Raw genomic sequence first — 56,733 nt, forward strand, 5'->3', positions numbered from 1 at the left:
CAATAATTCCTGACTCACCATCGAGTACAACTAACACTACATCTGAGCGTTCAATAGCTTTAAGCGCTCTCATGACACTATATTTCTCCGTTGTTTCATACACTTTACCCCGCTTACGCATTCCAGCGGTATCAATAATAATGTAATCTCGATCATCTTTAGTGAAAGATGTATCAATGGCGTCCCTTGTAGTGCCTTCGATATCACTGACAATGACACGCTCTTCTCCTAACATCGTATTCACAAGAGAAGATTTCCCTACATTAGGTCGTCCAATTAAACTAAAGCGAATTGTATCATCATCTACATCAACTTCTTCACGCTCTGGGAAGTGATTAACAACTTCGTCAAGCATATCACCTAGTCCAAGACCGTGAGTTCCTGAAATCGGAAATGGCTCTCCGAATCCTAGGGAATAGAATTCATAAATCTTTTCTCGCATCTCTGGATTATCAATCTTATTAACAGCAAGAACAACAGGCTTATTTGACTTATAAAGAAGCTTTGCAACTTCTTCATCAGCTCCTGTAATTCCATCACGGCCATTTACCATGAAGACAATGACATCTGCTTCATCAATAGCAACCTCTGCTTGTCCTCTCATTTTCACAAGTAAAGGCTCGTCTCCTTGCTCTATTCCACCTGTATCAATTATATTAAACGTGGTATTCAACCATTCTGCTTCTGCATAAATACGGTCTCTTGTTACACCTGGCGTATCCTCTACTATGGAAATACGCTCTCCTACTAATCGGTTAAAAATTGTGGATTTCCCCACATTCGGTCTACCGACTACGGCTACTACAGATTTTCGCATGAAAGGTTCACCCTTTCTATATCATATTCTTATTTTTACAACTTCACATTAGATCATTTTCATACATCAAGTGTTACTGTTATGTGAAATTGTAAATGAATAAGCAAACCCTTCTTGTCAAGTAAGAAGGGTTTACTCTTAACTTTTTCATTTTAGCAGAAGGACTTAAAACTAACAATCCTTTTCTCTTACAAATAGGACTTCACAGCCTTAAGGAGTTAATGTTTAACTATTATATATAACTCATCACTTAAGGCATGAGAAATACCATCCAAAATCGCTTCTAGATTCGCAGCTACTTTATCCATTTCTTCTTTCGTATCACATATAAAGATCGGGGATCCCCCATCAACATTATCTCGCTTCATAGTAATAGATGCCAATATCATCTTTTCTACTTTCATTTGAGGTCCTCCTCACCTTTATTAGCTTTAGATTCAGATGGCATACGAATCGCGTTCTCAAGGACCGGAACTGCACCAATAATTTTAATAGCTTTTTCTTTATCCCTCTCTTGAGGCAAAACAAATACACCAATCCGTCCATCATCAAGATCCCTTTTTATTAATGGCACTAATGCAGGTGTACCACTATCACGGAACACCCCCATAGAAATCGATATATCGTGCAGGATCGCTTGTCGTTGACCCAAATTCGCAATGGTTGATCGTACATTGAAATTTTTTGGAGTTAACACAAACCCCATTCCATACTCGCCAATCTCTTCTTGCCTTTGAGGCAAACCAATATTCATGATATATATATTATCAACATATAATCCCGCCCCTTCAAAATGAGGTTGAACATATTCAATTTTCACGATGTCCTTAAGTGTCTTTCCACTCATGAACTTACGAACAATAAAGAAGCAAACGAAGGAAACAGCCAGCCCCACCCAAATGTTCCATACCAGAAAGCTAAGGGTAGCTAATAAGGAAGTAAAGATAACAAGGTAATTCCGCGCTTCAAATGCTATAGCAATTCCTTCTATATATGTATTCCCTCTTGGTACCAGTTCATAGGCATCTAATTCCGTTAATGTATTTCTTTCCATATTCCTCACTTCTCTAAACTGCGAGGCTGCAATCGTAAGAAAGGTAACAGCAGTAAATTCGAGTTCCATAATAGCTGGTACAGCAATTGTTCCAAGGGAAGCCGCTATGAAACCAAGGGAGATATGGATCACCTTACCATGCAGATAAGTAGGGTATTGGCGATAATCAGCTCTCAACATTACTAAACGTATCGCAACACCTATAATCACTCCAAATAAAATAGGATAAGTATATTCATTCATGACCGAAATCCCACCTTTCTTTTGATTCGATTCGTCACTGTTTGTTCAAAGATTTCACTTACTTTAACCAAGCCACCATTTAAAATAACTAAACTACAGACTAAACTATACACATCAAGGTAAGCCCAGTCCCCAACATCTTCAGTATAACCATATCCACTTAAGATCAATGCGTACACACATTCGCCTACAACTGAAGCAAATCCCCACACCGCTATTCTTAAGAAAGTGGATTCTATCAATATGCTCACAACTACAAATGAAAGAACTCCTAAAATAACGATCCTTGGCATCATCACCCAAACTGGTACAACTTTCTCAAAGAAAAGCATTCCAGTGTACCCAATACTAACGAACAGAGCTACTAATGTTGGATACATAACCTTTTGATAATTCAAAATAAGCAGCATTGAAAAAACTAAAATGACTACTACAGCGTAGCTTCCAGAATGTTGGAGGAAATCCCAAGAAAAGCCTGAACTAATTAAAAGTATCAATAAATACATACCTGTAACGAAACGCATACGAGTTTTAGACATTAGGAAAGTCACTACCACCCATAATCCCCAGCAAAAAAAGAAAAAAATTAATCCCTGATCCATTCTATCCACCTTCCCTTTTTTAATTATGAACAATTGTAAGATTTCTAATCATGAATAACGTTTTGAATCAGGAAAATACTATTTTAAAGAGGAGGTGGTTTTATGGGAAAAGACCGTCAGCAAAAGAAGCTAAAAAAAGAAAATCGTGTAGAAAGTGATCGCGACACACAAAATCATCCAAAAGGAAGTACGTACTTAGACACTCCTGAACAAGCAAGAAAAGATCAAAAATTATAAAAAAAGCCCATTGCTTATTTTTAAGCAATGGGCTTTCATTCTCTATAACGTTGTAATTCTTTGCTCTAACCAAGACTTTGTAGAACCAGTATAAATATGAGGTTTCCCATCAAGTTGGTATGTTTCTTTAGCTCCTAAGAGCATCATAGCAATCTTAAATTCCTCATGAACATGATCTATCTTTTTAATTAGCGTTTCAAGATCGTCTTTCATTAACGTTCTAAGAAGCTGACCAGCCATACCAAATGCGTTAGCACCTAACACGAATGACTTCGCTCCATCTAAGCCATTACGCATTCCACCAGAGGCAATTACATTACATTCTGGGAAGACGCTTTTGACTTCCTTGATAGATGTTACAGTTGGAATTCCCCATCCATTGTAAGATTCAAGAGGTTGTCTTCTGCGTTTATTCTCAACATTAGAGAAGTTTGTTCCTCCCTTACCTCCAACATCAATATAGGAAACTCCTATTTCTTTCAACTGACGTGTAGTTTCCTGAGATATACCAAACCCAACTTCCTTTAATATAACCGGAACCTCTACAGATTTTACAATTTCTTCAATTTGCTCTAGTCGAGTTGTAAAATCCCTATCTCCTTCCGGCATGATCAATTCCTGCAACACATTTAAATGGATCTGCAACGCATTGGCTTCTAACATGTCAATAGCACGTTTAGCCTGATCAAGTGTTGCTTCACTTCCTACGTTCGCAAAAACAATGCCTTCAGGGTTTTCTTGTCTTACTACTTGATAACTCTTCATTTCTCTTTCATCTTTAAGAGCAGACATTTGCGATCCAACAGCAAGGGCAATTCCCGTTTCCTTTGCAGCTATAGCAAGGTCACGGTTAATGGCTTCTGTCTTCTCACCGCCTCCTCCAGTCATTGCATTTACAAAAAGAGGCGAACTTAAAGTAAGTTCGCCTAATTGAGTCTGCAATGAAATATCGTCCCAATGAATGTCCGTCAAACTCTGATGAATAATTTCCATCTCATCAAAGCTATTAATACCAAGATCCTCACGGGATAATGCATGTCTAATATGCTCTAGTTTTCTTTTAGATCGACTCAATAATATCACCGAATTTTGTAGTTTATTTTAGTTTGTTTAGTTTGTCACCGATAAAGTCACCTAATTGAAAGCCACCATCGTCATCTCTCGTATATTGTTCTACTTGTTGACGATCTTGATCAGCCTCAATTTCTTTAATACTGAGTGAAATCCGCTTTTCATCTTCATTCACATCAAGTACTTTCACTTTAATGTCTTGACCTTCCTCAAGAACCTCTTGAGGTGTACCAATGTGCTGCTTAGAAATCTGCGAAATGTGTACAAGGCCTTCAACTCCAGGCAGAAGTTCTACAAAGGCACCAAAGTTAACCAAGCGGCGTACTTTACCTTCTAGAATATCTCCTGGGCGAATCTTTTCTCCCACCTGATCCCAAGGGCCAGGAAGTGTATCTTTAAGAGAAAGTGAAATCCGCTCATTATCACGGTCTACAGAAAGAACACGTACTTGAATTTTCTGTCCTTCCTCTACCACATCAGAAGCTTTATCGACATGCTCATGAGCTAGTTGGGAGATGTGTACAAGACCATCTACTCCACCAATATCGACGAAAGCACCAAAATCAGTTAAGCGTTGAACAGTACCATCTAATACTTGATCTGCTTCAAGTTCCTGAAGTAAAGCAGCTTTGCGCGCGTCTTTTTCATCTTCAACAACGGCACTATGAGAAAGGATTACTCGATTTTGTTCTCGGTCTAGCTCAATTACTTTGAGCGTAAGAGTTCTACCTTTGTAATCATTAAAGTCTTCAACATAATATGTTTCGACAAGAGAAGCTGGAATAAATCCACGAAGACCTACATCAACTACAAGACCACCTTTTACAATGTCTTTAACTTCAGCTTCGAATACTTCTCCACTTTCTAATTTTGCTTCAAGGTCTTCCCAAGCTGATTCAGCATCTACCGCACGCTTAGATAAGACAATTTCTTCATCATCCATTTTCTTTACTTTTAGCGTTAACTCGTCACCTTCTGATACCACATCAGCTGCTTTTTCTACATGTAAACTAGAAAGCTCACTGATCGGAACGATGCCTTCAACTTTGTAACCGATATCGACAAGTACCTGCTTGTCTTCAACTTTTACAACCTTACCCGTAAGTACATCGCCGACTGAAACGTTCGGCATTTCTGACATTTCTTGGTTCATTTCATCCATTAAAAAGACCTCCTTCAGTTCCGCCACAACCAACCATAAATATATCCTTGGTTCTAACTTCTAATATTTGAAGCTTTTTGTCAAGCAAAAGACGCCTACTAGCGTTTTTTGTCTAAAAGCTTTTGAATATCTCCCATTATAACATCTGTAACCTCTTGAGATGAAGCCTTACGCTCTCTTAATTCTGCCATGGGTACAGGTTTTCCATAGATTACCCGTAATGGCTCCTTGCCTTTATAGGAGCCTACGATTGCACAAGGGATAACAGTTGCTTCAGATCGAAGTGCAAAAAAACCAGCTCCAGCTAGACCTTTCTTTAATTCTCCGGTTTTACTTCTAGTCCCCTCTGGGAATAATCCTAAAACCTGATTCTCTTCTAAAACGCCCATTGCTTTACGAAGAGCCTGACGATCTTTCATCCCCCGCTTCACAGGAAAAGCATGAATACGTTTTAATAGCCCACCGATTATTTTATTTTCAAACAATTCCTCTTTAGCCATAAAATAAATGTCCCTTGGGGCTGTGATTCCAACTACAATTGGATCGAAATTTGAAATATGATTTGAACATATTACAACAGGACCTTTTTCAGGTATGTTTTCCTTTCCTTCCACCTTAATTCGGTAGCGAGGGTAAAAGATGGTAGCACAAATTGACCTGGCTATCTTATATAACGCCATGATTATTCACCTCTATCTAATTTATCGTGAACAACACGTAATATTTTTTCAGCCACTTCTGTAATAGATAAAGCTGTCGTATCAATTTCAATTGCATCTTCTGCTTTCAAGAGAGGAGAAACCTCACGCTCTGAATCTAATTGGTCACGTCTTCTGATCTCATCTTTTAATTTCTCCAAATCCGAAGAAAAACCTTTTTCGAGATTTTCTTTATGACGACGTTCTGCTCGTTCTTGGACCGAAGCAATCAAAAAGATTTTTACTTCAGCATCTGGTATAACGTGTGTGCCTATGTCACGACCATCCATAACCACACCTCGCTTTAAAGCTAATTCTCGCTGTCGTTTAACCATCTCGTGTCTAACTTCCCCATGCTTAGCTACAATGGATACTTGGTTGGTTACTTCTTCAGTACGAATATCAAGTGTTACTTCTTTACCATCTAAAATAACTTTTTGGCCGTCTGTTGATTGCTGAAGGTCAATAGTCGTATCCGTTAGCAAATTCATTAACGATGTTTCTTCCTCTAAAGAAACACCTTCTTTAATAGCTTTATACGTAAGTGCACGGTACATAGCACCAGTATCTATATAAACGTAGGTTAACTTCTCTGCTATAATTTTGGCTACTGTACTCTTACCAGCAGCTGCTGGTCCATCAATAGCTACTGCAATATTTTGTTTCATCCTAATCCCTCTTTCACTTGCAAAAATACAATATGACTAACCAAAGGCTAGTTCAAACAGTTTGGTTCAACTCAAGGTCAATAACGTTTCCTTGCGTTATGTATTGGTATCATTATACTTCAAAAGGATAACACATCACCAAAGATGCGGTCTATTGTTTCTACTATATTGGTTTCGAGCCTTTTACCCACACCAAAATATTCGTAGACCGGTTGTACATATAAAGAAAAATCGGTATAAAGCATTAATGCCTGAAACACGACTAACAATATCGCATGTACTAATACTAGTGTACAAAGCCATTGTTCAAAACGTTTCATAGTATACAGCCTCTTTTTAGCTAATAGCGTATCCTCTCTAATCATCTTTATACGTTATCTTACTCTACTTCTTCTCCAAAGCAACTGACGTTCAAAGCAAAAACGAATCAAAAGCTCTCTATCACGGTGATCAATATGTGTGAATTCAAGAGATAACTGGTCTCGCTTTGTAGATTTCTCCTGAAAGATTCGAACAATCCTTGAAGTAGTTTGAATATAATGGGTTTCTCCTGAGGATAGAGGAATCACAAACCATACCTCAACTTGGTCCTCCTCATGTAATTGATGATGGTCCGGCGGTATTACAGCTGCCCCTCCCCCACTAATATCAAGAGTTATGGTCGTGAAAGGCTCCTGACGTCCTTCTAGCCCTTGTACACTTACATCAACTGCTGTTTCTACTCTGACATATTGACGCCGTTGTATCCGTATCATTTTTTTCTTGCCTGGATTATGTATAGCTAAAACAGGAATTTGTAGCTTCTTACGTTCCTTCACTTCTGTGGTAAACATATATATAGATTGATCTTCTCCGACAAATGTTACTTTAAACTGTGTACCCTCAAAGAAAAAGCCGGTTCTACCAGTCTTTTCATTTACAGGATAATCAATGTAAAACATTTGATTATCTTGTTCTACGAGCTTGCAATAAAACGTTTCTGGCTCTTCATCAGTGTCCTGATTTGGTTCAAGTGTTAATGACATCCCAATTTTTATCACTTTACGTTCCTCTCTCCCCCACAACATGGTCCTAAGGTCTCATATTTATTATGTCAAAAAAAAGCAAAAAGGGAAAGATAGATCTCTATCTTCCCCAAAAATCTCCTATTCAAATTTCATTTCTGCTTGCTTTAGTTTTTCAACTTTTTCTTCTATACCATCGTTAGCATTAATAAAAATACGATAGGTACTTTCCCCTAAAGTACCTAGGAATTCATAACACAAAACCTCTTCGTTGAGATCATTTTCAATAATTGCCATATGTTGTTCTTGTATTTTAACGTTTGGATTTACATTGCTCCTAGCTTCTTCTTCAGATATTTTTGGATCTTTAATGGACCGCTTATGATGATTCATAAGAAAATCTCGAGCTGACAGACCGAGGATATCGCCATTATCAAGAGCTACCTTTACTTGTAAGGAATCTGGATAAATACGGACATCATCTTGAACGTGTAAGAAATTGTACACTCCAACTTCATCGTATTGTGTGCTCTGGAAGTTCTCCATCTGCTTATATTTATATTTCTCCAGAAAGTCTTTAGCCTTTCCAGAACCTTCATATAAACCTAATTTAGCTTCTTTAAGGTCCCTTTCAACTAATATACTTATTGGATGTCCACCTTTCACAGACATGTCCATATACCCATTCTTCTTATCACTTCTATAGGATAGGCTGTAAGTTGGGACTTCAGCGCCCTTCCCACTTTTAGTCATTGTTACTTTAGCACCTTGCGGGATCTCGAAAATCTTTTTTGTTTTTTCTCTAGCTTTTTCTTCTGAGAGGTTTTCACCATTTAGGAATTGATATTCATGGTTCTGCTGAGAGGCACCAGTAAAAGTAGGACCTAAATCACCTTCAGCATACCCTTCCATATTCTTTTCCACCGTTTTAAAACCATCAATAATAGTATTATCGGTTTTGTCATCACTTGCTAGAGCTAGTTGTACGTCCATCCAACGTAAGTTATCATTTAGAACCATATATTGAACTTTTCGTAATTCTTTCTCAATCTTTCCTGACTCTTTGTACAAGTTTTCTAACAACTTAACCTCATCATCTGTTAAAGGGTTTTTGTTTAAATCTCGAATTGCTGTGCGATAAGTAAACTCCCCTATATCTGAGAGAAACTCTTCAGTCTTATTAAAAGGGAGGAGGGCAAGTGGTAACTGGCCCACATCATTATGCGCTTCTGATGTAATCCTCCAAATATCGGCTAATTGAGGTGATAATTGTTTTTGTGAATTCATTGCTAAAACCGTTCCAATTTTATCATGTAACAAATTCGTATGGTAAGACAAATCATGGAAAGCTCGTTGGTAGGAGTTTTCTGCCTGAACAAGTATGGCATTCTTCTCCTGGTGTTCCTGGTACCCCCATACAGCAGTACCTGTAACGCCAACAGCTAACACACCAATAAGGAGCCAACGTATCATAACAGTTCCACCCTTTCTCTATTTAGCAAATATATGCTTGCCTATTTTTTTAATCTGTGGTCGACTCCAAATCCAACCTGATGTAGCGGTATTTGGATTAAAATAATAGAGAGCATTTTGGGAAGGATCCCAACCGTTCATCGCATCCATAACCGCTTTCTTAGATGTTTCGTCTGGCTCAAGCCATATTTGACCATCACTTACTGCCGTAAAAGCTCTCGGCTCAAAGATGACCCCAGAAACACTATTTGGAAATGTTGAACTTTCTACCCTGTTTAAAATAACAGCAGCAACCGCTACTTGGCCCACATAAGGTTCTCCACGCGCTTCTCCATGAACCGCATTCGCCATGAGTTGAATATCATTTTGAGAATAACCGGTTGGAACGTTTACGGATGTAGGTTCTGATGGTCCATCATCTTTCTTTTTATCTCCACCTTTTGGAGAAGGCTCAGTTTGCTGTTCTTTAGGTGTCCCCCCATAGTAGGTAAAATCTTTTCCGGAATTAATCTGTTTTTTTACGTATTGCTTATCATAATTAGTAGCATCTATTAATTTTTGTTTCGCTTCCTGTCCAGCCAATCCATCAACTTCTAACCCGAATTCTTTCTGAAAGTTTCGAAGCGCCCAATAAGTCCCCCAACCAAAGACTCCATCAATGTTCCCTTCATAGAATCCGATATACTGAAGCCTTGCTTGTAATTCAATTACATCATCACCAGTAGAACCTTTCTGTAAAACCCTTGGACTAAACGCATGAGATGTTTGATCAACACTAGATGATATGGAGATCGTTAACATACAAACGATCAATAAAATTGACAACACTCGCAACCATTTCATATCCCGTATATCCTCCTGAACTATAGTCTTATGAACTGTAGTTTCTGAATCTAATGGGATTTTATACATGAAAGAAAAGCGCAGGCGGGGTGGTTAGGGGCGTATGGATAAGCAAATTAACAGAAGTGGCGTTAAGCCACTGGAGTTAATTTACTTATCTCACTAGCCCCTCCCCGCTGGAGCTAGACAATAAGAAAAGCGCATCAGGCTTGTTCAGAGGCGTACGGATAAGACCACCCATGGAAGTGAGCTTGCTCACTGTAATGGATGGTCTTATCTCGCTAGCCTCTAAGCCCCAGGAGCTAGACAGTAGAAAAGCGCAGGCGGGGTGGTTAGGGGTGTAAGGATAAGCAAGTTAACGGAAGTGGCGTTAAGCCACTGGAGTTAATTTGCTTATCTCACTAGCCCCTCCCCGCTGGAGCTAGACAATAAGAAAAGCGCATCAGGCTTGTTCAGAGGCGTACGGATAAGACCACCCATGGAAGTGAGCTTGCTCACTGTAATGGGTGGCCTTATCTCGCTAGCCTCTAAGCCCCAGGAGCTAGACAAGGCAAGGCATCAATCTACTGCGATAACCTCTCTCAAACTAAGAAATGTCTAACAAGTACTTTTTAAAAGAGGATAAAAATAAAAAAACCGCTCCTAAAAAGAAGCGGGTCTCAAGCTTTCCATTTATTTTGTTCAATTGGAATTACATCAGCAGGTACCATATTGGCTTGTTTCACTTTTCTTAAAGCAATAAGCCATAATATGATCATAAATGGTGTCAATGTATACTGCCATGTCGATTGCCATATTTCTAAGATATAATCATATAGTCCGTGAAGTAAAATAGGCGTTGCTAGTGCAAGCCAAACTACATAGATCGAACCTCTTTTCCGATCCGTTTTCCCCTTACCTAGATAATACCCCATGATCACTCCAAATAAGGCATGAGAAGAAACTGGGAAAAGAGCTCTTAAAAAGGCGACTTCTACACCATTGGCTAATAAATACAATATGTTTTCAACAGTAGCAAAGCCTAGGCTAATAGAAACACCATAAACAATCCCATCATAACGTCCTTCGAAATGGTCTTGTTTATAAACCGCATACATAAAAATAAACCATTTGAAGAATTCCTCTAAACCACCGGCTAGAAGGAACGATTTTGTAGCTGGATATTGTAACACGCCTTCTGTTTCAAAAGCGTACTGGATAAACATAATCGGAAACACTAATAACGAGCCCATCACAAAGGTCCTAAAAACAATTGAGAAAGGCTTAGAGTCAAAACGGTCTTTCAAATAAAAAAACGACATGAGCGCAAAGCCCGGTGCCACTGCTGCTGAGAGTATTGTAAACACGACCGTTCCTCCTCTTTCAATTCAATCTATTTCATCGTATCATGAACATAATGGAAAGAAAATACTTGAAATAAGAAGGTGTTTATAGTGAAAAAGATTATTGTATTACATACAGGCGGAACAATTTCCATGAAAGAAGATAAAAATACAGGGACAGTTGCACCAGATTTAGATCATCCTCTCTACGAAATGCTACCATCCTTGGCTACTTCCGCAAATATTGAAGATGAAGTAGTCTTCCATTTACCCTCTCCTCATATGACGCCTTCACATATGTTAACTTTGGGGCAAAGAATACATGAAAGACTGGCCACTGAGCAAATAGATGGTATTGTTATTACCCATGGAACAGACACTCTAGAAGAAACAGCTTACTTTCTAGATTTGTACTTACAAACAAGGAAACCAATCATCGTTACTGGGGCTATGCGTTCTTCTAATGAAATTGGTTCAGATGGTCTTTACAACTTATTAACATCTGTTCGAGTTGCCTGCTCTGATGAAGCACAGGATAAAGGTGTTTTAGTCGTGATGAATGATGAAATTCATAGTGCAAAGAACGTTACAAAAACATCAACTAGTAATGTAGCGACTTTTCAAAGTCCTCAATACGGCCCTATAGGTATAGTCACTAAAACGGGTATAATGTTTCACCATACATTAACATCACATGAGTCCTACCCAATCCAACATATTCAAAAGCGTGTTACCCTTATAAAAACATATGCGGGAATGGACTCGGAAACAGTAGAAGCTATACGACATACTAAACCGGACGGACTAGTCATAGAAGCACTTGGACAGGGGAATGTCCCACCGCAAATCGTTGAACCACTAAAGAAATTAATCGAAGACCGAATTCCTGTAGTCCTTGTATCCCGATGCTACCAGGGTATAGCTCAAGATGTATACAGTTATGAAGGAGGGGGGCGTAAGCTGAAAGAAATGGGAGTTGTATTCTCTAACGGTCTCACCGGCCCTAAAGCTCGTATTAAACTTATGATCGCTTTAGAAATGACACAGAACCCTTCCGAACTCGTTCATATCTTTGCATAATTCATTTTAGTTTCTAAAAGAAAATTACCTTATTACATAAAAAGGTTCTACGCACTCCTATGCGTAGAACCTTTTCTAACTTTTATTTCTCACTACAGATCGCTTCAGCAATATACTCACCATGATGACGACCATTTTCAATAAAAATTTCATTATTGTTATACCCTGCAGCAATAACTCCAGCTATATATATACCCTCAATATTGGTTTCCATTGTATCTTTGTTAAATGTAGGACGTCCCGTATCCTCTTCAATCTCAATACCCATCTTACGTAAGAAACTATGGTCTGGGTGGTATCCAGTCATAGCAAATACAAAGTCATTCTCAACTTCCTTTTTCTCTCCATGAACCTCATAATAAACTTTATCATAGGTAATTTCAGTAACAGTAGCATTAAATTCCATTTTAATTACTTCTTTGTTAACTAGAGCTTCAAATTCAGGAAGAATCCAAGGTTTTACACTCTTAGAATAGTCAGACTGACGATACAGAACCGTAACATTCGCACCCGCTTTTACCAGCTCTAAAGTAGCATCGACAGCGGAGTTCTTCCCTCCTATCACCACGACATCTTTATCGAAATAAGGGTGAGACTCCTTAAAGTAGTGACTCACTTTATCTAACGTTTCACCAGGGATCCCCATGTGATTCGGATGATCATAGTATCCTGTGGCAATAATGATCTGATTAGCTTGATAAGTTACTTCCTCACCATTGTTTCGCTCCGAGCACAAGGTAAAGATCTCATTATCCTTTGTAACGCTTGTTACTTTTTCATAAGCATTTACACGAAGATTCTTTCGCTTAGCAACCGCACGATAATACGCAAGAGCTTGGTTACGTACTGGCTTTTTCATTTCTGTAATAAAAGGCATTCGACCAATTTCTAATTTCTCGCTTGAGCTGAAAAAAGTCTGGTGAGTCGGATAATTATAGATCGCATTTACTACATTTCCTTTTTCAATGATAAGAGGGTTCAGACCTCTTTCTTGAAGTTCAATCGCAGCCGATAAACCACATGGCCCTGCTCCTACAACAATTACATCTTCCTTCTGCAAATTTCCTTCACTCCTCTATCAACAACACATATCACTATTCATAAGTATCATTTGTCTAAATTTTGATGTATATCATGTTCTTTAAAAATAGGCACTTGACTTAGAGAGCTGTTAGCTTTAGCTGAGTCTAAGGTAGGCCTGGAAACCACTCATCAAACGCAGGAGGCCCCTTGCCTGCTTAAGTATCTCAGTAGTGAGTACTCCACATCAGGGAGTTATATAAAACAACTAAACATCAACAGAGCCCAAAACAAAAAACATCTCCTACCCACATAATGATAGGAGATGCTTGCAAAAGATTCAACCTATATCCATCCACGGAAGCGTGAAGCCTCCGCCATTTTACGTACACCAACCATATAAGAGGCCAAACGCATATCAATACGACGAGTTTCCGCGGTATTATATACGGCATTAAAGCCCTTAACAATTACTTTATGAAGCTTTTCTTCAACTTCTTCTTCAGTCCAGTAGTAACCTTGGTTGTTCTGCACCCATTCGAAGTATGATACCGTTACTCCTCCGGATGATGCTAATACATCAGGAACTAATAAAATCCCACGCTCTGATAAAATACGCGTTCCATCTAGTGTAGTTGGTCCGTTTGCAGCTTCAACAACGATGCTTGCTTTAATATTTGCTGCATTTTCTTCCGTAATTTGATTCTCAATTGCTGCAGGAACTAAAATATCACAATCTAGCTCTAATAGTTGCTGATTGGTAATTGTATTCTTAAATAAGTTCGTAACGGTTCCAAAACTATCTCGACGATCGAGAAGGTAATCAATATCTAATCCTTCTGGATCATGAAGAGCACCTTGTGCATCAGAAATTCCAATCACTTTTGCCCCTTTATCGTGCATAAACTTAGCTAAGAAGCTACCTGCGTTACCAAATCCTTGAATGACCACACGAGCTCCCTTAATGTCGATATCTTTCTTTTTAGCAGCTTCTTCAATACAAATTGTAACACCTTTAGCCGTTGCAGACTCACGACCATGAGATCCGCCCAATACAAGAGGCTTTCCAGTAATAAAACCTGGGTTATTGAATTCATCAATACGGCTATATTCATCCATCATCCAGGCCATAATCTGTGAATTCGTAAACACGTCAGGAGCTGGAATATCCTTTGTAGGACCTACAATTTGACTTATAGCTCGTACATAACCGCGACTAAGCCCTTCTAACTCACGGAAAGACATTTCACGTGGATCGCATACAATTCCGCCTTTTCCCCCACCATACGGAAGATCAACAATCCCAGCCTTTAAACTCATCCATATGGATAAAGCCTTTACTTCCTTTTCAGTAACGCTTGGGTGGAATCTTACGCCACCTTTTGTAGGTCCCACTGCATCATTGTGTTGAGCCCGATAACCTGTAAAGATCTTAATTGATCCATCATCCATTCGAACCGGGATTCGAACTGTCATCATTCTTACAGGTTCTTTAAGCAATTCAAACACTTCGGATGGGTACCCTAATTTATCAAGTGCCTTATTAACCACAGTTTGAGTTGATTTTAATACGTCTAATTTGTCATGATTTTCATTCGCAGAATCTGCTGCTTTGTCGGCTACCATGAACTTACCTCCCATGAAAATTCGGTTCAGTCAATGTACATTCCATTTCTTCAGAAATTAGTATACAACTTCTTAAGCTTTATGGAAACACGAAAATACATATTTTGATGAAAACTAAACCTTTTGTAATGTAAGCGATTTCATTATAATGGGGTATTCGAATTTCTGCAATTCTTTTCCCCCTATATTTATTATTCTGTTTTATCGTAACATGTTCATAGAAATCCTTCTAATATTTACATAAATATTTTTCTTGTTCTATATAAAAAATGTTTTCAGAGCTATGATATGTATATGACTAATTCACAAAAAAAAGATCGTCCGCTTTTATGGACCGATCTCTTCTTTACTGAAAATAGGTTGTGATTTCCTGGACTGCATTTCCATTTAAAATCGTTTTCCCATACTCATTTAAACGGTAACTAGTAACTGTACTTGGTGAGCCAAACTCAGAAAGAATAGCAATTAAGTCTTCACGGTTCAACTCTGCCATATCCTCATCAGAAAGTTGCATATAGTAGTGGTCCATATAATAAACGGATCCACCTTTAATGCCTAACTGAAGTAAGTGGTGAGCCACTTGAATTATGTCTTCAAATGCATGGAAGTTGAACATCATTTCTTTACTCTCATCAAGTGTAACTTTCATTTCAATATAGTCTTCATCATAATCTTCATTCGTTTGATCACTTTGTGTAACCACAATGAGCATGCCCTGAGCCTGCATCAGGTATACCTGAACTTGGAGCATCCCCTCTAGTTCCATTCCTAATTCGTCTGTAGCCTCGTACATCATGTCATGAAATAATGCGTGAACAGCAGGTAGGTCTTGCCACAGATCCTCTCGTGATATCCCACGATCAAGCAAGTCATCAAACGTTAGAAATATTTTAAATTTATTACTAGATAGCCTTTCAAGACGCATTCACTCGTCCCCCTTTGAATGCATGTGCGATGCCTTACCTTAGTATATGTTTTTTTTGTAAGTTTGGTACTATTTTTAAAGTATAAATTGGAATAGGCATAGCTACAAGAAATTTATTTAAATCATGCTATTTAGGAAGCAAAAGACTCGCGCCTAAACGCGAGTCTTAAGAATGATTGGACAGCCACTCTGACCAATCCGAACTATTGCTACCTATGATGTAAGGTTGTATGGGTTCCTTATCCTTTGGTGGTAAGGTATCTAATGCGTAGCCCCCTAGCCCAATCGCCAAATCTGGATAGCGTTCTTTTAAAGCATCAGCTATGTGTACTGTTGCAGGAATATTCTTCTTCATTGTGCAAGACATAAACAGATACGATGGCTTTAGTTCATTCACGATCACTTCAACATCGCCTGGAGCGATACTTTGACCTAAATAAACAACATCGTATCCTTGTCTTTTTAGATAAAGACTGAAAATCAATATACCTAATTCATGCTTCTCATTAGGACCACATACACACACAGCTTTCGGTTGCATATGATTAACAGGCATTGAGATCAACATCATCCCTAATCTAGAGCGTAGAAAGTTACTTGCAAAATGTTCATGCACACTAGAAATTTCATTCGCTTCCCACAAGTTCCCAATCTTAACTAATATGGGACCCACTACATCAATTGCTACTTTTTCTGGTGAGAATAAGCTAAATGCATGATCTAGTTTCATCTGAGCATCTCGTTCATTAAACTGTAACAACGCATCTAATAATTCGTCGGACATCGCTTCAATATGACTTTCTTTTGAAGAAACATTTTCTTCCTCAACGTTTGATTGATTGTTCTGATTGTTCTCAAGCAAAGAAACCGCTTGAGATATAGTAAAACCTCTATTCACTTTATCTATTAACCATTTCAATACTTTAATATGCTCATCTGTATACAAACGATGACCAGCCTCATTACGTGTCGGGCGTATCATTTTATACCTACGTTCCCATGCTCGAAGAGTTCCTGATTGAATTCCGAGCATTGTAGAAACGGCTTTGATGTTGTATTTACCTTGAGTGCTGGACATACCTTATCCCCCATAAATCTATTTGATCTTATTATAAAAAAGAAAGCGCTTTGTGTAAACTATGTATGGGTTTTGGATATGCTTTGCACAAATTATTATCGATAACTTAGAACGATTTACTCTTAATACTCCCTTTTTGTTGCTCTTTCCCCTTCATGGAAAGAATACCATAGATGACAGACATACAGAAAACAAGGGCCACAACTTTTATAGAAAAAACGACCAGCACAGCAGGACTTAACCATCCTAACAAGGATAATACTTTCACTTCTGTACGAACGTTCGTTTGTACTACGGCCCGAAACAACAAGCCATGGTTTATACAAGCCACAAGCAAACACAAGCTTCCAAATAAGAAATCAACCGGGGCTAATATGGCCAGTAAGAAAAAATCTGACGAGAGCGGTACTCTAGCAAACGGAAGCCAATATATAGAGAAAAAGGTTGCAAACCAAGCTACACCACTAATGATTAAAGCACTAAACAATAAAAACCCCTCCCCCCACCCATTATATGGATGTGAGGCTGGGTCTAGTCCTGTTTAATCTTCTTTAATATCAAGGATTCTGAAGCCAGAACGTTCTAGTTTCTTAGCAAATTTCTCTATATTATCTTTCTTTTCAATTTTCAACACGATTCTTCTTGTAAGTTTAGCAGTTTCATCAAAAGTAGCTAAAGAAATGATATTTTCATGATATTGCTTAACAATTTCAGCTAAACGAGCAATGCGGCCTTCAGATTCCTCTGAAGTAAATGCAATTCGAACCCCTTTCTTCTTCATACCAAAGGCACTTTCAAACTGCTCTAAAACATCGTAACGTGTAACGATACCTAAGAATTTGCGATGATCCCCAATTACTGCAACTACAGAAAAACCTTTGAAAGTCGTTAGTGTTTGTTCAAACACATCGCTTTCCGTAATGTAGAGATCCTCATAAGCCATCGCATCCCCAACTTTTCGTTCAGCTAAAAAGGAATCTTTTGTCATCCCGCTCTCAAAAAAGTTCTTATAGATCAGTTCTTTTGAAACCATCCCTCTAAAGGTACCTTCTACTACGACTGGCATCCCTTGAATATCATTTTCATTAAGCCTATCAATTACTTCTTTTAACGGAGTATCTACAGACGCCGTCCAACATTCATGAGCATCTTTCATAATTCCCTTTACAAACATCGTCTTCACCTCAATTTATGTAATGATATAACAGTACCCTTCATAAAAATATTCGATTAAAAAAACAAAATCCCTTCTTTGAGATAAGGATTAAACTTGTAATAGGATAAGGTTTAACAAAATATCCATAAATAGTAGTGGTATGAATGTAAGTTCAACAGAAAGGAGTTAATGGTGATGTTCACTCAAGTGAAGTACTACCAGCCCTATAACAGCCCACATGACCCCTGCCCGCCTATTCGTGTAAAAAGTTACCAGACGCCACCTCAACTTTATATAGGGTTCCAACCCCAAAATTTACAACAGTTTAGTCCTAAACAAGCCCTTTATTGCGGAACCCTTTGGCCAGCTTTTTACAGTCCTTACCCAAATCCTGACGGGAGTGATGACAAATGAACCAGCCCCTCCCACCTTCATATTACGAATTGCTAGAGGAAATTCAAGCTGTAGATTTTGTTCTAGTTGAACTTACTTTATATTTAGACACTCATCCTGAAGATTATGAAGCAATCGGACAATTCAATCAGTTCGCTCAACAAAGTAAGAAGCTTAAGAAGCAATATGAACAACAATATGGGCCTCTTCGACAATATGGGGAAAGTTATTCAGGATATCCTTGGAATTGGAACAGTGCCCCTTGGCCATGGCAAGTGTAAGAAGGAGGTAGAGTATGTGGTATTATGAGAAAAAATTACAGTATCCTGTTAGGGTAAGTTCCTGTAACCCGCAACTTGCAAAATACTTAATCGAACAATATGGTGGAGCTGATGGCGAGCTTTCTGCAGCTCTAAGATATCTAAATCAGAGGTACACCATCCCTGATAAAGTTGTAGGTCTCTTAACTGATATCGGTACAGAAGAATTCGCCCATTTAGAAATGATTGCGACTATGGTATATAAACTTACAAAAGACGCAACACCAGAACAGATGAAGGCTGCTGGTTTAGGTGCGCATTACGCTAATCATGAGCATGCTCTTTATTATGAAAACGCTGCCGGTTCGGCGTGGACCGCCACGTACATTGCCGCTAAAGGGGATCCTATTGCGGACTTATACGAGGATATTGCCGCAGAGGAAAAAGCACGTGCTACTTATCAATGGATCATAAATTTATCTGATGATCCTGACTTAAATGATGGGTTAAAATATCTAAGGGAGAGAGAAATCATACATTCACAACGTTTCCGGGAAGCAGTTGAGATTTTAAAAGAAGAGCGAGATCGCAAAATCTTTTTTTAACAAGTATAGATAACGAAGGGGAACACCATAAAATTAAGAGGTTTAGAGTCATCAAACTCTGAACCTCTTTTTGAAATTCATTCTTTAGCCACTATTTTATAGCACTCACATTAGTCATGCCTTGAATAACTTTCTAAAGGGCATTTTGAGCTCATGTTTTCTTCTAATTTACAAAAAATAAAGTGGGAGAAGTACTATTAAACCAACAAAAAGGAAAACTAATAATCGAATGAATGGATATTTTATTTTCCATTTCACTTTAGTTGACTTCCCTCTATGTACCTCACTTCTAGATGGAAGGTTATAAATAAGTCCACTTGATCGTTCTTGACTAACTTCTTGCAACACACTTTTGTCTTCTTTCATTCTTCGTCGCAAATTCTTCGCTTGGTCATTGTGGCTATGGGATTCTTCCAACTTTCTTCACCTCAGTATACGATATCGAATCATGATTCCTAACACGAGATCAATAATGAAATGGGCAAATATCGTAACCCACAAATTCTCTGTAATTTCGTACATCCATCCAATATAAAAACTGATAGCTATAACCGAAACGAACAATACAGGTTTGTTCAAATAACGAATGTGAACGAGCGCAAATGATATACTAGCAGCCAAATACCCATATTCTGTTTGAATTACCCCACGAAATAATAATTCCTCCGCTAAAGCTACAAAAAATGTCAAACCAACAATCTCTAGAATAGGAAGGCTTCTGAAAACTTTTTCATTAATCCCACCGTCGTCATAAAAACGTTTTGGCATAACCGACATGAGCAATACATCTAAGCCTAGTATAAGAAGAGCTGCTGATCCACCATAATATATAATACCTTCAATGTTCCAAGTGAATAAATCATACCAATCTTTAATGGAGTCAAATAAAAACCAACTACACACTAGAGAAAGGGCTAGAATGATGATTTGAGTGATGTAGAGCTGGGTTACGACTTGACGATCTGTCATTTTTTTTATTAAGTCAGCTTGATTCATTCAGACCCCCCCTGTAAAAAAATCCTTTGGAGTTCTTCTTCCCAATTTAACATCTCGGTTCGCTGATTGAAGTTATTGTTTGTTTCCCATAAATCAAATGCAAAGTCACAGCGATCGCAACAAAAACCAGTAGGTTCTTTTAATGTGGTTTGAAATGAACGATATAAGCTAGACCTTAAACAGTTTTCTGAGTGCACCCAATGTAGGAGTTCCGCTAATTTATTTTGTTTAATCATGGTTCTCTCATGAATAAACCTAAGGATTGAATAATAAGCGTCTTCCCAGCCGCTTTGATGCTTGAGAATATTTTTCCCTTTAATAAGCCCATGCTTCTCAAATTGATAGGATAAAAAGCGCCATTGAACCTCACTAAGTTGTAATGTTTCTTCAATATCCTCTGTTCGTTCCGGGATACACATACCTTTAGAGGATAATGATTGTAAGTAACGCATCGCGTTTGAAACCATCTCTTCAGAAGGTAGTTCTGTCTCTATAAAACGCTTAGGAATTTCGCCATCTCCTGGGCTATAGAGGGTTAAGCTAACACTTTGAAATCCATCTCGCCCTGCCCGACCTATCTCTTGCAAGAAAGATTCAACCTGCGAGGGAATATGAGCATGCACAACTAGTCGTATATTCCCTTTGTTAACACCCATCCCAAAAGCGCTAGTGCAACAAATCACATCTAATTGGTTATTCATAAATTGTTGTTGGATCAGTAAACGATCTACCTGATCCATTCCACCATGATAATAGGCAATCCTTAAATCCTGTACACGTTGACTTAATTCATGTGCCGCTTTTTCAGTCCACTGTCGACTTGAAAAGTAAATCATGGTCGGTACTGAATGTGTATTTAATATATCCGCCAAACGTTGCATCTTCTCTTCCATACCAGTAACATGTTCTACTGAAAATGCAATGTTTTCTCTATCCATGGGATAAATGTGCTTACGCATTTCTGGCCGATTAATTTGTTTCAAAATATCATCTTGGACATGCACAGGAGCAGTAGCACTTAAAGCCAATACGGTTGGTTCTTTTAACTGCTTCAGTGTTTCATCCAACTTTAAATAATCCGTTCGAAACTCATGCCCCCATTGTGAAATACAATGCGCTTCATCCACTACTAGTAACGAAACCGAAACTTTCTCTTTCAAAACCTGTAGGAACTGCTCATTTTGAAGCATCTCTGGTGAACAATAGACTAATTTGTATTGATCAATATGAGTATACACTTGTTGCTTTTGTTGTGGATTCAAAAAGCTGTTTATGGCCACTACGCGCTTCATACCCTGTTGTTTTAACTGCTTCACCTGGTCAACCATTAATGAAATTAAGGGACTTACCACGATTACAGTTCCCTCTAGCACAAGAGCAGGCAATTGATAACACATTGATTTACCAGTACCAGTAGGTAAGATGCCTAAAACATCATTCCCCTTTAGTAAATCTTCGATAATCTCTCTTTGACCTTCTCTAAATTGTTCGTATCCAAAGTTATGATACAGTAGCTTTTCAAGTGTTTCGTGATTCATGATTTGACACTCCTTGTGACGCTGCTAACACAAGCCGAATTTCAAAATAAGAGTAATCTCCACTCAGCTCATCTCGAATTGTTTTCAATCGATTCGTGTTTAATACATTTGCTGTATGGGAAATGTTTTGTGCCGCTTCTTTCGTAACATAGTTATCAATACGAAAATGCGGATTCACTAGAGCAATTTCTACAATATGGTCTTGGATGGTACTCATTTTTAATTTACGAATCCTCGCTATGTTCTCGAGGGAATGGCCTTTCTCAATCCATTCAAACGTTTTTTGAGCAGAATGAGTAAGAGGATAGGTCACTTGAAGGTCTTCACACATTTGAAATAAGTAAGGATAGGTGCTTTGATGATCTAAAACCCTCTGTAACAAATAATGAATAACAGCTTGAAGGGTAATGGTGACATCATGAACAGAAAGATTATAGCGCATAGCCAGCTGATCTTTACTCATTCCATAGCGATGGTAAGAAGACAAACGATAGGTTGTAAATTCAGCAATCCATTCAGGCATCCCTTTTAAAAGACCATACAATTCAGAGTATAAGCGCTGTAAGTATTCACGCAGATTGGATTGTTCATATCGATACTTTACTTTCACCCAGTTCAAAACCTCTTTTCTGTCGTCAACTGGAATAAATTGATGCTGACCTGAAGCGATATTAGAAGCCGTCTGTACGAATACTACTAAACGACCCCAAAATTGCTGATCCATATGCTGATATGTAGTACCATTCAGCCAAGCTAAGGGTGTATGTTCTATTGGTTCTTTGTTAAGAATCTCCATTCCAGCTTCTGTTAATCGAATTTCTCGTTCTTTTGTAGTGATATAATGTAGAGCCTTTAAATTTCTTAACTCTTGCATTAATTCATCTCGAGTGATCGTGCGATATATCCCAAAAAAAGTTGATAGTTGATATGCGTAAACATCTTGGAATGTCTGTGAAGATTTCTTACCTGTTAGCATATGTAAAATTGCTGAAGCACTTCTTTCACCTTGTAATTGTTGAATGCTGTGAAGTAATAAAGTGTTAAACATGGAATCCCCTTTCTCTACCCTTCAGAAAGCTATTTGAAGGGCCACGTCAAGCTTAGGTTGCATAATGAATTCGCCGATTTTTAGTTGAAATGTTAAAAGAAGAGCTTTACAATATGTATTAGGCGAAAATGTTTCCAAATTAGGATACTTATATATGTTATAGAAGATCCATACCAGGGTCTTAAATATTTTAGGAGGGTATGTGACATGGCTAAATATACAATTGTCGACAAAGAAACATGCATAGCATGTGGGGCTTGTGGGGCTGCAGCTCCAGATATTTATGATTACGATGATGAAGGCATTGCATTTGTCATCTTAGATGATAATAAAGGTACTGCGGAGATTCCCGAAGACCTTCATGAAGATATGGAAGATGCTTTCGAAGGTTGTCCTACAGATTCCATTAAAGTTGAAGACGAACCGTTTGACGGCGATGCATTAAAATTCGAATAAACTATCTTCCTAAAAAGATCCCTTCATATTAATGGAGGGATCTTTTTTATATCGGATTTTCCCCTAGCTCAGCCAATTTCTGACGTGCTTCTTTAAGATCAAAGCTGCTAAAGTACCTATAATAATTCCCATCAATTATCCTATAATGTAGACTTAGAACATTTTGTTGTATCATGTATCCATTATGCTCATCTACTGATGTCCACCATACCTTACCACCAAGCGTGCGCTGTTTAGGGCGATTTACAGATTCATGGGCAATCGTCTCTAAAACTTCTAGAGGATCTTCTCCCAATGTATTTTGTATGACTTCACTATCTCGAAATAAAGCAACCATAGCTACTAACGTTGTCCAACTAGCTAATATTCTACCCTTTTCTATTTGGACAAGGGTCTTTTTAGACACACCGAGTATCAAAGACATACGTTCCTGCGTATAGCCCCTTTCGACACGGACAAGCTTAACTTTTGGGGAAAGTTGCTCAACTAAAGAATGTTGGTCCATTTATCATCAGTCCTAACATACGTCGATACCTTTATTTTAACATGTTCTATGCTTTCCTTCCTAGCTAAATGTTGATATAATATAAATCTGCAAGAACATACATACTATTGTCGAATAAGGAGGCATTCATATGGCTGAAAATAAAGTTATTGATGTGTTTATTGAAATTCCAACAGGAAGTCAGAACAAATATGAATTTGATAAGGAAAAAGGTGTATTTAAACTAGACCGCGTCCTTTTCTCTTCTCAATTCTATCCTGCCGAATACGGGTATATTGATGACACGTTAGCACTAGACGGGGACCCGCTTGATGCACTTGTGCTTGTTACAAACCCTACTTTCCCAGGTTGCGTAATTGAATCTCGCGTAATTGGTTTCTTAAACATGATTGATGATGGGGAAGAAGATCAGAAGTTGATCGCAGTTCCTACAGAGGATCCACGCTTCAAGGATGTTCATACACTAGATGATGTACCTCAGCATAAATTAGAAGAAATCTCTCACTTCTTCCAAACGTACAAAGATCTTCAAGGTAAGAAAACGGAGATCGGAGAATACGAAGGTGTAGAAGCAGCTAGCAAGCTAATTGATGAGTGCTTAGCACGTTATGAAGAAAATAAATAATGTAAAAAAGCTCGCCAATTGGCGAGCTTTTTATTTATGGTGAACTCTGCTGTAAAGGCATAGGATTAACACTATATGGAACAGAAATGGGTTTTGTTAAATCATACTTCCCTATCTCCGAATGGGGAAGGTTGTTGAACTTAATTTGAGTAAAGCCAAATTGCTTAGATGTCATTAGAATAGATTCAATCATTGTAAGCATCTGCTGCTCCCCATCAATAGTGTTAGCGACATTAAAATTAACTTCAAGAAACTCACCATCAGGTTTTACGTCTATAATCTCCAATTCTTTTGGAATGGTGCCTTCAATAGTGAATGTTGGCTCATCGACTTTAAGTTCGTTTAATGCTTCTTCTACCGTTAACCCCTGACTGATAGGAATTGAAATAAATAGTTTCGGACCATTTTGTGGAGTATATAACTTGTAGAGAGATTCGCCATAAATGTCAATTTCCTCTAATCCCGTATTGTTACCAAGATTAACTCCTGGTTCACCGTCTGTCTCCAGTTTAATAGTAGTCACATCAAGCGGACTAAACATTTCTTTAAGAGACATTATAAAGATGTTCTCTTGGGTAGAGGATTCAGGAAAATCATAATCCTCAGGGAAATTCACCAATACGACCCCTTCTTCTTCGTTTATATCAAATGAAACAGATGAAAACTGATACTTTCTCACACCCCAAACTTCTTCTTCGAATGCATCAAGAGAATTATACAATTCGTCGATGCTTTTCACTTCTTGTGTTACAGAGAATGTAATTGGAACAACGTATTGACCTTGCAGATCCCCAAACGCTGCAATAGCATGTTGTTCTTTCTCATTATCTTTCACAACTCTTGATATTAGAGAAGATTCCGTAGACATAGCATCACGGAAATTGGCTTCCGTCTTTTCAGATGAAGCACTTTCTTCTTGTGCATTGGTGTTTGATGAACGATCCATCTCATTTTTATTTTGTGCTTTATATTCTGCTTGGTCTCTGCTTACTTCTGCTGATTCATCAGAAGATGAAGTATCATAAGCTTGCTCTTGAGTCATAGAGGGCAAAACAGCGATGAAAAATAGAATCGTTGCAGCTACTGAGGCGAGCCCTATTCCCCATCCAGTAGCCATTTTCTTTCGCTTGGATCGTCTTTGTAATTCTTTATTTCGCTTGTCAGAGATTTTACGATACAGTTCTTCAGAGTTTTGGCGGTCTTCTACATTAGGCATACTTTTCAGGAGATCTTTTATGGAGTCACTACTGTGATTTTTATTTCGTTTCACTTTTGATCCCCTCCTCGTCTTCCTCATTCATATAAGTTTGAAGTGCTTTCATCCCTCTATGTTGAGTGGTTTTCACTTTACTAACAGTCATTCCTAAAACTTCAGCCGTCTCTTGTATGGACATAGACTGAATATACCTCAATATGATCACCGTCTTTTGATCTGTCGTACATCTTTCTAAACAATGGTACATCTTTTGAATTTCTTCATTCTGCAACGCAATTTCTTCAGGGATGGGCTGATCATCTTGTATTAAATGACCCTGCTCCCCCCAGTCAAAGAATTCCATGATCCGATTCCTTTTCCGCTTTTGCTTACGGAAGAAATCGATTGTAACATGACGGGCTATTGAAAACATCCATGTTTTTTCACTACTATCCCCTTTAAATCGATCATAAGAATTCATGACTTTAATATACACTTCTTGAACGAGATCTTCAGCTTGCTCCCGATTCTTTACCATGTAAAATATAAATTGAAAAACATCTTTATGATATTTCTCATAAAGATCTTGAAATACGGAATCCATTCGTCAACCTCCCGTTCATACCATTAGTCGAAAAAATATGTAAAACGTTTCACTCGTTTCATACTATAAATTATTTCCAAGCGTTTGAATAGACCATTTCCTACCAAAATCGAATAATATCTAGTCTATGTTAAATAGTATAGCTTCTATCACAACTCTTCCATATAAGGGACTTATGTGGAAGAGTTAGAGTTGGATATTTCAGCAGGAAAGGGCCGCCTGCGTTTATAAGTGCTTGGGCTTGATCGGGGACTACTCGCTTTCCTGCGGGGAGCTGGGAAGCCTCCTTTTCCCGCGGGAGTCTCGCAGTCCCCGATCAAGCCCTGGCTTTAAAGAGGTGAACGGCCCCGCAATTCGCACCAGTAGGTCCGATGTTACCCTATATGGCATGTTTCGTTCACTCTTGTATGGCAAAGGTGGGCCTGGAAACTGCGAGACTCCCGTGGGCAGAAGAGCCTAGGTGAGACCCCGGAAGACGGCGTGCCGGCTGAGGAGGCTCACCAGCTCCCCACAGGAAAGCGAGTGGTTTCCAGGCCCACCTTACGCTCAACTAAAGCTAACGGAAACATTCTCTCAGCTTCGAGTCTTCATGATTACTAACCTTATCTTGAAAAATTCTAATACAATCAACTACAAAAAACACCCCAATCAGTTCATTGACTGATTGGGGTGTTTAAAAGAATGTATATTTTTGCTTTCATATTGTTTAAACAAACGAGATAATACTGGATATAGTACGATCATGAATACAACATTACCAACAGCGTGATACGTATCAAACGGGAGACTGCTTAGCCAATATGCAAAGAAATGGTTCCCTACTTGACCGTATGTAACTGCCATCATAAATCCAAAGAAATAACCACTTACACCTGCAAATGCAGCATATACATACATCGGAATGACATGCCTATACTTACCTAACCAACCTGCAAGGAGGCCAATTAATGACCAGCTTACTATTTGAGGCAAGGTCCATATTCCCATGCCTAACAACATATTTGATAATATCGTAGTCACCACAGCTAGCACCACAGAATAGAAGGGACCCAACCAAATCCCACAAATAATTATAATCGCTGTGACAGGCTGAACGTTTGGGTAAAAACTGAATAAGAATCTTCCAACTGTGGCAAGTGCAGCAAGCAATGAGATCAATGTTAGTTTATATAAGTTCATCATTATTACTCCCAGCTGTGAAAATCAAATGAAACAGTGTCCCCAGGTTCTAAAGTATATTCCTTTGCTCCGACCATAGCTTCTTCTCCATTAACGGAATAAAACCATGCTTTCTGCTCTCCATCTTTAGGGGCTACACCTTCTATTGAAGTAATGAAGCCACCATTACTTCCCGTCTCTATATTGAAATTTGCTTTCATTACTTCCATTACAGTTGCTCCGTCTTCAATCTCAATTTCTCTTTCAGCTATAGCTTCTTCCCCGTTATTCGTTGTAATTTCCACTGTTACAAGCTGTTCTTGTTGTTCCTGTGTAGATTGATTATTTTCTCCACTATTTGCATCCTCTGTTGACTGACCACAGGCAGCAAGTCCTCCTAATACAAATATAGTCGCCATTAGCATTTTCATCATTTGTTTCATTTCATCCAACCTCTCCATAAAATATGTAGTTGTTTCGTTGCGATACGAAGAGACGGAACGAAGACAGACCTTTTGTAACGAAAAAAGACTCTTCCTTTTAATGGAAGAGTCTTTGAGCATGACGGATCTCGTTTATAAACAATGACAAGATAGGTCTCTCAAACGCTCAATCCTCGAAGCTTTGAAACGGTTAACCATGGCAGGTCTACTGACTTGTGTATCGATCTACTCGAGAGCCTTCCCTTATAATTATATATAAAGTGGCATTTCCCTTTCGTCCACACGTACAGTTGCGAGGACAGTTCTGGATTCCAACCAGATTCCCTATTCAGTTCTCATATGAGAACACCATAGTTAAATTATGAAATTATATTATGTTTGTATCGTAGCATAGTTACTTTAGAAAAGGAAGTACTTATCTCTAGATGGTTTCATAGGAAACAAGATTGTTCGTCATGATTCGAGATCATTTGGAAGCTTGAACAAGAAGGTTGTCCCTTCTCCTTGCTTACTATGAACAGAAATGGATCCTTTATGAGCTTCTACTATATTTTTAGCAATAGCAAGCCCTAATCCAGTTCCTGACTTTCCTCCTTCACTTCTCTTACGTGACTTATCCGCCTTATAGAAACGCTCGAACACAAATGGTAAATCTTCATCTGCTATCCCAATACCTTGGTCGTGAATGGAGAATTGAACATCTTCTTCTTCAATCACCTTTACAAAAACTTGCTTTTCTTGTTCTGTGTGTCGAATAGCATTATCAAGCAAGTTCGTCAGTACCTGTTCAATACGGTCGTAGTCTAAATACACTTGCTTCAAGTCATCATCTACTTCTACATGAATCGTGATATTCTTTTCATTCGCTAATCCTGAGAATTTCTTCACGATTCGTTCAATATACTCATGGATATTAACGAACTCTCGATTTAGTTGAATGTGCCCGGCTTCCATTCGTGCAAGATCTAGTAATTCATTGACAAGCCTTCCAATCCTGAGAGACTCGTCATAAATGATTTTAGCTAATTCATTTTTATCTTCTTTGGATTCAGCAATATCATCTACAATGGCTTCACTATAGCCTTGCAACATAGAAATAGGCGTTCTCAACTCATGAGAAACATTTGCAATAAAGTCTTTACGAAGTTTATCCAATCTTCGTTCTTCTGTCATGTCCCGAATAACCGCTACTGCCCCTCTCACATACGTTTTATCGTATAGAGGAGTCATGATCACTACGAAACTACGCCCTTGAACCACTAGCTCTGTCATAATTTCTTTCTCTTGCGTAATAACTTCTTGAAGCATATCCTGTAATTCACCTGGCAAGAGATCGTGATTGGGCAATCCATTTTCATGTTCATAGAACCAAGCATCTATAAACTGATCAGCAGGAGGATTAGTGACTAGCATATGCCCTTTTCGGTTTAGAGTAATAACACCATCAGCCATAGACCGAAGAATACCTGATAACTGCTCTTTCTCTTGATTTAATGCATTTATATGAAACTTCAACTGTCTCCCCATGCGATTAAATGCCATGGCCAGTTCACCAATTTCATCATGGGTCAAGATAGGAACTTTTGTGTTAAATTCACCTCGAGCTAATTCGAATGCACCTTCTCTCATTTTTATAAGAGGAGATGTAATTCGTGTCGATAAGAAAAACGCGAAAATCGTTGTTAAAATAATCGCTATCCCTGCCCCTAAGAATATGATCTTCGTCGTTTGAGACGTTGTTTGTTCAACAAAAGCAAGGGATTGATATACGAAAATACCTGAACCACGTTCTGCAAGAGGGATCCCTACGATCATTACATGTGTGTCTGTTTCAGGGATAATATCTTCTTTCATGACCGTTTCTTTTGAATCAAACACGGTCGATAATGACTCATCTTGGTACAACCACTCCATCGGGACAACTGGTACATCCTCTTTATATGTGGGGGAAATCCAATGATCTTCTTCATCAAACGCTACTACAATCCTGCTTGAAGGATCAATAATTTTCTCAGCTATGGAAAGGGCTAATGATCGCTCTTCATACTCATCAAGAATATCTTCAACCTTTTCAGCAGTTTGCATTAATTCCTTTTCAGCTTGATAAATATGGTAACTTTCAAAGAATTCAAGTAATAATACCGTTAATATAAATAATACAAATGATACTAAAAGTAGTATGGTAAACCATAACTTACCTACTACACTTCGCCAGAACATTAGTCACCAACTACCTCAAATTTATATCCTACGCCCCATACTGTTACAATCATCTTGGCAGCGTCTTTCGATACTTTACTTAGCTTCTCACGGAGACGTTTCACATGTGTATCGACTGTACGCAAATCTCCGAAGAATTCGTATTGCCAAACTTCCTTTAAAAGTTGCTCACGGTCAAAGACTTTATCAGGAGCTTGGGCAAGGAAAAGAAGAAGTTCATACTCTTTAGGTGTTAAGCTAACATCCTTCCCATCAGCTTTTACCCTATGTGCATCATTATCAATTGTTAAATGATCAAACACCAACACATCCCTAGCCCCTGTTTCTGTTTGCAAGAATTTGGTGGATGAGGAGCGCCTTAGTAAAGCTTTAACCCGAAGCACCACTTCTCTTGGACTAAAAGGTTTTACGATATAATCATCGGTCCCCGCTTCAAAGCCTTGGACACGATTCGACTCTTCCCCTTTGGCCGTCAACATAATAATTGGAGTTGCCTTTTTTTCTCTTATGTCCTGGCACACTTCAATCCCATCTTTTCCTGGCATCATTAAATCCAAAAGAATGAGATCAAAATCGTCACCAATAGCAAGTTCTAGAGCCTCTTCCCCGTCTTCAGCTTCTACAACTTCGTAATTTTCTCTCTCTAAGTACATGCGGATTAACCGACGAATACGTTCTTCATCATCTACTACTAAAATCTTTCCACCCTGGTCCATATTCCTATCTCCCTTCTTTTTGTGCAACAAAGGCTACAAATCTTAAGATTAGCAGCCTTTGTAATGTATTACGCGTATGAATGTAGTCCTGCTAACACTAGGTTAACAGCTATTAAGTTAAACATGATTATGGCAAATCCAATGACGGCTAGCCATGCAGACTTCTCCCCATGCCATCCAGCACCTAAACGCAAGTGTAAAAAGACAGCATAGAACAACCAAGTAATGAGAGCCCAAACTTCTTTCGGGTCCCATCCCCAAAAACGGTTCCATGCTATTTGTGCCCAAATCATTGCAAAAATCAGTCCACCAAGTGTGAAGACTGGGAATCCAATTGCCACTGCACGATAAGAAACTTCATCTACTAAAGAAGGCTTCACCCGAGACAATTTGGGTTGAATCGCTGCAGCAACTCGCTTTCTTAATATAAGACGAGCTAACACGTATAAGACAAGACCTACTAGAAGGGACCAAATCATTGTATTTAACTTTCTTGCGGCCTTTTCGCCTTGCATCCATGAAGGAGCTTCTAATAATGGTCCAGTGGCACCCTCAGTTTGCAACGTGCCATCTGTTGGGCCAACAATAGGAAGCAATGTATAATCAACTGTACTAGCTTCCATTGCCTCTCCTTCTGCAGGAACTTCAAAGGTAACTTCATAACCACCTAAGCGGAATCCGCTTGTGATAACAATAAATCCAATGACGGCAAAAAGAGTGTAAATAATAAACTCTAACCATGCGTTCTTTTTAGTTCTTTCAGTTTGATCTAACGTTTTAATTAAGTATAAGAGACCCGCGCCAAAACTGACAGCTAGTATTGCTTGACCAAGAGAAACAGTAGACACATGAATATACAGCCAATGTGTATTTAGCGCTGGAATTAATGGTGAGATCTCACTAGGAAACATACTCGCATAGGCAATAATTAATAAAGCAATCGGTAATACGAAAAGCCCTAGTACATTTAATCGGTATATAAAGTATATAACGATGAAAGCCAGCACAAGCATCATACCAAAGAAAGTCGTATATTCAAATAAATTACTTAGAGGGGCATGTTGGCTAGCAATCCAACGGGTTATAAAATAGCCTACTTGTGCTACAAATCCAATAATGGTAATGGTAATACCAATCTTACCAGCCTTAGACTCTTTCTGTTGAGCATCTTTCTCACGTATCGTACCTCCGAAGAAGAAAGTAGCGATTAAATAAAGAAAGAAGGATGCATAGAGTAAATTACTACTAATTGTGCTTAATTCCAACTTTATTCCTCCTTACCCTTCAAAATATTTCATGGGTTTACTCTTTTAACTCCTGTTGGTCTTCTGGTGGTTCCACACTAGTTCCATCTAATGCTTTCTCTAAGTCTTTCTTAAGACCAAACCAGTTCTTATTTGTGTGACCCGCAACCCAAAATCCTTGTTCTTTAGGTTGAATCCATATGCGTCTGTGGTTCCAATACATTCCTTGTATAACCCCAATCATAAAGATGGCGCCACCAATACCTAAAAATGGCAGTGTATAGTCTTTGCGAATGGTTAATCCTGTCACATCTCGCATTTCTAAATCGGTAATACCAATTTTATATTGATTCTCTCCACTAGGATCTAAATTGGAGCCAATCGCCAAAAAGTTTACTTCAGGCTCTTCTTGCCCTGGTGGATAGACATGGAACACGAACGCAGGATCTTTCGGGTATTTGGAGAAAGAGCTTGGAACCCCATCTTTCATTTCAAATTCAGGGTAGTAATCATAAAGCTCAATTCGATATCCATTATCTAATGTATATTCAGATTTTGGATCAACTAGGTTAACTGTAAACTCACCGATTGACTGTTCATCGGCATCGCTTCTTTCATGAAGCTTAAATGTCATTGTCTTGAATTCATTTAGCTGATAGGTTGTCTGATAAATAGCGAAACCATCAATTTTCAAAGGTTCATTTACACGAATCTCTCCTTCTTTTACTTGCTTCAGTTCAGGATCTACACCTGGAAGAGATTCATCTGTTCTTTGATAAAGAACCGCATTCGTTTGATAGTTTTTTGGTACAGAACCACCTTGTTTTTCGATTGATTCTTTGTAACGTTCATCATTTTCATCATACATTTCGACAATGAAATCTTCATTCTTGATGTAATATTCCCCTTCAGTTCCTTCTAGCATTTTTGTTTCGCCTTCACGCACCCATACGTTGGCATCTACATACATAGATGGAACAAATCGCAATAAAGCACCTAAGAGGAAGATAATTAACCCTATATGATTCACATAAGGGCCCCAACGTGAGAAGCGCCCTTTCTCCGCAAGAACATGACCATTTTCTTGAATTACTTTATATCTACGTTCTTTTAATTGATCAATAACTCTATGGTAATCCTGTTCAGAAGCATATTCAGCTTGGCCAAATAGACGCTGTCTCTTCATAAATGTCTCATGACGTTTTGGCTTTTGTTTCTTTAATGACCGGTATAAAGGAACGACACGATCAATACTTGCTATAACTAAAGAGACTCCAATTGAAGCGATTAAAATCATATACCACCAAGAACCATATAAATCATGAAATCCAAGTTGATAATAAATTTGTCCTGCCATTCCATAGTTCTCTTCATAGTATTGTTCAGCTGGTAATGGAGATTGATTATTCATTTCCTGTGGAAAGATCGTTCCTAATGAAGAAGCGATTAATGTAACAGCAATTAACCAAACCCCAACCTTCACAGAAGAAAAGAAATTCCAAATTTTATCAACTATTGTTTTATTATATGTTTTAGAACGTCTTGCACTTCCATCGTATCGCATGTTCAATAGTTTGTTTTCATTGTTCCCATCAATATGCTGATTCTCTTCAACTGGCTTCCCACAAGCTTCACAAAGAACGGTCCCCTCCGGGTTAACATGACCGCACTCACATTTAATTTTGTTCATGTAAAAACCTCTCTATCCCTTGGCTCGTTTAAGACTCAGGTGTGATGTCTTTTAAATACCCTTCCAGACGATCAAGCGTTAATGGTCCAATAATTTTCTTTTCAATTGTACCGTCTGGGTTAATAAAATAACTAGCCGGTAAGTAACCTACCCCATATTCCCCCATGACTTGGCCTTTTTGATCATGAACAATTGGGAATGATATGCCATATTCTTTAAGAAAACGTGTAACGACAAGTTCGCTCTGGTCAAGGTTGACTGCCAGAATTTCTACGTCTTTATCCTTGTATTTCTTATATAACTCTTCCATATAAGGCATTTCATCTTTGCAAGGTTCACAGTATGTAGCCCAAAAGTTCACCATTACACCCTTACCTTCAAAGTCTGATAAGGCCAGAGTGTCTTTCTCATAATTAACCGTTTTCAATTTAAAATTAGGGGCCGTGTCCCCTTCTTTTAAAGCAGCCTTCTCGCCATCTGTAAAGGAGGAATAGAGCGCAAACCCAACGGCAACCGCTAAAATAGCTAAAACTACACTTCTAAAAATAAACCTTTTTTTCTTCTTATTCGCCATGTTTGTCACTCCTCCCGCACATTATACCATTTTCCATAGTGGTAAACTTTGAAAATTTAGTTACAATTTTATTCAGATGCCTTTTTCAGTAATTTCACTTCATGTGGAGTCATTTCACGACATTCCCCTGGCTGTAGGCCTTCAGTCGATAAGAAACCGTAGCGCTCGCGCTTCAACTTATCTACAGGATAACCTAACGCATCAAACATTCGACGTATTTGTCGGTTCTTCCCTTCATGTAGTACCATTTGAATAATGGATGTATTCTTCTTGCGGTCACTAGACAACATTTTAGTATGAATAGCTTTCAAATGTTCACCATCTGATTTGATCCCTTTTTTCATGCTTTGCAATTCTTCTTTAGTAGGTATACCTTTTATCTTTGCTACATATACTTTATCGATTTGGTGTTTCGGGTGCATGAGTGACTGAGCAAAGGATCCATCGTTTGTTAAAATGATTAAACCTGACGTATCGTAATCAAGGCGCCCTACTGGATAAACACGTTCATTAACCTCTGGTAAAAAGTCAGTCACAACTTTTCGGTCTTTATCATCACTAACACTTGAGATAACCCCCCTAGGTTTATACAACAAGTAATAGACAGGAACTTCTTTTTCAAGAGGTACCCCATCTACTTCAACAGTGTCATTTGGGCCAACTTTAGTTCCAAGCTCATTTACAACCTTCCCATTCACCTTCACTCTTCCATCAACAATATAAACTTCCGCTTTTCTTCTGGACGTTACTCCACTTTTCGCGATTACCTTTTGCAATCTTTCCTGATGATTTGCCATTTCCAAACTCCTTTTCAATCTATATTATGTAGACCGTTTATGCATAACAAATGCGCTAACATGAAGATGTTAACGCATTTTCATCTTAACGCTTTTGTTAACCAAATACAATCGACACAACGATGATAGAGGCAATTATACCAATAAAATCAGCAATTAGTCCAACTTTCAATGCATCCCCCATCCTCTTAATACCAACAGCACCAAAATACACAGTAATAATGTAAAGAGTCGTATCCGTACTGCCTTGCATAGTAGACGCAAGCCTTCCTAAAAATGAATCAGGACCGTGAGTACCTATAATCTCCGTTGTCATTCCAAGAGCAGCAGTCCCTGAAATGGGGCGCACTAGAGCTAGAGGAACAATATCGGATGGAACACCAACAAGCTGTAATAAGGGGGAAAATAATCCGACAACCGCTTCCATGGCACCAGATGCTCTAAATATAGCAATCGCCACCATCATACCTAACAAAAAGGGAATTAAACTCACAGCCATTTTAATTCCTTCTTTGCCTCCTTCAACAAACGTCTCATATGTAGGAACTTGTTTAATTGTTCCTACAATTAGTACGAGTAAAATGATTAAAGGGATCATCCATGTACTTACCGTTGTTAACCATTGCATTACTTAATCCTCCTCTCGCGCAGCGAGTAGAAAAAGCGATCTACCAAAATAGCTCCAAATGTGGAAATCAAAGTAGCTACTATAGTAGTAGCTACAATCTCGGTAGGAGCAATGGATTCATATTTCATACGAATAGCAATAACGGTTGTTGGGATTAAAGTGACACTAGAGGTGTTAATAGCCAAAAAAGTAATCATTGATCGACTTGCCTGATCACTATCGGGTTGTAACTTCTTCATTTCTTCCATTGCTTTAATTCCCATTGGTGTAGCAGCATTACCAAGTCCAAATAAATTAGCTGAAATATTAGATAAGATATAGCCCATAGCGGGATGATCGTCAGGTATATCTGGGAATAGCCGTTTAATCAATGGGCGAAAAAGGCGGGCTAAAAGTTCTAATAACCCCGCTTTTTCAGCAATTTTCATGAGCCCTAACCAAAAGACCAATACACTCATTAGACTAATACTCAGCATCACAGCATCATCCGCAGTTTGAAATAGCTCTTCATTTACATCCGCCATTGTCCCATTAAACATAGCAAAGATAATTCCTCCAGCTGCCATGAAAACCCATATTAGATTAACCATCTACTTAGCCCCAATAAGCTCTTTAAATAAAGAGAAAACAGTCTGAGCAAAGCTCTTTGTTTGATTGGCGGGCATTGGATTTGCCATGACAGGAGCTGTTGCTACCACCTCTTTGTTCACTTCGAATAGTGCTTGGCCTAATACGGAATTGACAGATTCATAATCTGAAGGTTTTTGAATTTGTGTTTTGGTCACTAATTGCATATACTCCTCATCTGTTAATGGAGCTTTAACCTCACCCCATAAGTAACCAGTCGTTGAATCAAGAGATTGTTCTCCATCTTTCCTTAAATCTCTCATTTTGAAATTTTTAAATCCCCAATTAAACGCATGGATATGATCATTCCAATCATCAGGTCCATTCAATGTAACCATGATAAGATTCATTCCATCTTTTTCAGCTGTAGACACAAGTGTACGCCCTGCTGTTTTTGTGTAACCCGTTTTTCCTCCTGTACTATAGTCATATAAACGAGTGAGCAATTTATTCTTATTACCCCAAGCATACGTTCTTGTCTCAGACTTATAAGTGGTCGTACCCGCTATTTTCTTGTACACGTCATTTTCCATAGCGTACCTTGTTAGAAGCGCCATATCATAAGCGGTAGAATAATGACCATCCGCATCCAGACCATGAGGGTTTTCAAAGTGCGATTGATTCATGCCAATCCACTCTGCCTTTTGATTCATAAGATGGACAAACCCTTCCATACTTCCTCCAACGTGCTCAGCGATTGCCATGGCTGCATCATTACCGGAGCGAAGCATCAAACCATAGACGAGGTCTTCTAGTTTCATTTCCTCCCCTTCTTCTAGATAAATAGATGATCCTTCCGTGTATACAGCACGTTTAGAAGTTTCAACTGTTTCGTCCATCATCCCAGATTCAATCGCAATGATCGCTGTCATAATCTTTGTGATACTAGCGATATTTCTCTTCTCATGAGCTTGCTTTTCATATAACACTCGTCCTGTTTCTTGCTCCATCAACACCGCATTACGCGCTGAGACTGAAGGTTTAGCATCCACCTTTAAAGGAGCTAACACTAAACTTAAACATACACATATTAAAACGATCCACTTCAGCTTCAAGGGGAGTCCTCCCATTCAATAAACTTTGTACTAACATATGCGAAGCTGACAAGCATATGAATCATTTTGGAAAGCCTATTTATGAATAAAAACGTTAAGAAGCCGTGATCATAAGGTCTCACGGCTTTCTTTTACTAATATAGGCTCCACTTTAAGTCTTTTACAGATATAAACCTTTCCTCAACATCTTTCCAGTTCACAATATTCCACCAATTCTCCACGTAATCTCCACGCTTATTTTGGTATTGCAAATAGTAAGCATGTTCCCATACATCTAATGCTAGAAGCGGAACTACATCCCATAGTGAGACATTTTGGTGCTTTTCTACTGTTTGAATGGCTAACCTGCCGGACCGCATTTCCCAAACTAGTAAAGCCCATCCAACACCTTCTACAGATTTAGCTGCATCTGTAAACTGTTTCTTAAATGCTTTAAAACTACCAAAATCTTTATTAATTTGCTTTAATAGTTCCCCTCCTGGCTTTCCTCCTCCGTCCGGAGACATATTAAACCAAAATATGGTGTGTAAGAAATGCCCCGATCCATGGAAAGCTTGTTCTCTTAGCCAGTGTTTGATAAGGGTGTCTTTTCCGTTCTTTCGAAGTTTTTCTAGCTCAAGTTCAGCTTTATTTAAACCATCAACATAACTTTGATGGTGAACATCATGATGTAGACGCATGATTTCTTTTGAGATATAAGGTTCTAGAGCATTATACGAGTATGGGAGCGGAGGTAGTTTATGTTTGCCAATTGGCACACGTCCCGTTTCCCTTTTAGCTTCAACATGATCTTCTAAGTGATAGATGATCCTCTCCCCTTCACGTACAACATCTTCCATATCATCAGCAGTAATTTCTTCTTTACGAAGGGTGTTTTGTATCATTTCCTTCCACTGTTCAAAATCTCCCATCCATGCCTCAAGCTTATCTTTTTCTATGGGCGCTTGTTTTAAAGTCCCCTCTACTTCATCAGCCCAGTTCAATAATGATCGTAAGTATTGTCTTCTTTCTTTTTGCATACGATATCACCTCGACGTATCGTATGCCCCTCGCCTAAAAAAAGTGAAAAGCTCCTCTTTATTAAGAGGAGCTTCTTTGGTCTTCTTTCATGACCATCTTAGTATGATAATCAGTTTCATAATAGGCCAATTCTTCTCTCATTTGCTGAAAAGCTTTCTCAAGTTCTACGATTAATGTACGAAACGACTGCGGAGGTTCATGATGATACTTAATTGCATCTTTACCAGTATAAGCTGCCCTGCTATCCTCATACCATATATCCCCTTTTGGAGAAAAGAATTCCATAATACATTGATGATAAATCCCATAAAGCGTTCTTTCCGCTGCAGGTTTACGGAATGTTTCCGAATTCAAAATAACTTGCACAGCATCATAAGCTTCATCACAAAACACCTCTAAGCGACGTAAAGCTTTCAATAATAGCTTATAGTATTCCTGATCCTTGCTCCCCTCTTCAAGAAGCATGGCCCCAATGGATTGTTGATTTAAATAGTCATTCGTATCCGCAACAGACTTCTTTAAGATCCCTTTTACCTCTTCCATCTGCGCACGAACCATTTGATTACTCATTTAAAGACCTCCTTAATTTAGGTCAATCATAAAAGAATTAGAATACACATAGCGTGGCTCACAGAACTCATCTATGAAATCTATTACTATGTTACATACCTATTCGACACATCCCTCACAATGTCCTTTTTTCAATGATTGGTAGAATGATTGAAATATTGTTTTGAGGAGACGGAAACGCGCCATATATTGCACTCTAGGCAGTTAGAGCACTTATAATACTACAGCGGTCCGTTCAGCCATTTAAAATTAGGGCTTGCTGTGGGACGACGAGACTCCCGCGGGGTGAGGAGCCTATCCAGTTCCGTAGTGGAGGACCTAGCGAGATAAGCCATCTTTTTTACAAAGGCTAATCGCCTTTTCCAAAAAGTTGGCTTATCCATACGGTCATAGTCACCACTCCTGCACTTTTAATCTAGGTAAGACCCCGGACAGAGCGACAGCGAAGGAGGAGGCTTACCAGCTCCCCGCAGGAAAGCGAGTTGTCCCACAGCAAGGCCTAGTCCCCACTAAATAACGGACCTAACCCTGTCTTAAATAAAAAACCTTCCTGTAATTAGGAAGGTTCTGATGAATCGTCAAATGTCTCTTGGAAAGATTCAAAGAATAAATCGGCTTCATCTTCCATATCTAACTGCTCAGCACCTTCTGGTAAAGGTGGAAGTTCATCAATAGAAGTTAAGCCAAAGTAAGTTAAAAAGTCCGTCGTAGTACCATACAGAATAGCTCGACCGCTTCCTTCTTTTCTGCCCCGCTCCTCAATTAAAGAGCGATTAATCAAGGTTTGAATCGGTCGCTCACTTTTTACCCCTCTTATTTCTTCAACTTCCGTCCGTGTAATAGGTTGTTGATAAGCAATAATAGCAAGTGCTTCTAAAGCTGCTTGGGATAAACGGGAAGAGTGCGGAGCATCTTTTAATCTCTGAAAGTAAGCGGAGTGCTCTGGCTTCGTAGTTAAATGAAAGAAAGCTTTTGATTGCATAAGAGAAATCCCTCTAGATGACTGATCGTAATTTTCTTTAAGTTGTTGCAAAATCTCTTCAATTGTTTTAGGGTCTTCTTCTATAATTTCAGCAAGTTGTTTCTTTGTCATACCTTCGTCCCCTGCCGCAAATAGCAATCCCTCTACAATTGCTTGTAATTCGTTCGTTTCCATAAATCACTATTCCTCCATCTTGTATAACACGAGTTCATCGAAGTGGTTTGATTGTTCACAGTATACTTCTCTATTTTTCATAAGTTCTAAGATTGCTATAAAGGTTACAACAATATGGGTCCTTGTTGGAAAAGGAAACATTTCAAAGAAACGCACACCGCTCTTAGAATTGGTGATCACGCTTCGCACTTCATTCATACGATCTTGTATAGGAATTTCTTGCCGCTGTATTCGAGTTTCTAGAGGCTGTTCCCATTTCTTACGTTGAAATAGCTTTTGCATCGCCCCGACCATGTCATAAATAGATACATTGCCCTGTGTAGTAACTGATTGCTGCTGTTCTTCCTCCCCCTCTAAACTCATCGGAGGTCTAGTGTATATTTGAGTCGCTTCTTCTCGTTCTTTCAACTCATCAGCAGCCTCTTTGTATTTACGATATTCTATTAATCTGCGCATTAGTTCTTCACGTGGGTCTTCTTCATCATATTCCTCATCTTCAACTTCAAGTTCCTGATTTGGAAGAAGCATTTGGCTTTTAATTGCTAACAGTGTAGCTGCCATCACAAGATATTCACTGGCTATATCCAGTTCTAGTTTCTGCATCGTGTGGATGTAGGCCGTGTATTGCTCTGTAATGGTAGCTACGGGGATATCATATATATCAATTTCATAGCGGTTAATCAAATGAAGCAAAAGATCCAGCGGACCTTCAAAAGCATCAATTTTTACCGTATAGCTTGTATTCATACTTTAACCCTCTCTAAAACGCATAAAAAGTAATCCACTTACATGGATTCTAAAAAAATATCCAGTACCGGTATAAACGCCCATACACAATGGAGTGATTCCTCATAATGTATACCGTAAGATAAATGTTATCAAAAAAACATTTATCCGTTAACAGAAAATAAGGAGGAATTCAATATGAGTTATGGTTATGGTGGCGGATTTGCGTTAATCGTTGTGTTGTTTATTCTATTGATCATCGTTGGTGCTAGCTGGTTATACTAATCAGTAGCGTCTACAGAGGGAGCTAAAAGATAGCTCTCTCTTTTTACTTATTCACCTCATTCGCGTCGATGTTTCCTCATATGATACACTTACCTTATTCAATATGATTTGAAAGGAGGCTGCCCTTTGTTTGACCAAGCCTACATTGATTATCTAGCACATTTCCATGGCACGAGAGATTATTTTGAATGTCATGAACTTCTTGAAGAACGCTGGAAAGAAGATACACCACTAGACAAGAACGCGGTTTGGGTAGGCCTCATCCAGCTAGCTGTTTCCTTGTATCACCATAGGCGTAACAATTTCATTGGTGCTAAAAGAACCATTGAAAAAGCAGAAACCATTTTAACTAGCCATTACAACATCCTCGGTCAATATGGTTTAGATGCTAAGGCTTTACTATCTAAAATTGATTTAATTCGTGAACGAATCGACCAGCACAAACCTTACAAAAGTATAGAGCTACCCATTCTGTCTCCTGAATTAAAAGAAGCCGCCTCATTAAGATGTAAAGAATGGGGAATTTCATATAATACCCCTAGTAACCTAGATGACGTTTCTATTGTGCACCGTCATTCTATGAGAGACCGTTCAGATGTTATACAAGAACGAAAAGATGCGTTGGTAGAACGGCAAAAAAATCGTTAACTAACGAAAAAAGCCAGCTCCTCCTTACAGAGGAGCTGGCTTTTCTCATTTTATAACCGAAGTTTATGAGCCACAGTGGTCTACAAATGCCTCAGTATATTCATTAGAACATACATCATATCTTTCACCCAGTTGTTGCTTCACAGCATCTACCATTTGCTTTCCAATGCCTGAATTTCTATGAGATGGATTAACCGTTACATGCTGAATAACAGCTTTCGATTGATTATCAAACTGAATACCAATTGCACCCAGGATATCTTCCTCTTTCCAAAGATACAATTGCCAGTTCTCATTATTCTCATATTCCCTAATTGTTTGCAACAACTTCTTTACGTCTTTTTCTTCTGGCATGAAAGAAAGTAGACCCATGGCGATTTTTTCAAAACTTTTCTTATATCGAATTAACATATTAACCCCTCATTATGAAAATAACTTTCCAATGATTGACAACAAGATGATTATAGAAAATTTATTTTAACTTCCTATTCGAAGTGTTTATATACAAAACTATTTAAAGTTAGCATCTTTGGACTTCCAAATTCGACAAACTTCCTTACTTTATCACAAAAAGGATCCAATATACGACGCCCCATATCATACTCACTCCGAGTAAAATAGAGAAAAGGGTCCAATTCTTTTTCTTCACCTTTTACTCCTCCCTTATTATAACGACATTCGTTAAATATGCAAGCCTTTCTCCACTCTAAAACAATTAGTACCATTTATCCTTGATTAAACTGGCAGCGTCTTTCATAACTAAATACCCATCTGACTGCTTACCCCTGATACTAAATGGAATAAGGTTAATAATAAATAACCAACAATTAAAAACCATCATGAATGAAATAATTGGATAAGGAGCATAGAGGTAGATTCCCCACGAAATCACTGCTCCTCCTAAACTAAATAATGGCCCTCCTAATGATATAGCAATTCGATCCCCTGGATAGAAACCTTCCCGCTTATCATAAGAAACCATAGCACCCAAGAAATACCATAAACCGATATGTATGCGATAGGACGGGTTCACTTGAATTTTTAGAGAGGGCCCACTTCCTAAAAAAACCTCCACACGCTCCGCACCAGCTATCCTGGCCAATAAGGAATGGCCTAACTCATGCAAGAGCAAACAAAAAGGTGCAACTATAAAAACAAACCATGCAAATACTACCATCTAAAGGCTCCTTCTCTCCAAATCTATACATATTCTCCCCCTCTTCACCGAATATTGCAAGTCTACTGTTAAAAACCCCCACCCAGAATTTTCAATTTATTCTTCTGAAGGGCGAGATTGTTTAAGGATCGAAGCGGAGACACGCTAGTGCGAATGGAGCCGTTATGATAATGAGAGCTAGGGGTGACTGGGGAACGACTCGCTTTCCTCCACCTTAGACTCAACTAAAATTAACGGAAACATTCTCTCAACTTTGTATTTCCCATATGGGGGTTAATACGGAATATAAAAAAGACTGTTCCATTTACATGGAACAGTCTTTAAAGAAAATATTAGTCTTCCCAAACTTTAACTTCTTGCATCACATCACCTGGATGAATGCGTAGTACAGTATCCATACCGTCTGTTACTTGACCAAATACTGTGTGCACACCATTTAAGTGTGGCTGCTCTTCGTGTACGATGAAGAACTGGCTTCCACCAGTATCTTTACCTGCGTGAGCCATGGATAGAGAACCCGCTTGGTGAGTATGTGGATTTCCTTCCGTTTCACATTTAATTGTGTAACCTGGTCCGCCTGTTCCATTTCCTTTAGGACAACCACCTTGAGCTACGAAGCCTGGGATTACACGGTGGAATGTTAAGCCATTATAAAACCCTTCGTTCGCTAGCTTTGCAAAGTTTTCAACTGTGCCTGGTGCTTCATTTGGGTAAAGATCAAAATGGATCACTTCACCATTTTCGAATGTAATTGAACCTTTATTCATGTATAGTTCCTCCTGTAAATTATGTTCTCTATTTAGATGCCGTCTGGAGGAGTGTAAGGTAAATCTAATCGAGTCATTTCCTGATAAGATTCCCGTTTGATAACCAATTGATGAAAACCATTTTCTACGAAAACAACAGCTGATTTCGGAAATCGGTTATAATGATTACTCATAGAATACCCATAAGCCCCTGTACTAAATGTAGCTAAAAGATCCCCACTCTCCACTTCAGGGACATCTATATCCCATATTAACATATCTCCGGATTCACAGCACTTCCCTGCGATAGAAACAGTTTTGATCTTCTCTTGATTTAGCTTGTTAGCAACAACAGCTTCATATTTGGCTGAATATAACGCCGGACGTAAATTATCAGTCATACCCCCATCTACTGCAACATATGTACGCACCTTTGGAATTTCTTTAATAGATCCAATTGTATATAGAGTAACCCCTGCATCTCCAACAATAGCACGGCCAGGTTCAATCCAAATCTCAGGCAAATCAAATCCATAATGCTCCACTTGTTCTTTCACTTCTTTCACTAATTGATGCACATAGTGAGAAAGTGGCAGAGGCTCATCAGATTCAGTATACTTAATTCCAAATCCGCCTCCAAGATTCAACACTTCAGGATAAAATCCGTACGTTTCTTTCCAAGAACCTAAAGCTTCGTAAAGTTTACGAATGGCCATGATAAAGCCATCTGTCTCAAAAATTTGTGATCCAATATGACAATGCAAGCCTTTTAAATTCATATGATGCTGATCTTGAAGTAGATATTTAACTGCTTCTTCAGCTTGCCCATTCCATAAATCAAAACCAAACTTTGAATCTTCCTGTCCTGTTAGAATATAATCGTGTGTGTGTGCTTCAATTCCCGGGGTCACACGTAATAATACATCCATAGATGCATCCCTTTCAGCCAATAGTCCCTGTAACAATTCCATCTCCCAGAAGTTATCTAAGACAACACAGCCTATTTGGTGCTCAATCGCCATTTCTAATTCAGGAATGCTTTTATTGTTTCCGTGTAAATGTATTCGTTCAGGAGGAAACTCAGCTTCAAGTGCTGTGTGTAACTCACCTTGCGAAACTACATCAAGACTAAGACCCTCATCTTTAGCTACCTGCAGCATTGCTATAGAAGAAAATGCTTTTGAAGCGTATGCAACTTGCGCTTGAACCCCTAAATCCTTAAACGTTCCTACAAAGTTACGAGCATTCTCCTTAATTTTATTTACATCATATACAAAGAGCGGTGTACCATATGTTGAAGCAAGTTCAACTACGTCTACACCACCTATTTTTAAATGTCCTTTGTCGTTCATATTGTATACCATTCTTTTTCACTCCCATTCTACCCAAAACCATTAAAAAGAAGACAGAAAAGGCTGCCTTCTTTCATTCATTAGAAGATTAAAATAAATTTACCACACCAATACACGTTATTCAATAAACAAATGTTATTGGCGTTGGTTGTTTTGAGGTTTTACAATGCTTGGCCTATTCTTAGATAGAGGCACTGCCACGCGGAAAACAATTTGCATTAGAGCTCCAAAATTAAATGGAAGGAAAGGCCATAGATACGGTGTGTTCAACGAATTTGTCCGAGTTAGCAGTAGAATGTATAGTGTAAATCCTATTACAAATCCTTTTATTCCAAAGGCCGCGGTAATTAACAACAATATAATCCGGCTAATTTTATTGGCAACACTTAGTTCATAACTAGGTGTTGCAAACGATCCTATGGCACTCATAGCCACATACAAGATGACTTCAGGTATAAATAACCCTACATCAATTGCAATTTGGCCTATTAACACAGCAGCAATTAGTCCCATTGCGGTTGAGAGAGGGGTCGGAGTATGGATGGCTGCGATCCTTAAGAACTCAATTCCTATATCTGCAATTATTAATTGTGCAAATACCGGGATGTTACTCTCATCGTGAGGACCAATAAATTTTAGGGATTGAGGTAATAAAGTAGGATCATCAACCATTAAGAGCCAGAAGGGCAATAAGAATACAGACATAAAGATACCTAAGTATCGAACCCATCTCACAAAAGAACCAACCATGGGCGCTTGACGGTACTCTTCAGCATGTTGCACATGGTGGAAAAATGTAGTCGGAGTAATAATCATACTCGGCGAAGTATCTACCATAATTAATACATGACCTTCAAACAAATGAGCAGAAGCTACATCAGGCCTCTCAGTATACCTCACAAGAGGAAAAGGATTCTTTCCTTGACTGACGAGATATTCCTCGACAGTTTTATCTGCCATAGATAATCCATCTATATCAATATTCTTTATTTCTTCTTTAATGAGATTAATTAAATCTGGATCCGCTACATCTTGTAAGTAAGAGAGACAAATATCTGTCTTGGAACGTTCCCCCACTTGAAATATTTCATGGCGGAGTCTTTCATCTCTTACCCGCCTTCTTGTTAAAGAAGTATTTTCGATAATATTTTCTGTATATCCATCACGAGACCCACGTACAACTTTCTCGGTATCTGGTTCACTTGGTGACCTCCCAGGGTACATACGCACGTCTACAATAAATGCTTCGCTATATCCATCAACAAACACAATGATTAAACCAGAGAGGAGCTGAGTCGTGGCTTCACCTAAATCTTTTACCTTTGATACTTGTTGATGCACTAAACGGTTCTCTACGATGGAAAATAATTTAGACTTATTATGCCGTTCAACATCGTTAATCTCTACTAATTTCTTCATTAATTCAATAATATATTGGGTATCACACATACCTGTTAAATAATAAATATCAATATCTTTTTCAAACACTTTAATTTTCCGAAACCCCAAGTCAAATGAGATTCCTACTCCAACGCGATCTTTAAGAAACTGCTCATTTTCTCTTATTTTGGAAGAGATCGGTTGACTACTCCCTTTCTTCATTTTCATCAGCCCTTTCCAAAATCAGTTCAATTGCTTTTCTTGTTATTGGCACTCCCTTTTTTAAATCATCTTGACCATACATCTTGCCGATATCTCCAATAGCAACTACTGTTGGGATGTCCAGCTCATCAAGGGAATAAACCGTATCACCGCTAATCCGTCCGATTTCCATTTCCCTCTCGCCTTCTTTATCAACACCTTGGGCCACGATCTCCCCCTTACGATCAATTGCAAAAGTAAATCGAGACCACTCCCTATAGCGAGTATGAGAGGCCACTGCGATCGCTCCTATAATGGTAATAGATGATTCTTTCGCAAGATCGAGTAACACACGTTCCCCTGGGCCCACACCTTGAATCCCTGCATCGTCTAACAAAACATAAACAGGCTCTTCTTTAGCTCTATTTACCGCTTTTATAATTTCTTCTGAAGAAGCAGTAGTTGGGTTAGCAGAATATTGAGCAAGAGAAGTGCCCCCAACCTCTCCCGCAAGGTAATCAATGGCTTTCCTGGCATACTCGTCTCCATCTGTGATGACAATAACTTTTTTGGAAAGCATATACATCTATCCTTTCGGTTTGAATATGAGAGCTACTAAAAAGCCAAATAATATGGCAGAAGCGATACCAACAGATGTTAAGTGAAAGATCCCTATTCCAATACCTAAAAGGCCGTTCTTGTCCGCTTGTTCCATAGCGCCATGTAATAAAGAATGCCCAAAACTTGTGATTGGAACGGTAGCCCCAGCTCCTGCAAACTCAATTAACTTGTCATAAATATTAAACCCATCAAGCACGGCTCCTGAAACAACGAAAGATGCCATGACATGAGCGGGGGTCAACTTGAATACATCCAGTAAAATTTGCCCTATAACACAAATCGCACCACCGACCACAAATGCCCAAACGTAATCCATTATTGACCCTCCTCTCTCATTAAAACGACCCCATGTGCAATTGTTGGAATCGATTCCTTCTGTTGAACCATTGTCGGGCTCATTAGAGCACCTGTAGCTACAACTAATATACGCTGATATTTCCCTTTTTCTAGAGCTTGAATTAAATGGCCATATGTTACGACAGCCGAACAAGCACAACCACTCCCGCCCGCAAAAACTTCTTGATCACTGTTATATATCATTAATCCGCAATCATTGTGCATTTGATCTACATTGTATCCATCTTCTTTCAACATATCTTTTACAATAGGACTTCCTACGCCTGAAAGGTCTCCCGTTGCAATAAGGTCGTAATCAGATGGTAATCGCCCCATATCTTCTAAGTGCGTCTTTATTGTGTCATATGCAGCAGGTGCCATAGCAGATCCCATATCAAATGGATCCTTCGCACCGTAATCCATTACTTTACCAATCGTAGCTGCTTCAACCCTTATACTTGATTTTTTCTTACTTATTAATGCAGCTCCTGCTCCTGTTACTGTCGAAGTAGCCGTCTTTGGCTTTTGTCCTCCATATTCAGTCGGATAGCGAAACTGCCTTTCAGCTGTAGCATTATGACTACTTACAGCTGCTACTATATGGTTAGCAAACCCTCCGTCCACAAGTGCACTACCTACCGCTAACGTTTCCATTGAAGTTGAACAAGCTCCAAACATACAAAGGAAAGGAATAGATAGGGATCTGGCTAAATAATTTGACGTTACATTTTGATTTAATAAATCTCCAGCCAAAAATAGATCTACTTGTTCTTTGGTGATGTCTCCTTTTTCTATACATGATTGCACTGCAGTTTCCATTAACTTACGTTCAGCTAACTCCCAGTTGCCTTCATCACAATGAAGGTTTTCAAAGCTCCGATCAAATGTTCCAGCTAAAGGTCCTTTTGCTTCCCTAGGACCAACAGCTGTACCTGTAGAATTAATATATATTGGGTTTTCATAAACCCACGATTGCTTTCCTTGTTTACGCATACAGAACACCTCCTAAATGATGAGTTTGATAACATATCGGATAATACCTACTACATAAGCTGCTACAACTCCAAAAACGATGACCGATCCAGCTAATTTAAACATATTCGTTGCAACCCCGAGCACGATTCCTTCACTTTTGTGTTCAAGAGCTGCACTTGTGATTGAGTTAGCAAATCCAGTAACAGGAACTGCTGATCCCGCGCCTGCAAACTGTCCGATTTTATCATAAACGCCAAAACCCGTAAGTAATGAAGCGATTAAGATCAACGTTGTTACCGTGTAATTTCCAGCTTCCTTCTCGCTTAGACCCATAACGTTCATGTAGAGTTCCGTCAGCACCTGACCGAACGTACAAATAAGTCCACCTACTAAGAATGCCTTCATACAATTCCCAAAGAGCGCCGGTTTAGGTTGGTACTCTTTGATCGTTTTGTTATATTGCTCCTGATTAAACTTTTCACTCATTATAGTCACCTCATTTATTTAACGAAAATCGTCCATTGAAACAATGATCCTGTTATTTTGCCTAACACGATCGCCATTAAAAACCATAGTAAGCTCCGTTCTAACCCTATACGTCTCGCTAAGATTGGAAAAACATTTAATACTTCTGTAAGGGCAGCTGCTAACATTCCTATAAACACACCATGGAACAAGCCCCAAACAGAACTCAGTAAAACAGGAAAACTAAAAGGGACATCATTAAACGTTAAAAACGTTCCCATTAACACCCCAAGTACAACACTTGCTTCATACCACTTTGTATATCGGGCACTTTTGCTTAACTGAATGAGTCTGGGAATAATACCAAGTACCGTTAAGAAAGCAACAAATCCCGCTCCTACCGCAAGCCCACCTGCTAATCCAATAAAAAGTTCAATCAGTTGAGTCATGGTTCTTGTAGTCCTGATTGATTTGGTTTTCATGATAAGATACATACTGATCGAGATCCTGCTGGTATTTGTGCATCTCAATTTCAAGGGGGCTTGGCTCTTCATTAATTCGCTTCTTAAACAAGTGGTTAAAGAACAGAATCATTCCTACACCTAACCCGACAGAGTATGGAATTTGAAGCCATAGTGGGTGTTTTAGTTGATCACCCGTCAGTAAAAAGTGCAGGTGTTGGTGCACTTCCTCCATACTAACGTCAAAATGGAAATTCATAATTGCCATACCAGCACCAATGAACAATAATAACCAAATCAAAATGACATATAAAAAAGCAGGTTTCTTTCGTTTAGATGGGATCATTACAATGGTTTGATTTGGGCCCATAGGTTGAAATTCGGCATCTTTGAACGTTTGACTTAGTTCATAGATAACCCGAAACACATCAATAATGACTATGTTCTTATCTTGTTTCGAAACGGTGTGAATCACCACTCGGTTTAGCTTTTCAGTTAACCTCTTACTAGCAGAAATGAGCGCTATATCAGATAAGTAAATAACCTGATGAGGATATCCGTTTATTTTTTGCCGCATCCTTATATAAACGACCTCGCTCATCTTCCACCCTCCTTAACAAGAAATATTTATAATTAGTATGAGTTTCTCGCACTAGAATCATGCGTTTACATGTTATGTAAAATGAAAGCAAATAGAAAAGGTGTCTCCTCATGATGAGGAGACACCTTTTTACTCGTTCATTTGATTTTTTATGAAAGCTAAAATTTTCTTTTCAAGCCTTGAGACTTGTACTTGTGATATACCAAGTCTTTCAGCTACATCTGATTGTGTTTGATCTTTGAAATATCGTAAGTAAATGATTAGGCGTTCCCGTTCGTCTAAGGATCGAATCGCCTCCTCTAAAGCCATCTTATCAAACCATTTTGTATCCTGGTCTGCAATTTGATCAAGAAGGGTGATCGGGTCACCGTCGTTTTCATATACCGTTTCGTGGATGGAATGCGGAGCTTTTGAAGCCTCCTGAGCTAACACAACATCTTCTGCAGAAATATCTAGTTCTTTGGCTAGTTCCTGAACAGTGGGAGCGCGCCCATAAACTTTAGTCAGTTCATCTTTTTTCTTCCTGATTTTATTTCCTGTCTCTTTTAAGCTCCGACTAACTTTTACACTGCCATCATCACGTATGAAACGCTGGATTTCACCGATAATCATTGGAACTGCATAAGTGGAAAACTTAACATCATAGGAAAGATCAAACTTATCTACCGACTTTAACAAACCAATACAACCGATCTGAAACAAATCATCTGGATCATAACCCCGATTTAAAAACCGCTGTACAACCGACCATACTAAACGCATATTTTTCTCAACAAGGATATTCCTCGACTCCTGATCACCTTGTTGACTTAATGCAATATACGCTTTAACTTCTTGATCCGATAATTGTTCATGCTTTTTATTTTGTTTTAATTCCACATCCATACGCATGACCCCTTAATTACATAAGGTTTTGCTTTTTTTTAGGTGCTTAACCAACCGAACTGTCGTGCCTTTGTCAGGAATTGATGTGATATCCACTTCGTCCATAAAGTTTTCCATGATTGTAAAACCCATCCCAGAACGCTCTAATTCCGGTTTTGATGTATATAGAGGTTGTTTGGCTTCGTCTACATTCTCAATTCCCATCCCCTCATCCCAAATCGAGATAGAAACCGTTCCTTCTACTATTTCACAATCAATGTGAACCAACCCTCCCGGATAGCCATCATAGCCGTGAATAATAGCATTGGTTACTGCTTCAGAAACCACTGTTTTAATTTCTGTAAGCTCATCCATTGTTGGGTCTAATTGTGTAATAAAAGCCGCAACGGTTACACGTGCGAACGATTCATTCTCACTTAAGGCAGAGAATTGGATATGCATTTCATTCTTCATTAGGAAGCCACCCCCAACGTTTCAAGTGCAAACGCTTCGTTTTCTTCTAAACGAATAATTTTAAACAAACCCGACATTTCAAACAATCTCTGAACAGCAGGAGAGATTGAACAAACCACCATCTCGCCACCCTGTTGCTTAACTTCTTTATATCTTCCTAAAATCACACCTAATCCTGAGCTATCCATAAAGCTTAGCGCTTCTAAGTTCAGAATCACGTGCTTTAGATTTTGCTTTGATAAGATGTCCTGCCAGTCGTTACGTAAATTTTCTGCTTCATGATGATCAAGCTCACCAGATAAGCGAACCAATAAAACATGCTGTTTAGTTTCAAAGTGAACTGAAAGACTCACTGGTATTTCCTCCTTGTTAATGGGTTAATGAGTCTTTCTTCTTTTTTATGCCTATTTCCTGCTCCGTGACAAAACTAGTCTTGGTTCGAGTAAAGGTCTTATATTTAGCGTTGTTTCACCATTTCACTCATGGAACGTTTAAATAACGTCCACACCCCTGCTTCTTCAACCGCTTCATTTACAACTACGTTCGTTTTAGATAACGGTTTACCATTACTTGTAATCGTAAGTGTCCCTACTGTTTCGCCTTTTTGAATAGGTAACGTTAAGTTCTTGTTATACACTAATTTTTCATCTACATTCTCAATCGTTTGACCTTTTTTCTTCAATACAGATACAGATTCACTTGTTACTACATCAACTTTCGTTTTAGCCGCTCGTATATTTTTAAGTGTATCGACTGGTTGATGACGTTCATATAATGACTCCGTTTCATAATGATTAAATGCATAGTCAAGCATTGCGGATATATCAGCATTTCTATCTTTCGGGGTTTCAGCACCCATAACCACTGCAATGACTCTCATATCGTCTTTCTTTGCAGTTGCTGTTAGACAATACATTGCTTCTCGTGTGAAGCCAGTTTTTAAGCCATCTACACCAGTATAAAATTTAACGAGTTTGTTCGTATTCACAAGCCAGAACTCGTTATCTGTACCTTTTCTTAGGTAATCTTCATAAATACTTGTATATTTTGTAATCTGTTCATGCTTCAACAATTCTTTAGCCATCACAGCCATATCATGGGCGGTACTGTAATGATCATTAGCTGGTAAGCCGGTGGTATTTTGGAATTTTGTATTTGTAAGACCAAGTTCTTTTACCTTTTGGTTCATTTGCTTCACAAATGCCGCTTCGCTACCAGCAATCCTCTCTGCTAACGCAACAGAAGCATCATTACCGGAGGCCACTGCGACTCCTTTTAGAAGTTCTTCTACTGTCATTTCTTCACCAGGCTCCAGGAAAATTTGCGATCCTCCCATAGATGCAGCATATTCACTTGCACGCACTTTTTCGTTTAACTTTAGCTTCCCTTCATCTAAAGCTTCCATTATAAGAATCATCGTCATAATTTTTGTCATGCTAGCAGGAGGAAGTGACTCTCCTGAGTTTTTCTCATAAAGAATCTCACCTGTATCACGCTCTAACAGAATGGCTGACTTTGCACTTTCTACCAATTCCGGACCTGACTCTTCTTTCGCATTAGAGACAGGTGCAAACATTGTCATTATCATCGTCATCAAAATGAACCAGACACCTATTTTTTTCATAGAGGTCCCTCCAATCTTTATGTTAGCTATTTTTTCCAATGGAGCAAAATATATAACAACAAAACCAAAAAAATCTTCACCTCACCTATTTAAAGTACTAAATAGTGCCAGGCACCATTTAGCGCTTTAAAGTGATATAGCGCATAAAAAAAGCTCAATGCTAAGGCACTTGATATAAGTGCTCTAAAGCATTGAGCTAGTTTAAGAATGGATCTTATTTATTTTTCTGTTACCATGTCGTGAATAAGAGTTGGGGCTTCTACTTTATTCGTTGTGATTGTAATATTCTCATAAAGCTTCTGTTTTACGTCTTCTACATCCTCTTGGTTCGAATGTATAGTTAGAAGTGACTCTCCTACTTCTACATAATCGCCCACTTTTTTATTTAAGTAAAGACCTACTGCTAAGTCAATTTCAGATTCTTTCGTCGCACGACCAGCACCAAGCATCATTGCCGCTGTACCAAGTTCATCTGCTACGATTTCACTTACAAACCCAGCTTCTTTGGCCTCAAGTTCAACTTTATACGAAGCCTCTTTCATGACACTTGGATCTTCAACAACACGCTCATCGCCACCTTGAGATTGTAAGAACGTCGCAAACTTCTCAAGGGCTTTGCCGTTGTTCATGTTCTCTTGAAGTTTCTCACGCGCTTCATTTAAGGTAGCAGCTTTACCTGCTAATACAACCATTTGACTGCCTAGAGTCAGGCAAAGTTCTGTAAGGTCTTCTGGACCGTTTCCTTTAAGTGTCTCAATCGCTTCATTTACTTCTAGCGCATTTCCGATTGCACGCCCAAGAGGCTGGCTCATATCAGAAATAACAGCCATCGTATTGCGACCTACACGGTTACCAATTGCTACCATAGCTTCTGCTAAATCCTTTGAATCCTCTAAGCTCTTCATGAATGCACCAGCGCCTGTTTTAACATCTAATACAATCGCGTCTGCACCAGCAGCAATTTTCTTACTCATGATCGAGCTCGCAATTAAAGGAATAGAGTTAACGGTAGCTGTTACGTCACGCAGACCATAAAGCTTCTTATCAGCAGGTGTTAAGTTACCTGTTTGACCAATTACAGAAACTTTGTTTTTATTTACAAGCTCAATAAATTCACTTTTATCAATTTCTACGTGGAATCCTGGCACTGCTTCAAGTTTGTCGATTGTACCACCTGTATGACCCAGACCACGTCCACTCATTTTTGCAACAGGAACATCAAGTGATGCAACAAGAGGTCCTAAGATCAGGGTTGTTGTATCGCCTACACCGCCAGTAGAGTGCTTATCAACTTTAATCCCTTCAATTGCGGATAGGTCAATTGTATCCCCACTCTTCACCATTTCCATCGTCATGTTAGCACGTTCTTCGTCATTCATATCTTGGAAGAAGATTGCCATGCAAAGGGCACTTGCCTGGTAGTCAGGGATATCACCATTCGTATATCCTTCAATGAAAAACGTGATCTCTTCTGGTGTTAACGCTTGTCCATCGCGTTTTTTAGCAATAATATCATACATTCTCATGTTTATATTCCCCCAGTATCGTCTTCACTTTTTACAGTGATTTTGTAAGTTCTTTAACAAAGTTTAAAAAGTCCTGACGCACTTGTTGTGTTGTTTCAATTACCTCATCGTGCGTTAAAGGCTGATCCAATATACCAGCTGCCATGTTAGAAATACAAGAAATGCCAAGTACATTCATTCCAGCATGATTCGCTACAATTACTTCTGGCACAGTTGACATACCAACAGCATCTCCCCCCATCGTACGTAGCATGCGCACTTCTGCGCCTGTTTCGTAAGAAGGTCCTGTGTTTCCTACATATACACCTTCTTGCACCTTAAGACCAAGGCGATCTGCACAAGCTTTCGCATGATTTGTAAGCTCTACATCATAAGCTTTTGACATATCTGGAAAACGTGCACCAAGTTCATCATCGTTCTTACCGATAAGTGGGTTGTCCCCCATATTATTAATATGATCCGTAATAATCATAAGATCTCCTGGTTTAAAGCTTTCATTAATTCCACCTGCGGCGTTTGTAACAAATAGCGATTCAACGCCAAGTTGTTTCATGACGCGAACCGGGAATGTCACTTGCTTCATATTATAACCTTCGTAGTAGTGGAAACGTCCTTGCATCGCAATAACTTGCTTCCCTTCAAGCTGGCCAATTACTAATTGCCCTTTATGTCCAGCTACTGTCGATTGAGGAAAATGAGGAATGTCACCATAAGGTATGGTTACAGCACTCTCAATCTCGTCTGCTAATACGCCAAGCCCAGATCCAAGGATCATCCCAACAATCGGCTGTTCGGATAACTTTTGTTCAATAAATTGTGCTGCTTCTTTAGTTTGTACTGCGTTCATGTGTACGTCCTCCCCTTACTTTAGATCTTTTAAGAAACTCTTGCCGTGTTCAGGCATTTTAATGTTAAAGTTCTCTGCAACTGTAGCACCAATATCAGAGAATGTTTCACGTAGGGGTAACTCTTTCCCCTTTCCAAACTGCTTGTTATAAACAAGTAGTGGTACTAACTCTCGCGTATGATCTGTGCCATGGTGTATTGGGTCATTACCATGATCCGCTGTGATAAGTAATAAATCATCTTCATTTAGTTTGTCTAGAACTTCTGGTAGACGTTTGTCAAATGCTTCTAGAGCTTCACCGTACCCCTGAGGATCACGACGGTGACCATATTTCGCATCAAAGTCAACAAGGTTTAAGAAGTTTAAACCAGTAAAGTCTTTATCCATGGACTGTACAAGTTTATCCATACCATCCATGTTATCTTTCGTACGAATCTCTTCTGTAACACCTTCTCCATCGTAGATATCAGAGATTTTACCCAGAGCAATTACGTCATAATTCTCATCTTTCATCTCATTCATCACAGTACGACCGAATGGTTTCAGTGCGTAATCATGACGATTAGAAGTACGTTCAAATTTGCCTTCTTTTCCTACGAAAGGACGAGCAATAACCCGACCAATCATATATTTCTCATCTTTCGTTAACTCACGTACCATTTCACAGATTTCATAAAGTTCTTTAACAGGTACTACTTCCTCGTGAGCAGCAATCTGAATAACAGAATCTGCAGATGTATAGACAATAAGAGCTCCTGTTTCCACATGCTCAGGACCCAATTCGTCTAGTATAGCTGTTCCTGAAGCAGGTTTGTTTCCAATTACTTTACGTCCGCTTCGCTCTTCAATCTCATCGATCAACTCTTTTGGAAATTCCTCAAATGTTCGGAACGGGGTATCAATATAAAGGCCCATAATCTCCCAATGCCCTGTCATTGTATCTTTCCCATTAGAAGCTTCCTGCATCTTCGTGTAATGAGCTAGCGGTTTTTCTGCCGGGTCGATCCCTTGAAGAGGACGGATATTGCTAAGACCAAGTTTGGCCATATTCGGCATGTTGAGTCCCTTCATATGTTCAGCAATATGTCCTAACGTATCAGCGCCCTTATCATTAAATTGCTCTGCATCTGGTGCTTCACCAATCCCTACTGAGTCTAATACGATTAAAAATACACGTTTATATTGTTCCATTAATTCGATCCCTCCTATAAAGTTTACATTC

At 38.8% G+C, this 56,733-nt stretch carries 68 protein-coding genes and 1 riboswitch (1 of these 69 only partly in view); of the genes, 9 read left to right on the plus strand and 59 right to left on the minus strand.

Going from position 1 to position 56,733, the window contains the following annotated elements; translation table 11 throughout:
* From der to IEW76_RS01795, 4 genes are all read right to left on the minus strand, one after another.
* Positions 1–817, minus strand: partial view of a ribosome biogenesis GTPase Der gene (gene der, locus IEW76_RS01780; protein WP_188650306.1) — the 5' portion only. It extends 494 nt beyond the left edge of the window; only the first 817 of its 1,311 coding nucleotides appear in the window; it begins with the start codon at positions 815–817; the stop codon falls past the left edge of the window.
* Between the two features lie 218 nt (positions 818–1,035).
* Positions 1,036–1,221, minus strand: a complete 186-nt coding sequence (locus IEW76_RS01785; RefSeq protein ID WP_188650308.1) for a capping complex subunit for YIEGIA — start codon at positions 1,219–1,221, stop codon at positions 1,036–1,038.
* A complete protein-coding gene (locus IEW76_RS01790; RefSeq protein WP_188650310.1) occupies positions 1,218–2,114 on the minus strand; it encodes a YIEGIA family protein in 897 nt (298 codons plus the stop codon). Before IEW76_RS01790 ends, IEW76_RS01785 begins: the two co-directional genes overlap by 4 nt.
* Positions 2,111–2,716 (minus strand): YphA family membrane protein, encoded by a 606-nt coding sequence (locus IEW76_RS01795; protein WP_444543939.1) that lies wholly within the window; start codon positions 2,714–2,716, stop codon positions 2,111–2,113. Before IEW76_RS01795 ends, IEW76_RS01790 begins: the two co-directional genes overlap by 4 nt.
* 102 nt (positions 2,717–2,818) lie before the next feature.
* On the opposite strand from IEW76_RS01795, the gene IEW76_RS01800 reads away from it, so the two are divergent.
* Positions 2,819–2,953 carry a YpzI family protein gene (locus tag IEW76_RS01800; protein ID WP_084599270.1) on the plus strand — a complete coding sequence of 45 codons (135 nt, stop codon included), beginning with the start codon at positions 2,819–2,821 and terminating at the stop codon, positions 2,951–2,953.
* A 42-nt stretch (positions 2,954–2,995) separates the two neighbouring features.
* On the opposite strand, the gene fni is transcribed toward IEW76_RS01800, so the two are convergent.
* The 9 genes from fni to prsW form a co-directional block, all read right to left on the minus strand.
* Entirely contained in the window at positions 2,996–4,036 is a 1,041-nt protein-coding gene (gene fni / locus IEW76_RS01805) for a type 2 isopentenyl-diphosphate Delta-isomerase (RefSeq protein WP_308422025.1), read from the minus strand.
* Between the two features lie 13 nt (positions 4,037–4,049).
* The gene (gene rpsA / locus IEW76_RS01810) at positions 4,050–5,186 is read right to left on the minus strand and encodes a 30S ribosomal protein S1 (protein WP_188650316.1); all 1,137 of its coding nucleotides are present in this window, start codon (positions 5,184–5,186) and stop codon (positions 4,050–4,052) included.
* Between the two features lie 98 nt (positions 5,187–5,284).
* Positions 5,285–5,866 carry a lysophospholipid acyltransferase family protein gene (locus tag IEW76_RS01815; RefSeq protein ID WP_188650318.1) on the minus strand — a complete coding sequence of 194 codons (582 nt, stop codon included), beginning with the start codon at positions 5,864–5,866 and terminating at the stop codon, positions 5,285–5,287.
* Positions 5,867–5,868: 2 nt separating this feature from the next.
* Positions 5,869–6,552: a (d)CMP kinase gene (gene cmk, locus IEW76_RS01820; RefSeq protein ID WP_188650320.1), complete on the minus strand. Its 684-nt coding sequence runs from the start codon at positions 6,550–6,552 to the stop codon at positions 5,869–5,871.
* A gap of 119 nt (positions 6,553–6,671) precedes the next feature.
* On the minus strand, positions 6,672–6,872 hold the full coding sequence (locus IEW76_RS01825) for a DUF5359 family protein (protein WP_188650322.1): 201 nt from the start codon (positions 6,870–6,872) through the stop codon (positions 6,672–6,674).
* Between the two features lie 54 nt (positions 6,873–6,926).
* A complete protein-coding gene (locus IEW76_RS01830) occupies positions 6,927–7,592 on the minus strand; it encodes a flagellar brake protein (RefSeq protein WP_188650324.1) in 666 nt (221 codons plus the stop codon).
* A 105-nt stretch (positions 7,593–7,697) separates the two neighbouring features.
* Positions 7,698–9,029 (minus strand): germination protein YpeB, encoded by a 1,332-nt coding sequence (ypeB, locus tag IEW76_RS01835; RefSeq protein ID WP_188650326.1) that lies wholly within the window; start codon positions 9,027–9,029, stop codon positions 7,698–7,700.
* A gap of 18 nt (positions 9,030–9,047) precedes the next feature.
* A complete protein-coding gene (gene sleB, locus IEW76_RS01840; protein ID WP_188650328.1) occupies positions 9,048–9,872 on the minus strand; it encodes a spore cortex-lytic enzyme in 825 nt (274 codons plus the stop codon).
* 659 nt (positions 9,873–10,531) lie between these two features.
* A complete protein-coding gene (gene prsW, locus IEW76_RS01845) occupies positions 10,532–11,218 on the minus strand; it encodes a glutamic-type intramembrane protease PrsW (protein WP_188650330.1) in 687 nt (228 codons plus the stop codon).
* An 87-nt stretch (positions 11,219–11,305) separates the two neighbouring features.
* On the opposite strand from prsW, the gene IEW76_RS01850 reads away from it, so the two are divergent.
* Positions 11,306–12,274 carry an asparaginase gene (locus IEW76_RS01850; protein WP_188650332.1) on the plus strand — a complete coding sequence of 323 codons (969 nt, stop codon included), beginning with the start codon at positions 11,306–11,308 and terminating at the stop codon, positions 12,272–12,274.
* Positions 12,275–12,356: 82 nt separating this feature from the next.
* Here the strand turns inward: IEW76_RS01850 and IEW76_RS01855 are convergent, their stop codons facing one another.
* From IEW76_RS01855 to IEW76_RS01880, 6 genes are all read right to left on the minus strand, one after another.
* Entirely contained in the window at positions 12,357–13,334 is a 978-nt protein-coding gene (locus IEW76_RS01855) for a YpdA family putative bacillithiol disulfide reductase (protein ID WP_188650335.1), read from the minus strand.
* Between the two features lie 305 nt (positions 13,335–13,639).
* Positions 13,640–14,920, minus strand: a complete 1,281-nt coding sequence (locus IEW76_RS01860; protein WP_188650337.1) for a Glu/Leu/Phe/Val family dehydrogenase — start codon at positions 14,918–14,920, stop codon at positions 13,640–13,642.
* Positions 14,921–15,266: 346 nt separating this feature from the next.
* The gene (locus tag IEW76_RS01865) at positions 15,267–15,845 is read right to left on the minus strand and encodes a genetic competence negative regulator (RefSeq protein WP_188650339.1); all 579 of its coding nucleotides are present in this window, start codon (positions 15,843–15,845) and stop codon (positions 15,267–15,269) included.
* Between the two features lie 166 nt (positions 15,846–16,011).
* Complete coding sequence (locus IEW76_RS01870) at positions 16,012–16,923, minus strand: MerR family transcriptional regulator (protein ID WP_188650341.1); 912 nt, start codon at positions 16,921–16,923, stop codon at positions 16,012–16,014.
* A gap of 106 nt (positions 16,924–17,029) precedes the next feature.
* Positions 17,030–17,410 (minus strand): hypothetical protein, encoded by a 381-nt coding sequence (locus IEW76_RS01875; RefSeq protein WP_188650343.1) that lies wholly within the window; start codon positions 17,408–17,410, stop codon positions 17,030–17,032.
* Positions 17,411–17,464: 54 nt separating this feature from the next.
* Complete coding sequence (locus IEW76_RS01880; protein ID WP_188650346.1) at positions 17,465–18,097, minus strand: CBS domain-containing protein; 633 nt, start codon at positions 18,095–18,097, stop codon at positions 17,465–17,467.
* A gap of 177 nt (positions 18,098–18,274) precedes the next feature.
* Between IEW76_RS01880 and IEW76_RS01885 the strand changes: the two genes are divergently transcribed.
* The 3 genes from IEW76_RS01885 to IEW76_RS01895 are packed head-to-tail and all read left to right on the plus strand — an operon-like array spanning position 18,275 to position 19,337.
* Entirely contained in the window at positions 18,275–18,493 is a 219-nt protein-coding gene (locus IEW76_RS01885; RefSeq protein WP_188650348.1) for a spore coat associated protein CotJA, read from the plus strand.
* Positions 18,490–18,753 carry a spore coat protein CotJB gene (locus IEW76_RS01890; RefSeq protein ID WP_188650350.1) on the plus strand — a complete coding sequence of 88 codons (264 nt, stop codon included), beginning with the start codon at positions 18,490–18,492 and terminating at the stop codon, positions 18,751–18,753. The genes IEW76_RS01885 and IEW76_RS01890 overlap by 4 nt, the downstream gene beginning before the upstream one ends.
* A 14-nt stretch (positions 18,754–18,767) precedes the next feature.
* Positions 18,768–19,337 carry a manganese catalase family protein gene (locus tag IEW76_RS01895; RefSeq protein ID WP_188650352.1) on the plus strand — a complete coding sequence of 190 codons (570 nt, stop codon included), beginning with the start codon at positions 18,768–18,770 and terminating at the stop codon, positions 19,335–19,337.
* Between the two features lie 168 nt (positions 19,338–19,505).
* Here IEW76_RS01895 and IEW76_RS01900 read toward each other — a convergent pair whose 3' ends face one another.
* The 4 genes from IEW76_RS01900 to IEW76_RS01915 are packed head-to-tail and all read right to left on the minus strand — an operon-like array spanning position 19,506 to position 22,919.
* Complete coding sequence (locus IEW76_RS01900; RefSeq protein ID WP_188650354.1) at positions 19,506–19,754, minus strand: hypothetical protein; 249 nt, start codon at positions 19,752–19,754, stop codon at positions 19,506–19,508.
* A gap of 6 nt (positions 19,755–19,760) precedes the next feature.
* On the minus strand, positions 19,761–20,333 hold the full coding sequence (locus tag IEW76_RS01905) for a CPBP family intramembrane glutamic endopeptidase (RefSeq protein ID WP_188650356.1): 573 nt from the start codon (positions 20,331–20,333) through the stop codon (positions 19,761–19,763).
* Complete coding sequence (locus IEW76_RS01910; protein ID WP_188650358.1) at positions 20,330–21,871, minus strand: RecQ family ATP-dependent DNA helicase; 1,542 nt, start codon at positions 21,869–21,871, stop codon at positions 20,330–20,332. Before IEW76_RS01910 ends, IEW76_RS01905 begins: the two co-directional genes overlap by 4 nt.
* Positions 21,852–22,919 (minus strand): YpbB family protein, encoded by a 1,068-nt coding sequence (locus IEW76_RS01915; RefSeq protein WP_188650360.1) that lies wholly within the window; start codon positions 22,917–22,919, stop codon positions 21,852–21,854. The genes IEW76_RS01910 and IEW76_RS01915 overlap by 20 nt, the downstream gene beginning before the upstream one ends.
* Positions 22,920–23,126: 207 nt before the next feature.
* On the opposite strand from IEW76_RS01915, the gene IEW76_RS01920 reads away from it, so the two are divergent.
* A complete protein-coding gene (locus IEW76_RS01920; protein ID WP_036779494.1) occupies positions 23,127–23,375 on the plus strand; it encodes a ferredoxin in 249 nt (82 codons plus the stop codon).
* Positions 23,376–23,421: 46 nt separating this feature from the next.
* Here the strand turns inward: IEW76_RS01920 and IEW76_RS01925 are convergent, their stop codons facing one another.
* A complete protein-coding gene (locus tag IEW76_RS01925; RefSeq protein WP_188650362.1) occupies positions 23,422–23,880 on the minus strand; it encodes a helix-turn-helix transcriptional regulator in 459 nt (152 codons plus the stop codon).
* Between the two features lie 130 nt (positions 23,881–24,010).
* Here IEW76_RS01925 and IEW76_RS01930 point away from each other — a divergent pair, with 130 nt between their 5' ends.
* Positions 24,011–24,505: an inorganic diphosphatase gene (locus IEW76_RS01930; RefSeq protein WP_188650364.1), complete on the plus strand. Its 495-nt coding sequence runs from the start codon at positions 24,011–24,013 to the stop codon at positions 24,503–24,505.
* A 34-nt stretch (positions 24,506–24,539) separates the two neighbouring features.
* Here the strand turns inward: IEW76_RS01930 and IEW76_RS01935 are convergent, their stop codons facing one another.
* The 17 genes from IEW76_RS01935 to IEW76_RS02015 form a co-directional block, all read right to left on the minus strand.
* The gene (locus tag IEW76_RS01935) at positions 24,540–25,775 is read right to left on the minus strand and encodes an RsiX family anti-sigma factor (RefSeq protein WP_188650366.1); all 1,236 of its coding nucleotides are present in this window, start codon (positions 25,773–25,775) and stop codon (positions 24,540–24,542) included.
* Positions 25,762–26,304: an RNA polymerase sigma factor SigX gene (gene sigX, locus IEW76_RS01940; protein ID WP_188650368.1), complete on the minus strand. Its 543-nt coding sequence runs from the start codon at positions 26,302–26,304 to the stop codon at positions 25,762–25,764. The genes IEW76_RS01935 and sigX overlap by 14 nt, the downstream gene beginning before the upstream one ends.
* Before the next feature lie 648 nt (positions 26,305–26,952).
* Entirely contained in the window at positions 26,953–27,486 is a 534-nt protein-coding gene (locus tag IEW76_RS01945; RefSeq protein WP_308422026.1) for an ECF transporter S component, read from the minus strand.
* A gap of 2 nt (positions 27,487–27,488) precedes the next feature.
* The gene (locus tag IEW76_RS01950; RefSeq protein ID WP_188650370.1) at positions 27,489–27,905 is read right to left on the minus strand and encodes a DUF4430 domain-containing protein; all 417 of its coding nucleotides are present in this window, start codon (positions 27,903–27,905) and stop codon (positions 27,489–27,491) included.
* A gap of 181 nt (positions 27,906–28,086) precedes the next feature.
* A riboswitch (cobalamin riboswitch) is annotated at positions 28,087–28,273 on the minus strand.
* Between the two features lie 85 nt (positions 28,274–28,358).
* On the minus strand, positions 28,359–30,125 hold the full coding sequence (locus tag IEW76_RS01955; protein ID WP_188650372.1) for an ATP-binding protein: 1,767 nt from the start codon (positions 30,123–30,125) through the stop codon (positions 28,359–28,361).
* A complete protein-coding gene (locus tag IEW76_RS01960) occupies positions 30,125–30,841 on the minus strand; it encodes a response regulator (RefSeq protein WP_188650374.1) in 717 nt (238 codons plus the stop codon). Before IEW76_RS01960 ends, IEW76_RS01955 begins: the two co-directional genes overlap by 1 nt.
* 68 nt (positions 30,842–30,909) lie before the next feature.
* Positions 30,910–32,106, minus strand: coding sequence for a c-type cytochrome biogenesis protein CcsB (gene ccsB, locus IEW76_RS01965; protein WP_188650376.1), 1,197 nt, complete (start codon positions 32,104–32,106; stop codon positions 30,910–30,912).
* 37 nt (positions 32,107–32,143) lie between these two features.
* On the minus strand, positions 32,144–33,775 hold the full coding sequence (gene resB, locus IEW76_RS01970) for a cytochrome c biogenesis protein ResB (RefSeq protein ID WP_188650378.1): 1,632 nt from the start codon (positions 33,773–33,775) through the stop codon (positions 32,144–32,146).
* Positions 33,776–33,803: 28 nt separating this feature from the next.
* Positions 33,804–34,349 (minus strand): thiol-disulfide oxidoreductase ResA, encoded by a 546-nt coding sequence (gene resA / locus IEW76_RS01975; RefSeq protein ID WP_188650380.1) that lies wholly within the window; start codon positions 34,347–34,349, stop codon positions 33,804–33,806.
* A gap of 68 nt (positions 34,350–34,417) precedes the next feature.
* Positions 34,418–35,146: a pseudouridine synthase gene (locus IEW76_RS01980; RefSeq protein ID WP_188650382.1), complete on the minus strand. Its 729-nt coding sequence runs from the start codon at positions 35,144–35,146 to the stop codon at positions 34,418–34,420.
* Between the two features lie 97 nt (positions 35,147–35,243).
* Complete coding sequence (locus IEW76_RS01985; RefSeq protein WP_188650384.1) at positions 35,244–35,774, minus strand: spore maturation protein; 531 nt, start codon at positions 35,772–35,774, stop codon at positions 35,244–35,246.
* On the minus strand, positions 35,774–36,364 hold the full coding sequence (locus IEW76_RS01990) for a nucleoside recognition domain-containing protein (protein WP_188650386.1): 591 nt from the start codon (positions 36,362–36,364) through the stop codon (positions 35,774–35,776). The genes IEW76_RS01985 and IEW76_RS01990 overlap by 1 nt, the downstream gene beginning before the upstream one ends.
* A complete protein-coding gene (locus IEW76_RS01995; RefSeq protein WP_505806202.1) occupies positions 36,365–37,450 on the minus strand; it encodes a D-alanyl-D-alanine carboxypeptidase family protein in 1,086 nt (361 codons plus the stop codon).
* 140 nt (positions 37,451–37,590) lie between these two features.
* Positions 37,591–38,475: a superoxide dismutase gene (locus IEW76_RS02000; RefSeq protein ID WP_188650391.1), complete on the minus strand. Its 885-nt coding sequence runs from the start codon at positions 38,473–38,475 to the stop codon at positions 37,591–37,593.
* Positions 38,476–38,536: 61 nt separating this feature from the next.
* Positions 38,537–39,046, minus strand: coding sequence for a DUF3907 family protein (locus IEW76_RS02005; protein WP_188650393.1), 510 nt, complete (start codon positions 39,044–39,046; stop codon positions 38,537–38,539).
* A 556-nt stretch (positions 39,047–39,602) separates the two neighbouring features.
* Entirely contained in the window at positions 39,603–40,202 is a 600-nt protein-coding gene (gene scpB, locus IEW76_RS02010; protein WP_188650395.1) for an SMC-Scp complex subunit ScpB, read from the minus strand.
* 6 nt (positions 40,203–40,208) lie between these two features.
* Positions 40,209–40,949 carry a segregation/condensation protein A gene (locus tag IEW76_RS02015; RefSeq protein ID WP_188650397.1) on the minus strand — a complete coding sequence of 247 codons (741 nt, stop codon included), beginning with the start codon at positions 40,947–40,949 and terminating at the stop codon, positions 40,209–40,211.
* Between the two features lie 177 nt (positions 40,950–41,126).
* On the opposite strand from IEW76_RS02015, the gene IEW76_RS02020 reads away from it, so the two are divergent.
* Both IEW76_RS02020 and IEW76_RS02025 read left to right on the plus strand, forming a co-directional pair.
* Positions 41,127–41,213 (plus strand): YjcZ family sporulation protein, encoded by an 87-nt coding sequence (locus tag IEW76_RS02020; RefSeq protein ID WP_036779535.1) that lies wholly within the window; start codon positions 41,127–41,129, stop codon positions 41,211–41,213.
* A gap of 126 nt (positions 41,214–41,339) precedes the next feature.
* Positions 41,340–41,861 (plus strand): DUF309 domain-containing protein, encoded by a 522-nt coding sequence (locus IEW76_RS02025; RefSeq protein WP_188650399.1) that lies wholly within the window; start codon positions 41,340–41,342, stop codon positions 41,859–41,861.
* Positions 41,862–41,924: 63 nt separating this feature from the next.
* Here the strand turns inward: IEW76_RS02025 and IEW76_RS02030 are convergent, their stop codons facing one another.
* From IEW76_RS02030 to deoB, 18 genes are all read right to left on the minus strand, one after another.
* On the minus strand, positions 41,925–42,272 hold the full coding sequence (locus IEW76_RS02030; protein WP_188650402.1) for a GNAT family N-acetyltransferase: 348 nt from the start codon (positions 42,270–42,272) through the stop codon (positions 41,925–41,927).
* Between the two features lie 304 nt (positions 42,273–42,576).
* A complete protein-coding gene (locus IEW76_RS02035) occupies positions 42,577–43,038 on the minus strand; it encodes a M50 family metallopeptidase (protein ID WP_188650403.1) in 462 nt (153 codons plus the stop codon).
* A gap of 332 nt (positions 43,039–43,370) precedes the next feature.
* Positions 43,371–43,805, minus strand: coding sequence for a peptidylprolyl isomerase (locus IEW76_RS02040; RefSeq protein WP_188650405.1), 435 nt, complete (start codon positions 43,803–43,805; stop codon positions 43,371–43,373).
* Between the two features lie 32 nt (positions 43,806–43,837).
* The gene (gene lysA, locus IEW76_RS02045; RefSeq protein WP_188650407.1) at positions 43,838–45,148 is read right to left on the minus strand and encodes a diaminopimelate decarboxylase; all 1,311 of its coding nucleotides are present in this window, start codon (positions 45,146–45,148) and stop codon (positions 43,838–43,840) included.
* A 123-nt stretch (positions 45,149–45,271) separates the two neighbouring features.
* Positions 45,272–46,738, minus strand: coding sequence for a spore germination protein (locus tag IEW76_RS02050; RefSeq protein ID WP_188650410.1), 1,467 nt, complete (start codon positions 46,736–46,738; stop codon positions 45,272–45,274).
* Positions 46,722–47,297 carry a stage V sporulation protein SpoVABEA gene (gene spoVAEA / locus IEW76_RS02055; protein WP_188650412.1) on the minus strand — a complete coding sequence of 192 codons (576 nt, stop codon included), beginning with the start codon at positions 47,295–47,297 and terminating at the stop codon, positions 46,722–46,724. The genes IEW76_RS02050 and spoVAEA overlap by 17 nt, the downstream gene beginning before the upstream one ends.
* A 6-nt stretch (positions 47,298–47,303) precedes the next feature.
* Positions 47,304–47,654, minus strand: a complete 351-nt coding sequence (gene spoVAE, locus IEW76_RS02060; RefSeq protein WP_036779553.1) for a stage V sporulation protein AE — start codon at positions 47,652–47,654, stop codon at positions 47,304–47,306.
* A complete protein-coding gene (gene spoVAD, locus IEW76_RS02065; RefSeq protein WP_188650414.1) occupies positions 47,654–48,667 on the minus strand; it encodes a stage V sporulation protein AD in 1,014 nt (337 codons plus the stop codon). Before spoVAD ends, spoVAE begins: the two co-directional genes overlap by 1 nt.
* 12 nt (positions 48,668–48,679) lie before the next feature.
* On the minus strand, positions 48,680–49,135 hold the full coding sequence (gene spoVAC, locus IEW76_RS02070) for a stage V sporulation protein AC (RefSeq protein ID WP_188650416.1): 456 nt from the start codon (positions 49,133–49,135) through the stop codon (positions 48,680–48,682).
* A gap of 14 nt (positions 49,136–49,149) precedes the next feature.
* A complete protein-coding gene (locus IEW76_RS02075; protein WP_188650418.1) occupies positions 49,150–49,563 on the minus strand; it encodes a stage V sporulation protein AB in 414 nt (137 codons plus the stop codon).
* Positions 49,547–50,176 (minus strand): stage V sporulation protein AA, encoded by a 630-nt coding sequence (locus IEW76_RS02080; RefSeq protein ID WP_188650421.1) that lies wholly within the window; start codon positions 50,174–50,176, stop codon positions 49,547–49,549. The genes IEW76_RS02075 and IEW76_RS02080 overlap by 17 nt, the downstream gene beginning before the upstream one ends.
* A gap of 129 nt (positions 50,177–50,305) precedes the next feature.
* Positions 50,306–51,061, minus strand: a complete 756-nt coding sequence (sigF, locus tag IEW76_RS02085) for an RNA polymerase sporulation sigma factor SigF (RefSeq protein ID WP_188650423.1) — start codon at positions 51,059–51,061, stop codon at positions 50,306–50,308.
* Between the two features lie 12 nt (positions 51,062–51,073).
* A complete protein-coding gene (gene spoIIAB / locus IEW76_RS02090; protein ID WP_188650424.1) occupies positions 51,074–51,514 on the minus strand; it encodes an anti-sigma F factor in 441 nt (146 codons plus the stop codon).
* Positions 51,514–51,867, minus strand: coding sequence for an anti-sigma F factor antagonist (gene spoIIAA / locus IEW76_RS02095; RefSeq protein ID WP_036779570.1), 354 nt, complete (start codon positions 51,865–51,867; stop codon positions 51,514–51,516). The genes spoIIAB and spoIIAA overlap by 1 nt, the downstream gene beginning before the upstream one ends.
* Before the next feature lie 104 nt (positions 51,868–51,971).
* Positions 51,972–53,138: a D-alanyl-D-alanine carboxypeptidase family protein gene (locus tag IEW76_RS02100; RefSeq protein WP_188650426.1), complete on the minus strand. Its 1,167-nt coding sequence runs from the start codon at positions 53,136–53,138 to the stop codon at positions 51,972–51,974.
* Positions 53,139–53,356: 218 nt separating this feature from the next.
* The gene (locus IEW76_RS02105; protein WP_188650428.1) at positions 53,357–54,664 is read right to left on the minus strand and encodes a pyrimidine-nucleoside phosphorylase; all 1,308 of its coding nucleotides are present in this window, start codon (positions 54,662–54,664) and stop codon (positions 53,357–53,359) included.
* A gap of 31 nt (positions 54,665–54,695) precedes the next feature.
* The gene (locus tag IEW76_RS02110) at positions 54,696–55,511 is read right to left on the minus strand and encodes a purine-nucleoside phosphorylase (RefSeq protein WP_188650430.1); all 816 of its coding nucleotides are present in this window, start codon (positions 55,509–55,511) and stop codon (positions 54,696–54,698) included.
* A 15-nt stretch (positions 55,512–55,526) separates the two neighbouring features.
* A complete protein-coding gene (gene deoB / locus IEW76_RS02115) occupies positions 55,527–56,702 on the minus strand; it encodes a phosphopentomutase (protein ID WP_188650432.1) in 1,176 nt (391 codons plus the stop codon).
* Between the last annotated feature and the right edge of the window lie 31 nt (positions 56,703–56,733).

This window comes from Pontibacillus salipaludis (genome assembly GCF_014642405.1).
Lineage (GTDB): Bacteria > Bacillota > Bacilli > Bacillales > BH030062 > Pontibacillus > Pontibacillus salipaludis.

Bases quoted from the DNA above. Each gene is read 5' to 3' on its own strand.
- IEW76_RS01895 (WP_188650352.1), top strand. From the start codon at position 18,768: ATGTGGTATTATGAGAAAAAATTACAGTATCCTGTTAGGGTAAGTTCC.
- IEW76_RS01785 (WP_188650308.1), bottom strand. From the start codon at position 1,221: ATGAAAGTAGAAAAGATGATATTGGCATCTATTACTATGAAGCGAGAT.
- IEW76_RS01955 (WP_188650372.1), bottom strand. From the start codon at position 30,125: ATGTTCTGGCGAAGTGTAGTAGGTAAGTTATGGTTTACCATACTACTT.
- IEW76_RS01795 (WP_444543939.1), bottom strand. From the start codon at position 2,716: ATGGATCAGGGATTAATTTTTTTCTTTTTTTGCTGGGGATTATGGGTG.
- IEW76_RS01990 (WP_188650386.1), bottom strand. From the start codon at position 36,364: ATGGTTAATCTAATATGGGTTTTCATGGCAGCTGGAGGAATTATCTTT.
- IEW76_RS02020 (WP_036779535.1), top strand. From the start codon at position 41,127: ATGAGTTATGGTTATGGTGGCGGATTTGCGTTAATCGTTGTGTTGTTT.
- spoVAD (WP_188650414.1), bottom strand. From the start codon at position 48,667: ATGCGTAAACAAGGAAAGCAATCGTGGGTTTATGAAAACCCAATATAT.
- IEW76_RS01890 (WP_188650350.1), top strand. From the start codon at position 18,490: ATGAACCAGCCCCTCCCACCTTCATATTACGAATTGCTAGAGGAAATT.
- sigF (WP_188650423.1), bottom strand. From the start codon at position 51,061: ATGGATGTGGAATTAAAACAAAATAAAAAGCATGAACAATTATCGGAT.
- IEW76_RS02040 (WP_188650405.1), bottom strand. From the start codon at position 43,805: ATGAATAAAGGTTCAATTACATTCGAAAATGGTGAAGTGATCCATTTT.
- IEW76_RS01885 (WP_188650348.1), top strand. From the start codon at position 18,275: ATGTTCACTCAAGTGAAGTACTACCAGCCCTATAACAGCCCACATGAC.
- sleB (WP_188650328.1), bottom strand. From the start codon at position 9,872: ATGAAATGGTTGCGAGTGTTGTCAATTTTATTGATCGTTTGTATGTTA.
- IEW76_RS01960 (WP_188650374.1), bottom strand. From the start codon at position 30,841: ATGGACCAGGGTGGAAAGATTTTAGTAGTAGATGATGAAGAACGTATT.
- spoVAEA (WP_188650412.1), bottom strand. From the start codon at position 47,297: ATGCTTTCCAAAAAAGTTATTGTCATCACAGATGGAGACGAGTATGCC.
- IEW76_RS01925 (WP_188650362.1), bottom strand. From the start codon at position 23,880: ATGGACCAACATTCTTTAGTTGAGCAACTTTCCCCAAAAGTTAAGCTT.
- rpsA (WP_188650316.1), bottom strand. From the start codon at position 5,186: ATGGATGAAATGAACCAAGAAATGTCAGAAATGCCGAACGTTTCAGTC.
- IEW76_RS01870 (WP_188650341.1), bottom strand. From the start codon at position 16,923: ATGTCCAGCACTCAAGGTAAATACAACATCAAAGCCGTTTCTACAATG.
- IEW76_RS01910 (WP_188650358.1), bottom strand. From the start codon at position 21,871: ATGAATCACGAAACACTTGAAAAGCTACTGTATCATAACTTTGGATAC.
- IEW76_RS01800 (WP_084599270.1), top strand. From the start codon at position 2,819: ATGGGAAAAGACCGTCAGCAAAAGAAGCTAAAAAAAGAAAATCGTGTA.
- IEW76_RS01860 (WP_188650337.1), bottom strand. From the start codon at position 14,920: ATGGTAGCCGACAAAGCAGCAGATTCTGCGAATGAAAATCATGACAAA.
- IEW76_RS02075 (WP_188650418.1), bottom strand. From the start codon at position 49,563: ATGACTCAACTGATTGAACTTTTTATTGGATTAGCAGGTGGGCTTGCG.
- spoVAE (WP_036779553.1), bottom strand. From the start codon at position 47,654: ATGGATTACGTTTGGGCATTTGTGGTCGGTGGTGCGATTTGTGTTATA.
- IEW76_RS02050 (WP_188650410.1), bottom strand. From the start codon at position 46,738: ATGAAGAAAGGGAGTAGTCAACCGATCTCTTCCAAAATAAGAGAAAAT.
- IEW76_RS02100 (WP_188650426.1), bottom strand. From the start codon at position 53,138: ATGAAAAAAATAGGTGTCTGGTTCATTTTGATGACGATGATAATGACA.
- IEW76_RS01950 (WP_188650370.1), bottom strand. From the start codon at position 27,905: ATGAAACAAATGATGAAAATGCTAATGGCGACTATATTTGTATTAGGA.
- IEW76_RS01790 (WP_188650310.1), bottom strand. From the start codon at position 2,114: ATGAATGAATATACTTATCCTATTTTATTTGGAGTGATTATAGGTGTT.
- IEW76_RS02105 (WP_188650428.1), bottom strand. From the start codon at position 54,664: ATGAGAATGTATGATATTATTGCTAAAAAACGCGATGGACAAGCGTTA.
- IEW76_RS01930 (WP_188650364.1), top strand. From the start codon at position 24,011: ATGGCTGAAAATAAAGTTATTGATGTGTTTATTGAAATTCCAACAGGA.
- resB (WP_188650378.1), bottom strand. From the start codon at position 33,775: ATGAACAAAATTAAATGTGAGTGCGGTCATGTTAACCCGGAGGGGACC.
- IEW76_RS01880 (WP_188650346.1), bottom strand. From the start codon at position 18,097: ATGTTTGTAAAGGGAATTATGAAAGATGCTCATGAATGTTGGACGGCG.
- spoVAC (WP_188650416.1), bottom strand. From the start codon at position 49,135: ATGAGTGAAAAGTTTAATCAGGAGCAATATAACAAAACGATCAAAGAG.
- scpB (WP_188650395.1), bottom strand. From the start codon at position 40,202: ATGGAAACGAACGAATTACAAGCAATTGTAGAGGGATTGCTATTTGCG.
- ypeB (WP_188650326.1), bottom strand. From the start codon at position 9,029: ATGATACGTTGGCTCCTTATTGGTGTGTTAGCTGTTGGCGTTACAGGT.
- spoIIAB (WP_188650424.1), bottom strand. From the start codon at position 51,514: ATGAAGAATGAAATGCATATCCAATTCTCTGCCTTAAGTGAGAATGAA.
- IEW76_RS02005 (WP_188650393.1), bottom strand. From the start codon at position 39,046: ATGAGTAATCAAATGGTTCGTGCGCAGATGGAAGAGGTAAAAGGGATC.
- IEW76_RS01905 (WP_188650356.1), bottom strand. From the start codon at position 20,333: ATGAATCAAGCTGACTTAATAAAAAAAATGACAGATCGTCAAGTCGTA.
- deoB (WP_188650432.1), bottom strand. From the start codon at position 56,702: ATGGAACAATATAAACGTGTATTTTTAATCGTATTAGACTCAGTAGGG.
- IEW76_RS02030 (WP_188650402.1), bottom strand. From the start codon at position 42,272: ATGTTAATTCGATATAAGAAAAGTTTTGAAAAAATCGCCATGGGTCTA.
- cmk (WP_188650320.1), bottom strand. From the start codon at position 6,552: ATGAAACAAAATATTGCAGTAGCTATTGATGGACCAGCAGCTGCTGGT.
- IEW76_RS02000 (WP_188650391.1), bottom strand. From the start codon at position 38,475: ATGCAAAAAGAAAGAAGACAATACTTACGATCATTATTGAACTGGGCT.
- IEW76_RS02080 (WP_188650421.1), bottom strand. From the start codon at position 50,176: ATGAGCGAGGTCGTTTATATAAGGATGCGGCAAAAAATAAACGGATAT.
- IEW76_RS01985 (WP_188650384.1), bottom strand. From the start codon at position 35,774: ATGCAATGGTTAACAACGGTAAGTACATGGATGATCCCTTTAATCATT.
- IEW76_RS02110 (WP_188650430.1), bottom strand. From the start codon at position 55,511: ATGAACGCAGTACAAACTAAAGAAGCAGCACAATTTATTGAACAAAAG.
- IEW76_RS01825 (WP_188650322.1), bottom strand. From the start codon at position 6,872: ATGAAACGTTTTGAACAATGGCTTTGTACACTAGTATTAGTACATGCG.
- IEW76_RS01915 (WP_188650360.1), bottom strand. From the start codon at position 22,919: ATGTTTAACACTTTATTACTTCACAGCATTCAACAATTACAAGGTGAA.
- IEW76_RS01980 (WP_188650382.1), bottom strand. From the start codon at position 35,146: ATGGCAAATCATCAGGAAAGATTGCAAAAGGTAATCGCGAAAAGTGGA.
- IEW76_RS01815 (WP_188650318.1), bottom strand. From the start codon at position 5,866: ATGGCGTTATATAAGATAGCCAGGTCAATTTGTGCTACCATCTTTTAC.
- resA (WP_188650380.1), bottom strand. From the start codon at position 34,349: ATGGCGAATAAGAAGAAAAAAAGGTTTATTTTTAGAAGTGTAGTTTTA.
- IEW76_RS02035 (WP_188650403.1), bottom strand. From the start codon at position 43,038: ATGGTAGTATTTGCATGGTTTGTTTTTATAGTTGCACCTTTTTGTTTG.
- sigX (WP_188650368.1), bottom strand. From the start codon at position 26,304: ATGGATTCCGTATTTCAAGATCTTTATGAGAAATATCATAAAGATGTT.
- lysA (WP_188650407.1), bottom strand. From the start codon at position 45,148: ATGGTATACAATATGAACGACAAAGGACATTTAAAAATAGGTGGTGTA.
- IEW76_RS01920 (WP_036779494.1), top strand. From the start codon at position 23,127: ATGGCTAAATATACAATTGTCGACAAAGAAACATGCATAGCATGTGGG.
- IEW76_RS02015 (WP_188650397.1), bottom strand. From the start codon at position 40,949: ATGAATACAAGCTATACGGTAAAAATTGATGCTTTTGAAGGTCCGCTG.
- IEW76_RS01865 (WP_188650339.1), bottom strand. From the start codon at position 15,845: ATGCGTCTTGAAAGGCTATCTAGTAATAAATTTAAAATATTTCTAACG.
- IEW76_RS01945 (WP_308422026.1), bottom strand. From the start codon at position 27,486: ATGATGAACTTATATAAACTAACATTGATCTCATTGCTTGCTGCACTT.